This is a genomic window from Sphingomonas molluscorum (assembly GCF_039522995.1).
Taxonomy (GTDB): Bacteria; Pseudomonadota; Alphaproteobacteria; order Sphingomonadales; family Sphingomonadaceae; genus Sphingomonas; species Sphingomonas molluscorum.
Map to the genome: position 1 here is coordinate 1 of NZ_BAAAEL010000012.1, position 55146 is coordinate 55146.

Below are 55146 nucleotides of genomic sequence, written 5' to 3' on the forward strand. Positions count from 1 at the left end.
TCTTCTCCGCAATCGCCCTCGCTGCCACCGTCATCTTCTGGCTGTGATCAACGAGTCCTGACCCTAGAAAGCGGCACCATCCTGAGCTTTATAGCGTGGCGCGCGCTTTGCGAGAACTGGCGGGCACATGCGGAGACGATTGAGGGTATTGTCGAAGACGCAGCGTTTCGTGGAGAAACCCCTTTTAAACAAGAGTCACGCCAGCTTCGCCTCCTCCCGAGCGTGTTCCACGTGTTTTAAGTTAAGAGGATGGTAGCTGCGCAGCTACCGCCCCCCTTCGGTGGCGGAGAACATCACCCGGCATGGTCGCGATCATGCGGCCACCCCAAACATGATTGCCGCCGTGATCGCCCCGATCACCATAAAGGCATACTCGCCGTGATACCGGCGATCCGCCTCCGCATAGACCTCCGCAGCACGCTCAGGCGTCGGGTATGAACCGAGGTGGACGCGCTGCCCGTTGATCCTGATGACCGCCTCCCAAGGGTTAAAGCGATTGACGGGGCGGCAAGTCACCCCCTTGAAGTTCGTCCTCCCCTTGCCCGCGACGTTGCGCATGTTTTGAGAGCGGGTCGCGGGGCGGAGGTTTTCGATCCGATTGTTTAGCTTGTTCGTGTCGCGATGGTCGAGTTCACCGGGCCATTCGCCATAGTGGAGGGCCCACGCCAGTCGGTGCCCAAGATGGTTGCCGTGACCGGGCACCCTGATCCAGCGGTAGCCGCCGTTCATGACCGAGCCGACCGCCTTCCCGGCATAGCGGCGATTGAACGCGAGGATGTAGGGATCATCACCTTCACGCTCGCGCGTGCGGATTTCGCCAGTCTCGGGATTATAGGTAAAGTGCTGGCGAAGCTCGGCGATCGAGGGGAGCGGGTGCTTACGAGGACGGGCCACCTTAGCGATCCTCCCCGTTGTCGTTGATCGCGTCGCGAACCTCGAAGTAGCGAAGCGAGCGCGCCTCGTCGGCGATGACCGTCTCGACACGACCAAGGGCAGCTTCCGCACGCTCCGCGCGCATCGTCTGGCGCACCAGTGCGCTGAACAAGATTATGGCGATGAGGATCGCCAGTATGGTAATGATGGTAGCGGACATAGAAGTTCTCCATGAGGGCGGGCCTGCCCTCATGGATATTTATGCGCGCGGCTAAAACTGGTGCCGTTAAGCTCCTAAACGCCAATATTGCGCGCGTGTTCGACCTTCTTGTATAAATATACTTGATGATAGAGCATCGGGTCGTCAGCCCGTTGTTCACGGAACCCGAGCGGTGATCTCGCTAAGAACCTCGCCACGAACGGCGCGTTGAACTCGACATAGCGTTTCGAGCAGCGAGATAGGCGGAAGGTGCCCCGCCGAGTGGAATATAGCCCCGCCCTTGGACCCCGAGGGATCACGGAGCTACACCGCCGCCCGAGTGGCGATGCGAGGTGTAGTGGGAGCGATCCGGCTGTTCCTCCACGCGCCGAAGCAGGAAAGGCGTGAAACAGCACTTCTCTCGACGGGGGACGCTTGAGCACTTAGCGCATCCTCCGCCGCCTTACCTGAATGCTTTCGATCGGATCGGTAGGGCGCACCGTTAGTAGGCGATGATCCGCCGCTTGCGAGACCCGACAGGCACCAGCCACTTACCGCCACGTCTCGATCACAAGCGACCGGGGAGCCGGGGGAGAGAGGCACGGCTATGGACCTACCGCTAACCGAGGGTTCGACTGACACTCAAGCCGCCGATCGGAAGCTAAGCCCCTTCACGGATGATGATTAGCCACGACTCCCCATGACAGATGCTCCACTCCCTTGCCCGAGCATCTGTCATGGGGGTTAAGGCTAATGTGCTTACGGATGATGATTGAGCGTGACCTCTTCACTCGCCTTTATGACGCGATCGTTCGTTAGAGCGAACGCATGTGAGCGAGAACGAACAAGATCGCTGGCGAGCGCTTAGCTCGCCATTTGAGAGCAAACCTGCTACGTCTATGCGGCTACTTGGCGGCAAGTATGGCAGGCCAGAGATCGACCCAACAGGAAAGCGCGGGCAAAGATGAAGTTATGGCGATATCTTCAGGGCAGTTGGGAGCGCATCTTGTTCGGTTGCGTGGGCGCGGTATGCCTCGCTTTTACCTTTGTGTTCCTTTGGAATGAAGAAGTGACAGCCGCCTCAGCCGTGTTCGCGATGGGGTTCTTCGCCTTCTTCTACTCCAACCTTGCCCGCTTCAAGCGCTTCAAAGGACTCGGGTTCGAAGCCGAGCTATGGGAGGATAAGCAGAAGGAAGCCGCCGACCTCATCGAACGGCTAAAGAGTGTTGTCACCGTCTATACGCGCGAGATCGTGATGAACAGCGTGCTGCGCGGGCGCTTGGGCGGTAGCGATAGCTGGCAAAAGCGGTGGGACTTGTTCAACGAGCTACAAGGTCGTCACGGCGAGTTGGGGCAGCAAATCGACTTCAGTGGCCTTCGTCACGATGTCGAAAGCGCGTTCCTCTTTGACATGTGCTCGCCGTTGGTGGCGAGCGTAAGGCGCTCTATCGAGAGTTCGAAGACCGAACTTCTACGTGACGCGCGGAAGCGGTTCGGAAGTTCGATCACGGACATTGAAGGCTGGAACAGGTTCCATGAAGAGGTTCGCTCGGTGGGGATTGTAGAGGACAACCTGTTCGAGCGAGCGAAAACCCGGAACATTGCTCAAGAGACAGTGGCCACAGCACAGACCTTCAAAGAGTGGCTGAGGGAGCGCTTTTCTGTCGATCTTGTATTCACACCGGGGGTGCTCGAAAGGCTTTCAAAGATCGCGGAAGTTGCAAGGCAGCGACCGATAGCGATCACTCCGAAGCTTATCGAATGGGCAGACGATCGCAGCGTCTAAACCGGATGTAGCACCGTCGAATGTCGGAGCCACCTCCGCCAGCGGCCCCGTTGTTCACAACGGATTAGAGGTCACGAGTTGCCCTCTTCACGTCTGGATAACGGGTTCTTCAAATCCGTGCCAAAGCGATTTCTGATGAAGCGGTCCTGAGCGCGATCGACCGCTCCGACGAAACAGCGTGCGCTTCCGGCGACCCATTGGTTGACCTGCGTGACAAGGTAGCGCGGCGGCAAAGCGGTAATTTCCTCAAGCTTACTTTTCTCCCAAGCCATCACTACCACTCGACGCGGCGATATCGGGATTGCGAAGTGCCCACCCGGCACCGCAATTCCGTTTGTTCGCACGACGAAATCGTCCGAGATCAGAAAGCTTGGCACCTCGGGCGGTATGACGATCACGCGAAAGTGCAGATCATTCAGTATCTGCCCTACCCTCTCCCCCACGAAGATGGACGGGAGCACGCGCAAAACCGCGCTCTCGATGTCGGAGACAGAATGACGGGCGATATACTCCTCTAACGTCGCGGGGTCGTCCGGGTTCTTCATTGCCGGATAGCGTTCACCAAGACTCTCAATCGCCCTGCGCCAATCGTAAGCCCCGGAGTGTTTCACTGCGCGTAGCGTGGCGGGCGTGCGGTAGAACAACGCCCGCACAAACACGCTCCACGCGGAGCGTTCTTCGTCACTCAGATTGAGAACAGGCGTGGCATTGAGCTTTCTGAGCACAGGGGCCGCGAGATCATCAATGCGCTGGAAGACGCGCGTTTCCAGCCAAGCCATGCCGAGCCGCTTGTCATCCGGGGAGCTATAGAGGTGCTTTTCGAACCCGGTCTCGCTCGGAAACACCCGCTTGACCATAATCTTGGCCACGTGCGGTTTCGTGTATCTCTCAAGCTTGCCATCAGCGCCCGCCCACTCACGCAGATAGAACTCGGGAACGTAGTGGTGCTTGGCGGGAGTCGCAGGGGAACCTCGCGAGACCATCTACTTCGGCACGTCCTCGCATTCCGCCTCAATGTCGATGCCGTCGAAGGACTCGCGCCAGTCGAGCCGATCCTTGAGGCTCATGCCCTTGTAGCCCTCCCCGGCCTCGATCTCGGCACGCTTCTCCTGAACGCGGCGGCTTGCTTGACAAGCCTGCTGATGCGCGAACCGCTCACCCTCTTGCGCCAGCGGTTTCAGCTTGGCTGCACGGCTTACCCGCACCGCATAGAGGGCTTTGTAGACCTGTTCGACCGTCGCTCCATCCGTGAGCACGATTTCAGGGTAGCGGCTGCGCAGCGACGCGATTTCGTCAAGCCGTGCCGCCCGCGACCGGCGCAGCGTGTCGTGATGCTCAGTGATCGCCTCAAGCTCAGCATCGATCGCCAGAACGTCCTTCACGCCAGCATCGAGCGTCGCCTTCTGTTCGGGGGTGAGTTGAAGGGCAAGCGCCGAGAGCAACAAGGACAACATCATTTCGGGTCCGACCGATCCATCGTGACGGCCTTCATGAACTCCATCCCAAGCGGCGTTAGCATGTGGCTCAATTCCGGCACCGCAATGCTGCCCATCAGACCGCCTACGCCAAATGGGCTCTGATATTGGATCGGGATCGATTGATCCTCCGCATACGGGACGGCCCCCGATGCCTGATAGATGAGGGTGAGTAGTGAAGAGAGCATTTCCTGAAAACGCTGGGGATCGATGAGCGCCGCGTCAATGCGCCGGTCCCGATCGTAAAAGGCTGTCAGCACCCCGTTGGCATTGAAGAAACGGGGCGTTGCCGTGATGCAGCGTAGCCGGTGAAGGTTTTGGATGGAGACGCCACGCTCTTCCTCGCTGAAAGTTCGCCAACTGGCATCCGCCTTCGCGTTCGCCTCCGCAGTGTATGCGTTGACCTCTTCCTTGCTGTGAAAGAGCCGTTCAGCAACGCGGGGATAAAGAAGGTCGAGGAGCGCAGAATCGGCGGGCGTGAGCGACCGAAGTAGCTCAATATGAAGCTTGTTGATCGATGGCCTCTCCGCCGTCGCCGCCTTCACGATCAGCCGAGCCCAAAGCTCCTGAACGTCGTCCTCATCCTCCTGCGATGCCGCTTCGAGCGTTCGCATTGCGTCTCCGAACGGGAGCGCTTGCAGCAGAGCATCGGGAAAGTCGCGCTCAGCCGCGATCCGATCGACCTTCCGCTGTATCCTGAGCAGGTTCTGGAAGCGCCAAAGCTTCATCTGGTCGCTTAGCATGTCGCCGAACTCGGTGAGTGCCGAGCCAAACGCTCGCCGCAGCGCCCCCCGTCCGCCGCTCGCAACCTCCTTGAGCGCCTCGACACCGGGACCGGAAAACTCAGCTTTGATCTCGACCATTCGCCCTCCCCGGAACCTGCGTCACTCTCGAATGAACTCGACCACTGCGTAGCCCTCGAAGTTACCGTCGCCGTTCCCGATCTTCTCGAAGGGGTTCACTCGTTTGCGCATTTCCTCAATTACAGCAGTGGCGCTCTTGTGGCAGGCTTTTAGGATAGCCCCACCAAGCGTATCCGTCTCCTTATCGGACGCATACACGAGAGTTGCCCACTCGGGCAGAAGATTGTCTCCGTAGTAGCCGACCTTCCGCGCATTGATATCAGCATGGAGGCCAAGCTCGCTATCCGTCACAAGCGCAAGACGACCGTGCTGGCTCGGATCATACACGGGCATGATGTTATTCGTAAGCGTTAGATGCCAGCCAATCCGCTCGGGATTAACGCCTTTCGCAAGCCCCACGATGAAGTAGGCGGTTAGCGGATTGTAGGGGACATCGCCTTTGTGACTGCTAAGCTTTACGGGAATAAAATATGAAAAGCATACCGCGCATTCCTTGCCCCCAATCGTGCGCTTGTTTGTATCCATCACGACGACATGATCGAAGCTTTTAAGAGCATCGTCGGGATCAAATGGCGCTCCAACGTCGTGCGGGATGGATGACACCACCTTGTCATCTTTTCCGCTGTCGCGCTTGTAGCTCCGCACCACCTTAGTGGAACCGGGCTCGGCTCCTACAAGCTCAATCTTACCCGTGCGAGAGTCATACCTTACCTGAATTTCCTTCGTATCTCGCGCATCAATGATGCCGTAAACGTAATCATCCCGCTTTTTGCTTTTCCCTGTCACTTTAGCCATCGCTCAGAGCGCCTCGCCCTCTGGGGTGATCCAATATCGCTCGCGCAGGTATCCCGCCAACGTGTGATACCGCTCGTCGCCGTCTTTTCGGTAGAGTGAAACCGGATCATCCTCTTCCTTGGAGAGCGGATTACCGTCGAGTCTAAACTGTAAGTTCATTGACCAGTGCCGAAACGCTTGCCGCATGGCTTCGCCAAACTCCTCAAACCGTGCGTGCGTTTCAGGATGAAGAAAGATGCTCCCGTTAGCTGCGGCCCGGTTGAACGCCACAACCGCTAAGTTAGCGTCTTGGTGCCGGAACCATCCTTGAGCATCGCTGTAGTAGGTGGTGCGCTTAAAACGATCCAGCGCCCGTATTTCGTCCTTCTGCCACGTCTCAAGGCGCGACTTATCCAAGAATGCTTCGAACTCGGGTTCGGACAGACGCCCCACGTCTGCACCCTCCTGCCATATGCTAATCAGTTTTAGAATTGCGTAATGAGCTTCGGTAGCGCGCTCCCAGATATCGGGGATAACCTCAAACTCGCGCTGATTGAGCTTAGCTGAGCGGTCGAGGAGCGTCGCACGTTCGAACTTCTGCCGCTCAAGGAAAGTGGTATGCTCTTGGCGCGTCGCTTCAAGCTGCCTCTGACCTTCAAGCTTCACCGCTTCAAGGCGATGAGTGAAGCGAGAGTCGAGCCACTTCCCGGCGACCCTCTGCGCGCCAGCCCACACGATCCCGCCAGCCGTCACGGCGCTCACGCCGACCGAGCCCAACAACTCTAATGCCGTCATGCCTTACCCCCTCTTGAGGCGCACGGTAGCGGGACCGTCAGCGTAAATACAAGATGACCGATCAACCATCTTGCCCCGACGATCGCGGCCCCGCGATCACAGCCGCTCTCGCGGATCGTGCCCAACACCGTCGAACCATGGCTACCAAGCGCGCCCAAGAGATCGATGAGGGCGGCAAGTTTCTCCCGATGGTCTCGGACGAACAGTGGGATGAGGTTCTTGAGCGCATCGCCAACGGCGAGATCGCCGCGCACGTCATGAAGTCGCTCGGGCTACATAAATCGACGCTCACCGCGAAGTGTCGGCGCGATCCGGGCTTCAACGAACGCTACAAGGACGCGCTCGAAGATCATTATGTGAGCATAGCCGAGGATTTGCGCATGGTTACGCGCGGTGTCCCCGGCTACTCGACTGGTGATGTTCGCCGGGATGAGCTTGTTGCGAAGTATGACCTCGCGCTTGCCCGATCGTTCGCCAACAAGGTGCTGGGCGAGCGTGTCCAAGTCGATCAGACCGTGAGCGTCGCGCCCGTGATGCTCCCGGCCATCGCGCTTCACGTCCCTGAGATCGAGGATGCGACCGACAGCGATAACGATCCCGATCCTTCCTGAAACGACTGCTCGAAGAGCTTGTAAAACCGCCTAACGGGCGTAGCGCGGTTCTATCAGAAGTGGTAGATCATCGCTATGGAATGGACACCGTTAAACTTTCCGGTCGATGATGAGCCGCTGCCCGTTGGGATGCTGGCGAGGAGGCAGGACGTTGAGCGCATCCTTGGCGGCTGGTGCCGAGCGCGTTGCCGGGGTGACTATACCCTCAAAGTAGAGCTACGCTTTGGCATCACTCACGTAACCGCCTGCTTCGAGGATAGCCGGGATGCCGCCAACCTAAAGCTACTTTGGCCCGCTTTGATATGAGAACCGTAAACTACCTTCGCGTATCAACCGAACGCCAAGGCCGTTCTGGACTTGGGCTCGACGCACAGCGGGCAACAATCGAAGCATTCTGCGCAACACGGGGGTGCCAGCCCCTCGCCGAGTATATCGAGGTTGAGAGCGGAAAGCGCGACGATCGGCCCGAGCTTGCCCGCGCGCTCCACCATGCGAAGGTGACAGGGGCAACCGTCGTGATTGCTAAACTCGATCGCCTCAGTCGAAATGCCGCCTTCCTTATGACGCTGAGGGACAGCGGCACCAAGTTCGTAGCAGCCGATCTCGCAGACGCGAACAACCTTACGATTGGCATCATGGCTCTAATCGCTCAGCAAGAGCGTGAGGCGACCTCTCAGCGCACCCGTGAGGCGCTACAGGCCGCAAAGGCGCGCGGGCAGCGTCTGGGCAACCCCAACGGCTCAGCGGCTCTCAGACGGGCTCAGAGAGGCAATACGGCGGCACTGGCGACTATTACCAGCCGCGCCGACGCCCACGCCCTCGACCTCGCGCCCGTGATAGCGGACATACGGGAGGGCGGCACCACCAGCCTGAGCGGCATTGCCAAGGCGCTAAACGATCGCGCCATTCGCACCCCCCGTGGCGGGCAGTGGCACGCAACGTCCGTGCGCAATCTCTTGGCGAGGCTCGACGCCAACGGGAGGGCACCATGAGCACGTTGAAGCTTCATACGCTGATCTACTCAAAGGCTGATCTCGAAGTTGTGCCCGAAGATGAACGCACGTTCTACCTTATGGCTACCAGCGTCGCCAACGACACCCAAGCGCTCAACAAAACACTCGCGATCATCCTCCAAACCGTTGAAGACGAACATCGCATCACCAACCAAGGCAACTCCGCTTTCGCCTTCGTGATTCTTCGCATGATTGCGGGGCGTCTCAACGAAGCTTGGAAGCTGGTGCGCAAAAACCGGGACATGATCGCCAGCAAGTATGAAGCCGAGCTATCAACCAACGCTCAGGAAGGGCTAAGGGCACTCATTGCTTACTTCGATCATCCGAAACCCGGTAGTCTGATTTGGCGAGTGCGTGACGGGGCAGCGTTCCACCATGATGAAAAGCACGTTGCTGCCGCATTCGACAGCCTTGAGCCCCTCGATGATCTTGGCGACTATCTCCACGAAAAGGTAGGCAACACACTTTTCTACACGACCGAGATCATTCAATATGAAACCTTAAAGAATCTTGCGGGAGCGCCGAACCTCGCCGACGCGATCAAACAGTTGATCAATGACACGCGCGATCAAACGACCAACTTTAATGAGTTCATATATGGCTTCGCCCTCACCTTCGCCGAGCGCTACTTGCCGCATGCCCTTGAGAGGTTAGCCGATGAGTTCGATGAGTTCGCCGTTGCTAACCTTGCCGATCTCCAGCTACCGTATTTCTCGACGCTGCCGCCTAAGCTCGCCTAACCCTCCTCAACTGGTGGTTCATTAATCTTGCGACGATGAAAAAGCGATTCTCGATAGATCGCTGTAGCAAGACGCTCTTGCTTGAACGTAGCGGCCTCGTTGCGCGCGGTGTTGATATCAGAAAGCCATGAGCGCAGATTGGCCCGGTTGATTGACTTCACCGCTATGAAGTTCGCTTCCCCCTCGCGATCATAGGCATCCTCGACAAACACCAGATTGCCAACGCGCTCGCCAAGGTGTCCGAACTTGTGGGCAAGCATGTTCCGCTTTTCAGCGATCTTTTCGACCTTGGACAAGATGCGCTCGGCGTCATCCCAAATGCTTTCATCTGCGAAGTTGCGGATAAGCTTGCGAACAAGTGCCAATCTCGCTCGGAAGCTCGTGAAGCTATCCCAAACGATGCGAGCGCGAAACTCATCAACGGCGAGTAGGTAGATCAGCCATCGCGACAGGAATAGTTCAAGCTCGATCCATTCGCGAATGATCTCACCCGTCAATCGGAAGAAGTCAGCCTCTTCCGCCGTGTAGCGTTCCTGAGCGTCCACCGTAGCCCCCTTCCATCCTACCAGCGTAGGGCAACGACCGAGAACGCCCAAACGAAACTCGTAGAGCGCTGTGAGGGCGTTCGTAGGGTCTACCCCCCTCTTGCCCGTTTCTCGATGCTTCACGGCATGTATAAGAAGCGCAAACGGCGACAAGAATGGGGGATAATAGATGCGGTTGATGGCAGCGCCTGTCGCGGCAAGCATCATGCTGGCGGCTTGTGGAGGCTCGAACGAAGAAGTGAGTAGTTCGTATACGGAACAACAATCCGTCGTCGCCGAGTCAATTGCCTTCGATGACAAGGAATGTGCCGCTCAGAGGCTTCCAATAGCGTTGGTGCTCAAGAACAACGGTTCGGAGGCAACACGCTCAGTGTCATGGCACTTCGCCGTAAACCGGGTAAATCACTCAGACAACCTGACGGGCCTCGACATGGGCACGCCATTCACTGACGCGAACCGGCGAACCGACCGGATCATCGAACCCGGCGAGAGCTTCAAGGTTTGCTCATCCGCGCCAAGGATCGAGGGCTACGCTCCTGACTCGAAGGAACTGGAATATCGAGTGATCCTCGATACAAAGTGAGCGCTTGGAATTCCGGGGGATAGACAGGATGCGTTTCGTTGCTGCGCCGCTGGCGCTGAGCTTCATTCTGGCCGCTTGCGGAAGCTCGCCGACGCCGACCGCGACCGACGAAGCCGACACCGGCGACATCACCAATCTTATGAGCGACCCGTTCGCGAGCGGGTCAACCCCTGCCGCGACCGTGGCGGCAACCACCCCTTACGCTATTGAAGCATGTAAGGCCGCAGTTGCCGCGCTCAACGGGCGCGATCCGGCGACGATGAAGGGCAAGAAGCTCACCGACGATCTCGTTCACGTCTCCTATATCCGCCCCGATGACGGGAAGCGCTGGCAATCGCGGTGCCGCATCGATGATGCCAACCACCTTACATGGGCTCAGTTCGACGCTTTCGGCGACGGGCAGCAAGGCCGCTGGCGCACCGAGGATACCGTTGGGTTTAGCGTTGAAGGCAAGAACCTTCATGTGAAGGTTTCGACCGAGGGCGAGCTTATGAGCGATGAGACTTACCCGCTTTCGAAGCTCAAGGGATGAAACGCGCGATGATGCGCGGCTTGATCGCGCTTGCACTGACAGCGGCACCGTGCGCGGCTAACGCGCAATCAGCGGGCGATTACTGGGCAACCAAGCCGAACAGGATCAAGATTGCTGGCGCGCTGAATCATTGGGCGGATTTCTGCTCCAATGTCTTCTACTTCGAGCGTGCTCCCAAGCTCGCCAACGAAGCGCTGGAGCCAAAGATCAACTCACACCTTCTCCTATCCTCAACTCCGTCGATCGAGGTTGAGCGTTGGGCGGGATGGTTGCCCTATGCCGATCCCGACAGTGAGATCGCCAAGCCCACCCACGAACGCGCCGCCGATGCGCTGCTTGCGGCGCGCGCGGACCCGTCCTCAGCGGCAGCGGCTGAAAAGCTGTTTGTGGACACGATGCGTGGCTATTTTAAGTCGGTTTACGCCAAGTGCCGTGAAGGTGCAGGCGATGAGTGGATCGCGCACAACCTATATTCCGGCGCGGGCGACTTCGAGCGCGCGATGGCAACAGTTAAGATCGACTTCGCGCAATCCGTGAAGGACATAGACAAGCCCGATCCCAAGCCTGATACCCGCAGGGCGGTGCGCAAGCGCTAATGGCGGCACCACCCCGCCCCCATGTCCCGAAGTCGCTGGCGGCACGCATTCGCGCCGCTCAGGCGAAGGTTAAGGGTATTCGACAATCCATCATCATGGCAGATCGCCGCATTGATAAGGCGAGTGAGCGGGTGAGCCTCTACGATGCCAGCCCCTCCGCTTATGCCAATGAGTATTATCGAGGCATGGATGTGGACAGCTACCCGGTTCAGACCCGTATCGGACGAGATCGGGAGGAGTTGGCTTACTACGAGCGGCGGGCTCCCGAGCGCATCGTTGAGCTTGCGGAAGCCGAGGCGCACCTTTCGCAAGTGGAGGACGAAGTTTTGTTGAAGGTGCTTGCAATGCGCCCAACAACCGGGCGCGTGCCGTGGCCTCGCCGACTCAGGCCGTTCGAAAGTGAGCGCCGCACAACTGAACTGGCGTGGGCACGTGAGGATGAGCGTCTCAAGGCTCGACACGCCCGGCAGATCGCAGCTTTGGAGGCTGAGTCTGAGCGCGCCGATGAGGCGTTTCGAGCTTCGATCACGAAGCTCGTAGACAGCATGGCGGCGACCATTGCCCGGATGCCCAAGGCAAAGCAAGAAACGGTGCGCGCCGCCATCGGTGGCCAGTTGGCGCGACTCAGCAGCGGCGAGATCGGCGCTTTCGAGTTTCTTGCTACCATCACGGGTTAAGGGGCAATCATCCCGGCATCACCGATTAGCATTTGGTGAGGCTCTATAAGCCCGCCAGCGAGGCGCAGTAAGCCCAAAAGAACCGCGCCGCCAAGAGTGCCAGCACGCTCCCGTAAATCACGCGAGCAACGATGCCCCGAAGCGTCAACGCAGGCTCCGGTTCAGCGGACGCAAACAGCGCGTCACAGATGCGGCGAACCATTGCCCTACCCTCCGTTAAGGGCCCAAAGGGCCCAAGGGCTGGAAGGACTCGCTCTTCAGCGGACTGAAGTCAAATTCCTGTGAATGGGAATAACGCGCGCACATCTTGAGCGCATCGGCTGGGCTCACGACGACGATTAAGCCCATCAGCTTAAATATCGCATGGCGACCCTTAAACCCGTTCATCCGAATATTTCGACTTTCCAGCCCAAGCACCTTCAGCTTTTCCAGTGGATCGCCGACCCTACCGTTCGCAACATCCTCGCCGCTGGTGGCGTCCGCTCCGGCAAGACCATCACTGAGATTAGCGGCATGTTCTTTAGGGCCATGCGCGCGCCCGGATCGACGCACGGGTTCTTTCACGCTCAGCGCAACATTTGCGAGCGCAACCTTTTCAAAACCAGCTTTCCCGAGACGCTGGATATCCTCATGCCGGGTTGGTATGGCGACCTGAAGGCCGCTCCCGAAAACTACGTCAACCAAGCCGACCTTACCGTTCGCCTGCCCAACGGCTCGAAGTTTCTATTCATGGGCTTGGACGATCCCGACAAGGTGCGCGGTTTAAAGTTTAGCACCATCATGCTCAACGAAGCCAACTTCGTTGACTACAAAACGGTTATGACGCTTCGCGGGCGTCTATCGGAAAGCGTTGCGACGCTTGGCCCGACTGGCAAGCAGGATGGCCCGCCGCTCGAAACCAAGATGCTTTTCGACCTCAACCCAACCTTTAAGTCGAGTTGGGATTATCAGGTATTCGTTGAAGGGTTGGTTCCGGGTGAGCGTCGCCCGATCCCCAATCACGATAAAACTTACCGTTACCTCATAATCAACGCGATCGACAACAAGCCGAACCTTCCCGAAAGCCTCTTTGAGGACTTCGAAAGCATGACGGAGGAACAGCGCCGTCGCGATGAACACGGTATGTGGACTGAGGATAACCCTCACGCCATGTTCAATCTCGCGACGATCCAGCGCGCCCCGTTCGTGCTCGCATCGTTGGTCGAGATCGTGATTGCGATCGACCCGGCAGGCACCGCCAATAAGAACAGCGACAGCACCGGCCTGATCGTTGCGGGGCGTGACGCTGAGGGACGGCTTTACGTGCTCGAAGACGCGACCATGAAGGCTAAGCCCGACGATTGGATTGCGGAGGCGATCAGGCTTCGAAAGAAGTATGATGCCAAGTGGATACTCACTGAAAAGAACTACGGGCGCGATATCCTCGAAAGCCTCTTGTTCCGCATCGCGCCGAATGAGCCTCACAAGTTCGTTGATGCGATGGGGCGCGGCAAGCAGCTTCGCGCTTCGCCGGTTGCCACGATGTATGATCGCGGGCGCGTCACGCACGCGCGGGTTTTCCCTGAGCTTGAGCAACAGATGATCGAGTTCGATAGCCCGCACTTCAGGGGCTCGCCCGATCGCGTGGACGCGCTTGTTTACGCGCTTACGCACCTTTCCGGCGAGCGTGGCGCGGGGCCGATGCGGGCTTATAAGTTGCGCGGATTCATGGGGGCTTAGGTTTCCTAAATACCCTCATGACCCTTGGTATCGATACCCGCTCAGAAGAAATCGCATCCTACCTTAAAGAGTGGGAGGACAACCGCGCTACCGTAAAGGGTGAGCGCGCGATGAAAGGCCCCGGCACGCGCTTCCTGCCCAAGGATGAGGGCATGAGCGATCTCGCTTATGAGAACATGAAAAAGCGCACGCCGGTATTCCCCGGCGCGGCGCGCACGTTCGACGGTTTGAAGGCGCTCGCGACGCATAAGCCCGCGATCATCACCGCCCCGGCGAGTGTTGAGGATATCCTAAAGACGATCACCGCTCAGGGGTATGGGCTCGACAATCTCGCGGCGCGCATCTTCGGCGAGCTTTTGCTTACCAATTTCGTCGGGCTCGTTGTCGATTACCCGGTCGCCCCGGCTGGCATCACTCAGGCTCAGGCAATCGCGGCGGGCGTTCGCCCTTATATCGGCATGTATGATGCCGAGCATATTTTGGGGATCGAAACGGGCGTGATCAACAATCGCCAGCGCGTCACCCGCGTGCGCCTGAGCGACGATGCCGATAATATCCGTGAGCTTCGCCTTGATGATGGCGTTTACAGCGTCACCAAGTGGCGGCGCATCAAGGGGCAGTGGACACCCATTGAGACGATCACGCCGACCAAGGGCGGTGCCACAATCGATGAAATCCCGTTCACGCTGGTGAGCACGACTGAGGATTTCGAGCCTTCCAAGGCCCCGATGGCGGACGTTTGCTCGATCAACCGGCAGCTATTCCTTGCGAGTTCGAACCTCGCTCAGTGCCATTGGTGGATTTCGCAGCCGATCCCCTACGTGATCAAGAAGCTCACGGAAAGCGAAGGCGCGCTTAGCGTCGCACCGGGCACCGTCTGGCGCTTCGACTGCTTGCCGTCTGAGGCGGCGGTTGGTTTCCTCGAATGGAGCGGCGCTCAGGTTGCTGAGCTTCGTAATGAGGTGGAAACGCTCAAGGCCGATCTCGCCAAGAACGGCTTGCGGATGCTCGCCGACGATCGCGCCGCCAATGAGGCGGCGGAAACGGCGGCTATCCGTCGCGCGTCTGAGAACGCGATTGTTGCCAACTTCGTTCGCGAACGCGATGCGGGGCTTAACGATGCCCTCGCTTGGGTAGCTTGGTGGCTCGACCTCGAAGAGGGTGCGATCACTTACGAAGGCTCGACGGACTTCAACGCGGTGCCGCTGAGCGATGCCGCGCTTAATTTCCTCAAGGGCCTCAAGGAAAGCGGCGATATCTCGCGCGCCACCTTGCTTGACGTTGTTGTTGCGCAGAAGATTTTGCCCGAGACTTACGACAAGGAAGTCGATGCCGAGATCATCGCGCAGGAGTTGGCAGATCGTCCCCCGGCGATCGTGATGCCCAACGCTTTTGGAAGCGCAAACGACAACGCGGGGCAGGATGATGAGGACGCCTCCTAAATAGGAGGTGGATCAAGATAAACTCAGGGACATTCTTTATCGCCACGCGGTAGCGGCGCGCGACATTGGGCAGGGGCTGGCTAACGACTTTGTTAGCCAGCTTAATGCGTTTGACGAAGAATTGAGCGACCTTATTGCGGCTCGCTATGCGCGGATTGAGCGTGACGGCTTCGACAAAGGCCCCGCCACGACCAAAGCCCTTGAGGATATGCGCACGGCTTATGCCAAGGTGAACGCCGAGGCTTACAAGAAAGCCGCTGGCGGGCTTACCGCCGACCTATTCGAGATCGCCAAGCATGAAGCGACGTTCGCCGCGAAGGCGGTAAGCAGCGCGGGCGAGAAGCTCGACTTCGGCGCGACGATCCCCGGCCCCCAATACCTCAAAGCCCTTATCACCACTACGCCCCTACCCTTCGCGGATGATGGGCATACGCTCTTGATGCCTTGGCTTGAGGTTCAGGAGGCGGGCCGCTTGCGCCGCCTCGAAGGCTCGCTTCGCATGAGCGCGGGCCTTGGCGAAAGCACCGGACAGGCGGTGCGCCGCATCATGGGCACCAAGGCGGGCGGCTATACCGATGGCATCCTCCAGACCTCGCGTAAGGACGCAACCACGATCGCGCTCACCGCCAATAACGCGATCTCGAATGCGGCTCGAAATGAGTCTTACTCGCGCATGAAATCCATTCGCTATGTCGAGTGGAGCGCCATTCTCGACGGGCGCACTTCCCAGATTTGCCAAGGGCGGTCGGGCACCATCTATGTGAAGGGATCACAGCATCCCCAGCCCCCGGCGCACCCGCGTTGCCGCTCGCACTTGCTCCCCCGCCGCGACAATGAGGGCACTAAGCATAAGCCCTATGGCGATTGGCTACGCGAGCAGCCCGACAGCGTCCAAGATGAGGTGCTCGGGAAGGCTCGCGCCGATATCTTCCGCAAGAACCCCGATTTCGACTTTGCGGGCTATTTCAAGGAAGGCGGCGGCTACAAGTCGCTTGGCGAGCTTCGGCAGTTCGATGAGCGCCTATTCGCTGAGGGAGGCGTTAAGAGCCCCGGTAAAGCCAAGGCTAAGCCCGAGGCTCCGAAGCCCGCGCCCGAGCCTGAGCGTGCCCCTGAGCCGCCCCAGCGCCTCACCAGCGCCGTTGATCCAGCCATCAACGACAACACGGTTCCGGTGATCTCGCGCAAGGATGCCACCAAGCGTCTCAACGCGGCGCTCGGCGAGAATGCCAAGGCGGCGGCTTACGATCCTCGCCCCGAGTTTAAGGGCATCAAGGCGGAACACTTCGGCAAGGCGCAGCTTGGGGCAGCGTTTAGCGACGAAGCGGCTTCGGCGATCGTCGCGCTTTGGCCTGAGATCGACCGCATCACGGACGCTTTCAAAATCCCCCGCTTGCGCGCCATCCGCACGATCTCGGGAAGCTCCGCTATCGCGAACATGGGCGATGGCACCCTTGGCGCGCACGCGACGCATTTAAATGCGTTCGCAAGCAAGATTGGTGTAAGTGAAACTGGCGCGGAATCCGCCGCGTTAAAGAAGCTCAAGGCGCAACATGCGGAGTTGAAGGCCGAGATCGATAAGATGAACGCGACCCTCACGGAAATGCGCCAGCGAATGGTGGCGCTCGGCACGTCGGTTGAGAACCGCGAGGCCCGCTTTGTGCTGGCAACGGAACAGCGCGAGTTCGTCGCAAAGTTTCGCATCATCGCGCAGCGCGAGTTTAAGCTTCGCGGTCAAATCCGCACGATGGAACGCCAAGGCGGTGCCGAGCCGGTTTCGACATGGAAACCCGGCGACGACGTAAAGCTCCGCCCCTACACCAACGACAAGTATTTTAGCGGCATCGATAAGATGCGTTCGACGCTCTACCACGAAACCGCGCACCACGTTCACCAAATGTGGAAGAAAGAGGGGCGGCGCGGCATCGTTGGATCGCCGCCGCTTGAGCGTCGCCTAAAGCAGATGTTCTTTAACAAGTTTCACGGGGCGGCTTTCCCTAAGAACATGGGGCAAGCGACCGAGAACAAGAACAAGCTCTCCAGCACCTACGCCACAACGAATGAGTATGAGTGGTGGGCGGAGGGCTTCGCCGCATACATGATGGGGCGGCACGATCTCGCTGACCCCGACCTTGTTAAGCTAATTGAGGAGTTGCTTGATGAAGCCCGCGACAGTTGAGCGCCTTACCGAGCTAATCGGTAAGGGCTATGATCTCACGCTTGATGATATGAGCGAGTTTGATTTTCTCACTACCCAGATGGATTGGGAGGATGCTTGCCGCGCGATCGACGCGGTTAAGCTCATCATCACCGATCCGATCTATGAGGGCGACGTTCCCGCCGACTACTTCGAGGACGGCGAGGAAGCTTAATCACGATCCTTTCGACCAGCGGGCATAAATATTGATGCTTGCTACTGGCGAGCATCAACCGCGCTACTGGCGCAAACCGTTGAGGCTTCTGGCCGAAAGGATCGAATGAAAACACTTGAAGACGCTCTTGCCGCGATCGAAACCATGCGCGCGGAGCATGAGGCTGAAAAGGCCGCTATCCTGAAAAAGAACAAAGAGCTTGTGGACCGCGAAAGGGCCGCAAAGACCGCAGCCGACGAAGCCGAGAAGGCACGCGAGGAAGCCGCCAACGATGCCGCCTCCAAGGCTGGTGACGTAGACGCGGTGAAGGCATCGCTCGAAAAGAAGCACAAGGCGGCGATCGATAAGCTCACTGCCGATCTCGCCGCACGCGATGAGCGCCTTGGCACACTCTTGATCGATAACGCGATCAAAGAGGCGATGAGCAAGAACAATGTTCATCCTAAGCACGCTGAGGCCGTTGAGGCGATCCTTCGCACGCGCACCAAGGCCAAGATCGAGAATGGCGAAGCCGTGACCGCCGATGGCACCCCGCTTAACGACGCGATGAGCGCTTACTTCAAGTCTAAGGACGCGCTCGAATACGTCGCCGCCCCGGCCAACACTGGCGCGGGCACTCAGGGCAGCACCAACCGCACCGTTGGGGGCCTTACCAAGGCACCTACCAACGCGGCTGAAATGGCGCAGTTTAGCGAGATCGTGCGCGCTAATCCTGAGCAGGCCAAGGCTATGGCTAAGAGCTGGGGTTGGCCCGACCTCGAAGTCTAAAATCGAGTTGGCGTAAGGCATCCAAATAAATAACCGTGGAGCCCTAAAGCTCCACGGCTCCAACGCGGGCCGTTTTACCCCATTGTTGGAGCTTTACTTAAATGTCCCAGACTCGTCTCCTCGATCTCCTGAACGCTCAGGGTGGCGTGGGCGTGCTCTCGCCGCTCGTTGCTCAGAAGTTCGCTACTTTCAACGCCCTCACCACTTCCGGCATCGCCGTTGGTGGCCCGGAAGCCGACCTCCTCATGACTGGCGGTTCGCAGGATCAGGGCCTTGCCTACATCAACAAGGTTGACACCACTGAGTTCAATCACTCTTCGGATGATTACGAACAGAAGGGTAAGACCGGCAAGATCACGTCGGGCCGCTACAACGCGCACCGTTTCGATCTCAACTGGGGTTGGACGCACACCGATCTCCTGAAGATGATCACCAAGTTCGATATCAACGGACACCTTCTCTCGACCGCTATCCCGACCTACTGGAATGAGGTTTCGGAAAACTTCGCGGTTGCTTCCGTAAAGGGTTCGCTCGCCGCTGATGCCGATCTTACCGTTGACGGTGGCGCACTGCCGTTCAGCGTTGAAATGATCATCGACGCCGAGGTTGAGCTTGATGGCCCCGCCGAGAACCTGTTTGTTTCGAAGCGCACCCTCGCCAAGCTGAAGAAGGCGAACGCGGCTGCTTACGTTGGCCCTAAGTCGGACGTGAACATTCACTTCGCGAAGTATGCCGATTACAACCTCATCGTTACCGAGGCTTTCGGTGATGACGTGACCGTGATCGCTTCTAACGGCGCGCTCGTTTTCTCGACCGGCGTTGTTCCGGGTGAGATCGCGATGGAATACAAGCGCGATGCCGACGCCGGTAATGGCGGTGGCGGTGAGGTGCTTCGCACCCGTCGCAGCATCGTGACTCAGGTTCAGGGCATGAGCTACGTTGGTGAGATCGATGGCGTCGCTATCGAAAAGCCGACCCTCGCTCAGCTTGCTAACGCTGATATGTGGACCCGTAAGGGCGACCTGTCGCTCATCGGTATCCGCGCGATCAAGCACGCGGCTTAATCTCTCGATTAAGTTTCACTCTAACGGGGGCGGGCGAAAGCCTGCCCCTTTTTCATAAATACCCTCATGATGATCAGTGAGGATGGCGCGGGCGTTCCCGGCGCAAACAGCTACGCGACTACTGAGGCGTTTCGCGCTTACCATGAGCTTCGAGGCGAGTTCGTCGGGTTTCCTGAATCCGAGATCGTCGCGGGGCTGGTAAAGGCTACCGACTATATCGAAGCCAACTATCGCGCGCCCAAGGCCCGCCTCAGCCCCGAGCAGGGGCTACAGTGGCCCATAGAGGGCGCTACGGCGGTTCCTGCCCCGGTTGTGAACGCAACCCTCACGCTGGCGCTCTACGCGCTCAACGGGCCGCTCATGGCCCCGGCTGAGCGTGGCACCAGCAAGAGCACCAAGAAGCTCGAAGGCGTGGGCGAGCTTACCACTGAGTATGACGCGGCCCCCGCCGATCCCTACCCGCACGTCTCGGCGATGCTGGCGGGCGTGATCGCTCGCGACACGGGCGGCGCGCTCATCATGGGGCAGCTTACCCGATGAGCCTCTTTGACGACTTCCGGGCGCTCACGGGCGAGCTATTCGACGCCTTCGAGCTTCCCGTTGCCACCATCACCCGCACCGTTGATGCGCCTCAGACGAACGCCGATCGCGCAGCGGGGCGCAAAGGCGCGAGCACCACAACCACGCTCACCGGGCGCGGCAAGCTTGGCGAGCTTGAGTTCAAGTTTGCGGATGGCTCCACACACGATGGCTCAACCGCCTTGCTCACGATCGCCCCGCGTAAGGGCGATAAGCTCACCATCGGCACCAAGTCATTCGAGGTGATCGACTTCAAGGGAAACAACCCGGATGGCGGCGCTACCGCGTTCACGTATGTGGCGGCGCTCAAGTGATCTCGATCACGCTCGATATGAGCGACTTTGCGACGCTCGCCGAGGAATTGCGCGACCTCATGATTGAGGATTGCGAAGATATCATGAGCGATATCTATGCCAAGCTTACGGCTCCGCCGCCGACCGGCACCCCGGTTGATACAGGCAAAGCGCGTCTGGGCTGGCAACTCGACACTACCGACCCGCTCAATATGGAAATCTACAATCGGGAAAAGCATATCGGGAAGCTCAACGATGGGCATTCGAAGCAAACCCCGGCGGGCTTTGTTGAGCGAGCGGTTCAGAAGCATACGGACTGAGCGCCAGCATAAATACTGGCGTGACCAATCACGACGACATTACGGCTTTGCGCCTCCGCTTCCTCGACGCTTGGGACGATCTCACGCCCGTGATCATTCCCGGCGCGGACGAGGCAGACGATGAGCCCGCTACGGCTTATGTCGTGCTCAACGTGTTTCCTAACGATGAGGATCGCCTAACGATCGGCTACCAGCCCGACTATGAGGCTAAGGGTATCGTCTGGATCGACGTTTATTCCCCCCTTGCGGATAAGGACGCAGCCGCTTGGAGCCTCGCCGATCGCGCCGCTTCGATCTTTCGCGACTGGCGCAGCGACGATGGGCGCATTCGTTGCGAGACGGCTTCATTCCGCAACGGTGCCGATGAAGGCAAGTTCATGCGCTTGATCGTCAATCTCGCTTATCGAGCACGCCACTAAAACCGCTCGAAGCTCCCCCTCGCTCCTAAATAATCGTGGAGCGCCTTGCTCCTACCAACTCATTTAGGAGCTTTTCAGTGAGCAATCCCACAGACAACACTATTGCCGTCGTTACGGAAGTCGCCAAGGGCGTGACTCCGCCGAACCCGGCGTTCAAGTATGCCGATGTTACCAGCGGCGGCGCGACCCTTTCGTTCGACATGAAGGAGCTTAGCTCCGAAACCATGAAGCAGAGCCGTGATATGGCTGGTATCCGCAAGGTTGCCGGTTCTTCGTCGGGTTCGCTCAAGTTCGAGCTTCGCCGCGATCCGGTTATCACCGACTTCCTCGCCGCCGCGCACTCGGCGGTTGCCGATGGCAACGACTTCGTTGCGTCCAACAAGGATACCTCTTTCACGATCGAGGAGGCCATGACGGTTGATGACGGGAAGCTCTACTTCCGTGGCCGCAACCAGCATGTCTCGAAGGCGACGATCACCGTTGACGCCGAGTCCAAGGCTCAGGTGACGTTCGATTTCGTCGGTGGCGCTCGCACGCACGATACCGCGATCATCACTGGCGCGACCTATGCCAAGACTCAGAAGGGTAAGGAGCTTGCGGGTATCGACGTTGGCACCATCAACATTGCGGGCCTTACCGCTCGCTACATGAGCCTTGAAATCTCGATCGAGCAGCCGCGTGAACCCAACTACGCGCTCGGCGAGCGTGATGCCTTCGAGATCGGCACCAGCGCGAACCGCGTTGTTAAGATCACCGCCAAGGTTTTCCGCAAGGACTTGAACCCGGAAACCCTTTTTGAGGGTGATGAGCCGGTTGCCGTCAATATCGAGCTTGGCGACGGCGCAGACGGCTACGGCTTCACTTACCCGGCGATGGTTGGCAGCTACCCCAAGAACGAAGCGAACGGCTCCAAGCAGCTTGTGAACGTCGTTCTCACCGCGCAGTATGACGAAACCGCCGATTACGGTTCGATGTTCTCGCTGCTTTCGTAATCGCCGCTCCTACAAGATAAGCGATGTTAAGCGCGGTTCGGGTTCGCTCGGGCCGCGTTTTTTTTATGCCTAAAGCGGGCGATCGGCGCGGCGGCATAAATAAGTTATCTCTTGTAGGAGCTAACTTTAGAATGACTGCTTTTCACTTCCCGACCCGTTACGATGAAACTCAGGCCGATGAGGGCGTTTGGACCTCCGTCGTTGACGAAATGAAGAACGTCTGGGGCCGCTTCAAGCTTTGCCTGTTTGACGAAACCACCCCGCGCCACCGCGTGACGCTTGAGCGTCTTCAGCGCAAGTATCCGGCCAAAAAGGGCAAGCCCAACGAAGCACTCGCGGCAAAGTCGCAGGACGAATGGGCCGTTGAGCTTTTTGTTGAAATGAGCGTCGTTGATTGGGAAATGAAGGATGCCAAGGGCAAGACAATTCCGTTCACCCCGGAAGCCGCGATCGAGTATCTGAGCGACCCGCGCGCCTTGTTCGTGCTCAAGGAAATCGGCGCATTCGCGCGCGACGTGCGCAACTTCCAGCCCGACGAACAGACGGACCCCCCCGAGGGAAACTAATCCGGCGCTTGCTCTTTGAGGTTGAGCAGGGGGAAGACCTTGCCAGCCTCAGAGACGCGCTCGACCTCGAAGGCCCGCAAGGCGAGATCGCGCGCGAGATCATGAGCGAGTGCCCTAACCTCACAAAGTATGAGGAGTCATTCTGGCGATCGTTCGGTGATATCGCGACGATGCGCCCGGTTGGCATGAGCGCGCAACCAATCCCAATCGATAAGATCAGTTGGTATGCCGAAAAGCACGGGTTCAGCCGAACAGATGAGGCGATCTTAACGCGCGTTATCCGTAACATGGATTCCGCGTTCCTAAATGCTATCAAGTCGAAAGCCTCCACCTCCTCCTAAATAGTGGATGGCTGGAACCGCAACTAACGACAAAATCATCCGCATTAAGTCTGATATCAATCAGGCGATTGCGGACGCGCATAAGCTTCAGAGCGCCTACACTTCGCTTGCGGGCGTGAACCCGGCGCTCGCCGCGATGGTGAACAACCTCAACGGCGCGCAGGGGGCGACCAATCGAGTTGGTGGCGCAGCTAATGCGGCCAACAACAATGTGCGCCAGCTTACCGGAAGCCTTGGCGGGCTTAATCAGGCCGCACAAGCCGCGATGAGCCGCCTTAGCGGCATGACCGGCACACTTGGTGGCGTGGCCCTTGCGGGTGCCGCGCTCGGCATCACGGCGGTTGCTGGTGGCCTTATCGCGCTGGGTTCGGCGGCGGTGAGCGCGAGCGCCAAGATGGAAGCTTATCGCGCCTCGCTCACCACTGTTTTGGGCGACAGCGATAAAGCCGCTATGGCAATGGATCGCCTCACTCAGTTTGCGGCGAAGACCCCGTTCTCACTCGACCAGTCAGTTGAGGGCTTCATCAAGTTGAAGGCCCTTGGCCTTCAGCCGACCGAAGCCGCGATGATGAGTTACGGCAATACCGCCAGCGCTCTTGGCAAAGACCTTAACCAGATAGTTGAGGCGGTTGCCGACGCGGCTACTGGTGAGTTCGAAAGGCTCAAAGAGTTTGGCATAAAGTCAAAGACGGAAGGTGACAAGGTAAAGTTCACCTTCCAAGGCGTCACCACTTCCGTAGCGAACAACTCGACCACCATTCAGGGCTACTTGATGGGCATCGGCAACGTCAACTTTGCTGGTGCGATGGAAAAGCAGATGGCGACCTTTAACGGTGCCTTGAGCAACCTTGAGGATACTTGGTCGCAGACCCTCGCCGCGATCGGTGATGGTGGCCTTAACACGTCGGTTGCTCGCGTCATTACGATGATCTCAAACGGGATTTCAACGCTTACTCCGCTCTTGGTGGGCGTTGGCCGCGCAATGTCGGGCATCATCGATGGCGTGGCGTCGATCCTAAGCGGCGTCGGCGACATGTTCGGCGCGCTCAACACGGGCGGCGCGGGTAGCGTCACGATCCTTGAGAAGCTTACTTTAGGCTTCAACGCCATTGGGCAGGTTGCGCAGGTTCTTGGCGCGATCATCGGCGGCGTTTTCTCCGCCGTTGGCACCGCCGTAAGCGGCGCGGCTTCGATGCTGAGCAGCACCTTTGGTGGCGCGCTCGATTGGCTGGGCATCAAGTTTGACACGTCGGGCCGCGCTTGGTCGAACAGCATCTTTGGTATCCTTCGCGCGTCGAAGGCGGTTGCCATGTTGCTTCCCCAGATTTTCCAGATTGCCGTTAATGATTTGCTCGGCATGTTCTCGACGCTTGGGCAGGCGATCACCGCCTTGCTTAGCGGGCAGTGGGAACGCGCTAAGGAGTTGGCCTCGAAGCCGTTGTTCACCAACACGGGCCGCGCCATCAACGCGGTTAGCCGGGTTGCCGTCGCGACCTATCAGGATGAGGACGCAGCCGAGCGCGCTAAGAACCGGATGCTCGGGCGCACTGGCGCGAAGGATGGTGCCACTCTCGATCAGTTGGCGGGCGCAGCCCCGAAACCGGGTGCGGCGGATGCCGATGCGGACGCGGCCAAGAAAGCCGCTGAGCGTGCCAAGCGTGAAGCCGAATACTGGCAGGCGTTGAAGGATCAACTCGCGACGGCGGGGATGCTCACCAACCAAGCGGAAATCTACAACAAGCAGCTTGAGCTTCGTAAGATCGTGGAACGCGATCTTACGGAAGGCGACAAGTCGCGCGTTGCTACGGCGCTCGGCGAGATCAACACCGCGAAGGCCCTCACCTCGCTCAAGCAGCGCGCCTTTGAAGCTCAGAACGAATATACCGTTGAGCTTGGCCGCGCGAAGGGCCTTACGGATGCGCAAAAGAGCGTCGAGGATGAGCTTTTCAAGGCGCGCGTTGATGCGCTCAACAAGGGCGTCGATATCAACGCGACCGCTTACAAGCAGGAAGAGGACGCGCTTCGTAAGCAGCTTGAGAAGAACGCGGCGCTCAAAGACCAGAATGAGCTTCTAAAGAAGGCGCAGGATTTCGCGCTTAACATGAGCCGCGGCGCACGCGCTCAGGACGATCTAAAGAAGCTCAACGCTGAGTATCAGGCGTGGCGCGATGCCGTCGCCAAGGGCGATCTCGCCGACACCTTCGGCGGGCAGATCATCGCCGGGTATGAGAACGCCAAGCTCAAGATTCAGCAAGATGGCATTCGCGTGTTGCTCGAAATGTCGCCGACCCTTGGCCGCATCGCCGCCACCGATCGTGCGCAGGCCGATGCCAAGGAAGCGCGTGCGCAGCTTGCGGACCTCACCCTTTCGCCGGAAGCGCGCAAGCGTGCTGAGCAGGATATCGAGCGCACGCTGAGCACCGCGCTGGGCAAGATAGCGGCAGAAACCACGCGCGAATGGGTCGATCAGTTTGACGATCTCGCCGACTACTTCGGCGGGAAGCTCGGCAAGGTGCTCGGCAAGTTTGCGGATGGGTTCGACCGCATCGCGCAGATGATGAGCGAGCCGACCGGCCCCGCTGGGTTCCTCGCCAAGCTCCTGAACCGCGAAGCCGAGTATAAGGGCACGGCTCAGGGCTTCGGTATCGAGACGATCGGGCAGGAGCTAAAAGACCCGCTCAAGAGCCTCAGCACCGGCTTCGGCGACTTCAAGGCCATGTTCAGCGGCGACCTCGCTGCGGGCCTTGTGAAGGGCCTCACCAAGGTTCAGGCGGGCGCGCAGGTTGGCGGCATGGTCGCGGGCGTGGGCGATCTCTTGGGGCTCGGTAAGGGTTTCTCGACGGGTTCCCAGATCGGTGGCGCAGTGGGCGGCTTGTTCGGCCCTATCGGCTCGATCATCGGTTCGCTTGGTGGCGGGCTCATCGGTTCGTTGTTCGCCTCGAAGGCCAAGTTTGGAACCGCCAGCCTTACGGGCGCGGGCGATGCCGTGATCTCGGGCCGAGGCGCAGCCGCAACCACGGCGGCGACCGGCGCGGCGGGTTCGGTTCAGGAAGGGCTTGCGAAGCTGGCGGCTGAGCTTGGCGGCACCGTGGGCAGCTACTCGCTCGCCATCGGCAAGTATAAGGACAACTGGCGCGTTCGCGATGAGGCGTTCGACGGCAAGCTTAACTTCGGCGGCACCAGCGCGAACGGGCTTCACGACTTCGGCGACGATGAGGCGGCTGCTATCGCCTACGCGATCGAAAACGCCATCAAGGATGGCGCGATCAAGGGCCTCGACCCGCTGATTCAGAAGGCGCTTGGCGCGCTTGGTGCGGATTCCGCGATCCAGTTCGCTAAGGACTGGAAAGCGGCGATGGACGATTACAAGTCGCTTACCGATCCGATCACGGCGGCAATCGACGGCATCGTTGGCCCGCTCGATACGCTTCGCGAGACGATGGTTAAGGTTGGTGCTTCCACGGAAGACCTCACCAAGATTGATGATTATCGCACCATCAAGCTCAAGGCGGCGCTCAAGGAACAGCTTTCGAGCCTTACCGACTTCCTCGACCAGTTGAAGGGCGAAGGATCGGGCGTAACCAAGATGGATCAGCTTAGCGCCAAGATGGCGGAGTTTGACGACTACCGCACGCGCATTGCCAATGGCGATAGCTCGGTTGATCAGGCGGCTTTCACGGCGCTTGGGCAGTCAATCTTTAGCTTGGCTGGGGATATCTACGGAACCGCGACTTCGCAGTTTCAGGATATCCGCGCCATGCTCATGGGCACCACTCAGGGCCTCGCCGATAATGTCACCAAGGCGGTGAACACGGCGGCGGGCTTCGATGTGGGCAATGCCACTACTTCGATCGACAACACTACGGCGGCGATCCAAGCTCAGGCGGCAGCGCAGGCGGCTCACTATCAGCAGGTTGCGGCAAGCAACGCGCTACAGGAAAGCTACCTCAAGCAGATTGCGGCGAACACCAATGCGGGTGCCGCCGTAATCGGCAAGCGTATCGCCAATGATGACGTGGCATACAACGGGCGATACATGGGGCGAACCTACTAAATAAAGGATGGCACTCGACCCCGAACGCGCATCCCTTGTAAGTCAGCCTTACCGCTACGCGATCCTTGATGATGAGGATACGCTTGCGCTCTATCGTAACTCGAAGGCGATCGAGATCGCCACCAACCTCGACAAGGCTGGTGGCGAAGCTCTTGCGCGCGAAATCTTTGACGCATCCGGCGTTTCTACCCGCACCTTTTCGCTTACGATCGAGGGAGCGCTAAGCCTTGATGATTTCGTGGGTGGCCCGCCGCGCTATCGCTTGAAGTTCGACCGCAACCCGGCAGCGAACCCGGCGAAAACCTACACGGTGATTGCGGCGCGGTTTCGCCCCCTCTCCAACACCACCACACTTACGGTGCGCGGCTGATGCGTGCGTTGTTCGTCTCGCCCCTGCCCTTCGTTGGCACCACCGCCACCGGCATTGCCGCGCCGATCGCGGGCAGCGTCGATTTCCTCAACGACGATCGCCCCGGCCTTGTCTGGCGCGGTGCCACCAATGGCGCGGTTATGATCGATCTTGGCCCCGATCCCGTCGAGTATAATACCGTCGCGGTGATCGGCTCCAACCTACGCGCGAGCGATACGGTGCGGGTTCAGACGGGCTCAGCGCCCGACACCATGGACGGCTATGACAGCACGGCTAAATCGGCATGGCAGGGCAAAAAGCCCAAGCAGCTTACCGCTAAGTCGGTGCTCAAGCTCCCCGCCACGCGCGCCGAGCGCTTCGTAAAGATCACCTTCGCGGCACCGAACCACCCGAACGGCTATGTTCAGTTTCAGCGGCTTGTGATCGGCAAGGCGGTTTCGACCTACGGTATCGAGTTTGGTGCGAAGCTGAACTTCGAGGATCGCTCCGTAATCACCACCGGCCCCGGCTTCACCACCACCGACCGTTACGACGTGCTCCCAGCGTGGGATATCTCGACAACGGGTATCACGGATGAGGAATGGCGCGAGCAGTGGGCACCGCTCTTGCTCGAAGCCGGTTCAAGCGCGGGCATCCTGTTTGTTCGCGATGAGAAGGCCCCGGCGACGTGGCAGACGGATGCCGTTTTCGGGCGCATTAGCTCGAAAGCTTACGGTGAGGCCAAGGCTTACAACTGGTGGGTCTTCGCGGGAACGATCCTCGCGTTCGCCCCGTGAGCGAAAGCCGAAAACCGCATAAATATTGAAATGCGGAACCTACTCCTCGAAATCAGCGCCCTTGATCCCAACACTAAAGCTATCACCGTGCTTCGCATGGCGGCAGCGCACGCCAAAGCAGAAGGCATCTATCTCGACGGTGAGACTTGGCTTCCGGCCATCACCAGCGATCCCGAGATTGGGCTTGGCTATTGGGGCGAAGGTCGCGCTCAGGCGCTCACCGCCTCTTATGGGCAGATCAACTTTGAGTTGAGCCGTTCGCTCGGCAACACCGCTTGGCCTAAGCTCGATTTCGAAGGTGCGAGCGCCACCCTTTGGGTTGGCAACATGGGCGACCCCTTCGAAGCCTATCAGCAGTTTTGGACGGGCAACATTGGCCCGCTTGTTCAGGACTCCTCTCGCGAAGCGCATTTCTCGCTTCTGGGCGTTGAGGCGCAGCTTACGGGCTCGGCGCTCACCCGCGTTTATCAGGGCACCGGGGGCGTTGAAGGCCCCTCCACCATGCTGGGCAAGCTCAAGCCGATGGCGTTCGGCGCTTGCGTCAACGTCGCCCCGGTTTTGCTCGATCCGATCAAATGGGTGTATCAGGTGGACGCTTACCGAGCGTGCCCGATCAACGCGGTTTATTCGAGCGCCCTCACCCTTGGCGCTCCCAACGCCACCGTCGCGACCTACGCTGAGCTTGTCGCCCTCACCCTCACCCCCGGCCAATGGGCCGCGTGCCCCAATCTCGGCATGTTCCGCCTTGGTGGCGATCCGGGTTCCGCCAAGATCACCGCCGACGTTGGCACCGCCGACAGCGCGGCGAGCATCGCGCGTCGCTTGGTGAATCTGGCGGGCGTGCTCGACGCTCGGCTTGGCCCGAGCTTCACGACCGGCACGCGCGGCTATTCTCTGTATCTCACGGAAGACGCCACCATCGGCGATCTCGCGCGTGATGCCGCGTTCGCGGAAAGCCGCCTCCTCCTCACCGACAGCAAGGGCGTGCTCCACCTCGCCCCGATCGCGTCGAGCAAGGCTCCCGGCACGCTCGCAAGCGATGGCTCGGCGCTCCCGTTCGTCCGTAGCGACACGATTGTTCAGGAAGCCCCGGCTTCGCCCGCTTGGCGCGTGAAAATCGGGCATACGCCGGTTTGGAGCGTCCACAGCGCGAATGAGATCAGCCCCGCCGTCGCCACTCAGGGCGCGGACCTCACGGCGGCTATCGCGGCGGCTGAGGCGGCACGCGATCGAGCGGAAGCGGCGGAAGCGGCGGCAAAGCTGGCGAACGAACGCCTCGACGCTACCGTTGACGATGGCATTCTTGATCGAGCGGAAAAGCGCCAGTGGATCGCCGAGTTCGAAGCGGCGACGGCTGAGTTCGATGGCCTATTCGCTGAGGGACAGGCTCAGGGGGCCACGGCTGAGGCCAACGCCTACGCGAGCACCTTCACGACGCTGAGCGACTATCTCGCGACGCTAAACCCCGCGTTCGCCGACACCAGCGAGGATACGCCGATTGATGCCGCGACCTTCAAGGCGCGGTTCGTCAACTACTATGTCGCGCGCAAAAACCTCGACGTAGCGCTTGCTAAGAAGGCGGCTCAAACGGCGGGTTGGGACAAGGTGACCGGCCCCGGTAAGCCCGAGGATAACGCCACAGTTGGCGCACCTCCCGGCACCATCGTTGGCGATCGTCCGTCTGAGGACTTGGTGAAGGACGTTGACGACGCGAAGGACAACGCCAACGACATTCGCAAGCAGCTTCCCGCGCTGGTGCTCCCGATCCTCAAGGAACCGATCGACCAGATTTCAGCGCTCCACCTCGCCGGTAGCTCGGCTAACTTGAAAGCCACCAAGGCCCTTCATGAGAAGAACCATGTCGCGATCGAGGGTTTGCGCACTTACGTTGATGAAAACGGCGCGCTTGTCGCTGAGCGATTCACTCAGCTTACCAGTCGCGTTGGCGAAGCCGAAGAAACGATGGAAGCGGGTTTCCTCGAAATCAACCGCACCATCGCCGATAAGGAACAAGCGCTTTCGGAGTCGATCACCGACCAGATCGCCAACTATGGCGAAACCGTAACCGCCGCGCTTAACGAGGAACGGCGCGTTCGCTCGACGGAGGACGAAGCGCTCGCCGAGACGATCGAGCAGTTGGCGGCAACCGTGACGGAAGGTAATGAGACGCTTTCCGGGCAGATCAACGACGTGCGCCAGCTTGTCGTTGATACCGACACCGCGACCGGAACCCGCATCGATAACCTTGGGGTTAAGATCGATGATGAGGTATCCGAACGCGAAGCGGCTATTCAGACGGTAGAGAAGGCGATCGTTGACGCTACCGAAGCGCTTACCGAGCGCGTCGATACGATCAGCGCGAGCGTGGGCGGTATCGACGAAACGCTTGGCGAGATCAGCGGCACGATTCAGACGATCCAGCAGACGCAAGCAGACGAAAACGGCGCGCGCGCTGAGGAAATCCAGACGCTTCAATCCCGTCTCGATAATGTGAACGGCGCGACCTTCGAGCAGAAGTTTTCCACCTTTGCCGAGGCGGTTGATACCGTGAACGGTAAGGTCAACAACATCGGCGCGGAGTATACCGTTAAGCTTCAGACGGAAGTCAATGGGGTGAAGGTTTTCGGCGGCTTTGGGTTGGTAGCTCAGAACGGCATGGTTGATGCGGCATTTTCGGTTGATGCTTTCCGCATCTACGCGAGCGGCGGCACCAAGCAGGTCTTCTATGCGGATGCCGATGGCGTCTATATGCCCGATGTTCGCGTTGATCGCCTCAAGGCTGGCACGATCGACTTCGAGTTCATCAACCGCCAGTCGCTACAGAACCCGAGCGGTGGCTATCAGATTCTACCGGGTGGGTTTACGATCATGTGGGGCCAGTATCGCGGTATCATTAGCGATGAAATGTCGGTGAACATTACCTTCCCGCGCCCGTTCACCAATGCCCTAATGTCGGTTAGTGCCACGCCCTACATTGTTGGCAACAACAGCTTTAAGGACTTGTGGATTCAGGCCACCTCCAACCGCAGCAAGAACGGAGCCACGTTCTACACTCAGGCGGCGCGATCGGACGCGCAGAGCTTGGACGGCTTCGACTGGATGGCGTTTGGCTACTAAGCTTCGGTAAGCTCCCCGACGCATCGGCATAAATATAGGCAAATCCAGTAGGAGAGCCTTTTTCGATGGCGTTTGAGTTTGAAGCGAGCGGGACAGTAAGCGTAACCGAGGGCTCGGTTGCGGTAAGCGGTAACGGCACCAGTTGGGCAACCGGCTACCCCGGCGTTATCTTGATCATCGGAGGCTTGAGCTACCCGGTTGCTTCGATCGATGGGCGCGACCGTCTCACGCTTGTGCGCCCGTTCGATGGTCCGACCGCTTCCGGCGTCGAATACACGCTCGCCCCGGTTCAGCCGGAAAACTACGAGCTTTCGAAGAAGGTCAACGAAATCCTCGATATCGCGGGCGACCTTATCGACGCGACGGTTGGACCGGCAGGCCCGGAAGGCCCCCCCGGCCCGGAAGGTCCGAGGGGCAAGGATGGTGATGCGGGCTTCGGTTCGATCGTCAACTTCACCCAATACAGCGGCCAACCCGCTGGCGGTTCGGGCGTCTACATGATCGTTCCCGTGGCTGAAGGCGAACCGGGTATCACGCTCACGCAGACCGCGCAGGTGATCCTTCCCAAGGACAAGGCAAACGCTGGCATCGGGCTTTGGATCAAGAGCACGACCAGCGGCTATGCGATCACGCTTGGCCTATCGAACGCGCCCGTTCCTCAGCCCGACGTTCCGGGCGAGGAATTGGACCTCAGCGGCACCGGCACGATCTATATCCAGCCTAACACCGTCTATCCGCTCGGCATCTACCTCGCGGGCAGCACCGCCAACTTCACCGTCGCCGTCCCGAAAGGACTGCCCATCAGGATTGAGCGCAAGTCGATCGGCATCACGCCGACCTCAACCAAGTGGCAGGTGAACCCGGCAGACGATTTGATCCGCAACACCGGCAACGCGGTTGGTTCGGATGCCGTGATGGAAAAGAAGCTCGACACCCGTCCGGGTGCCGCATTCAGCACGCGCAACGGCCACCTTGTGATTGGGTATGGCGCTTATCTCGAATCCGCGCCGCTCGGCATCGACCTTCCGCAGACTGCCGACCCTGTTTTCAATCAGGTGCCGCCGTCGATCAAGCTCGGCTTCAAGGGCGTCTGCCCCGCTGGCGTTGAGAAGAGCGTGTTCGCAGTGGTGAGCCTCTACAACAACGGCAAGTATCAGCTTGGCCCGCACTGGAGCGGCGTGCTTTCCGTCGAGATCGAGGGCGGCAACGGTTCTCAGACGATCCTCGCCGATGAGTCACCACTCTACCAGCTTGGGTCCAACCACCTTTACGAAGCGGAGTATGTGGACGATCCCAGCGGCCCCGGTGGCACCGTCACCTTTTGGGTAGACGGGCAGCAGCTTGGCACACCCAAGCCGACCGAACGCAAGGTTCGCGTCGCCCCCGGCGCTCGCCTCGAAGTCAACGCATCGTCGGGCAACAGCGCGGCCACGGGCGGCGAACTCGAAATCGAGTATGTCAGCCTTGGCATTGGTCGCCCCGACGTTGTTTCGACCTACACCGACGTAGTGGACGGCGCGATTAGCGCCGCCGATCTTGAGGCGCTTGTTGTGGACGCACGCGGCTTGTCCGCTCAGCCCGCGAAGGTGCTCAGCTACACCGCGAACGGCACTCAGAAGTATGAGCTAAGCCTTGTCGTCGGCGAAATGGATATGCCCGCAGGGCGCGCTTACAAGGCCGTTCTTGAGGATTGGAGCACCGGCACGGGCGTTGCGCACCCCAATCACCTTGTGATGACGAAGCCGGGTGCGCAGAATTGCCGCTTCGAAGACCCGACCCTCTACAACTCTCAGCCCGCTTGGACTGAGGTTCTACCGCAAGGCGCGGTGCCATCGATCAATGGTATCAACTACTATTGCGAAGGCATCCGTATGGGCACTTACACGCAATTCCAGTTCATCTATGATTGGGATACCAGCGTCATGCCGAACAACCCCTTCGGTGATCCCGAGGGGCTGGATTCCTATATGGTTGCGCACAAGTGGCTCATCTACGACAAGGCGGGGACGCTCTTGGCGCGTATCGAGCAGCCGAACGGACAGCCGCTCAACAGCGCTGGCATGAAGGCGGTTTGGGAAGGCCAGTATGACGGGCGCGGCGTGGCGATGATCACGGACGATAACCCGCATTACAACTTTGGCACGACCCGCTCTTCGGTGATTTGGCGCTCGCATGATCCCGAGGCTTATTCTCAGCAGGATATCTATAACACGGTGCCGGTTTACGACATTCGGGTTCCGTTCGCGTGCCATACTTCGTTTTCCGTCAACGGCGGCGATATGCGCGTATATGGCAGCATCGGGCAGTCGAACGGCTTCGCCAACTGGCGGATCATGTCTTATGAGCCCACGACCTACGAAGGTATTCAGGCGCAGGTTGCGGCATCACAAGACCCGTGGAAGGGGCTGAACAACCTCATCGCGGCTACGCCGAATGCGGGCGTTTTCCTCAAGTATGCTCCGTTTAACCAGATGGGCCGCTCGCCGCTCACCGCCCCCGGTGGCGTGCGCGACGATCGCCAGATCATGCCGGAGCCGATTGCGCACTATGCCCGCGACGTAACCAGCACGCGCGCGATGGACGGGCTTTCGAACAAGCGCATCACGATCGACTATCTCACCGGCTACGCCTCCGATCCTTATTACGGGATGGAGAACGGACGTTGCGTGCCCGTCTACAAGGGCAACGCGCGCCGCAACGTCGGCTTGCGCCGCCACTACTACGGCTATGGCGAAGCCGCCCGTGCGGATAGCGCATCTTGGTATGGGCAGTCGGGCCGCGTTTATGAGTGGGCAGCGAGCAACAGCCCGCTACGGGTAAAAACCCCTACCTACGGCTTGACTCCGAACCGTCCCACTTACGGCACGAACAGCATCGATGCGGCGCACGCGCACCAGTTTCCGCACTGGGGTTCGATGCTCTTTAAGTCGCCTGAGTTTGCGATGCTGGGCCACAAGCTCAGCGATCAGACGCGCCTTTACGGCAACGTCATTCTGGCGACTTGGGACGATGCCAGCAACTACGCTCAACGCGAAATGGCTTGGAAGTTCGGCCATGCCGCGCTTTGCTGGAAAACCGCGTCACGCAATAGCCCGCGCCTCTACACTCAGGCGGAAATCCTCGATTGGGTAGTGTTCGACTTCGAGGCGTTTTATGATCAGCACTATGCGAGCAATCCGGGGTTCCTGAACCCGCCGACGAATGTTTTCACGAATGGCGCGGTTGACTTGAACAAGGTGATGTATGCTTCGGCGGCACGCTTCGGCATCGGTATGATGAACTATCTTGCCCCCGGTGATGGCTGCTACACCCATGACTTCATGGTTGGTTATTGGCTTCAGTGCCTTCACGTCGGCGAGCGCCTTGGCTTCAACCAAGCGCTTCGCGATGCTTCGCCCAAGGCTAAGGCGGTGATCGATTGGTTGCTCGCCTCGCATCGCAAGCGCGCGATCGGGCGCACCAACAACCCGTTGGTAAACTCGGCTCAGGACGTTGATTATATCACCCCCATTTGGACGATGGATCAGATGATTGCGGCGAATGGCGACGTTTCGAAGCTTCCGCAAAACTTCGCTGAGGTTGCTACCAAGCAGACGGTGAAGGCCCCGAGTTGGGATAGCTTCAAGCTACCGGACGGCACCGTTGGGAGCCGTGACGGACAAGCGATGGATCAGTTGCTTGCGGCTCCCGCGTTGCTCAAGGATATGGGCATGTCCGGTTCCGACCTTGAGCAGGCCATCACGCTCGCTGAGCAGCGCTTTCAGGAGCGCCTTACCAGCGAGACGGCTAAGGGGCCGCTCGAAGCGGGACAGACTTGGTATAAGTTTCACCAAGCTACCAACAACCGGCCTTATCGACCGGGGAGCTAAGCCCCCGCCTATAAGGCGGCTCAGCGGGGTGATCGTCCTAAATAAGGGATGATCACGCCCCTGAAATCCCGCTTGAAGGCGGTTGTCGCCTATCTCGGCGATGCCGCGCACCGCCGCTTTGTCGCAACGCTTGTCGCGCTCTTGGCTACGCACCTACTCGGCGAAGCGCTCGACGCCGACCGGGTGGCGCTCATTATCGAGATCGCCATTGGCGGGCTTGCGGGCAGTTGGAGCGCAACCACGCCCCAGATCGAGGGCGAGTAATGGTTGGCGGTGAGGCGGTGAAGGCGTCAGCGGACGTTATAAGCGGCGCAATCGCGGTGGCGACGCTGGCGAGTTGGTTGCCGCCGATCGCGGCAGTGTTCACGATCGCTTGGACGGCGATCCAGATTTTCAGTTGGATTGAAGCCCGCGTCACGCGGCCGCGTCAGTGATCCCCCACGGCGAACGAAACCGGCACGGCGAAGCGTCCAAGCTCGCGAATACCAAGTAGCTCCTCACCGCTGCTAACGATCCTACGGAGCGGGTATCGTTCAAAATGCTCCGCCGCCCGTCGCTCCACCGCATCCGCGACCTCTTCAATCGTCTCAAGCTCGGCAGCATCGGCCAATTGCTCAGGACGGTAGAAGGCACTCAGCGTGATCGGGCCGGTGGCTTCACGCTCAAGCCTAACCTCGATCGCGAATTGGTCCGCGTTTGCGGAGAGGAATTGGAGCTTCTGCCGCATGACACTCACAGCAGCGCTTTGACGAGCGCGCCCGCCCCGACGCCACCAGCGTAGCAGACGGCTACGAAGGCCATGAGCAGCATCGCCAAAGCCGCCAGAGCGAACCACGGGTGCCGCTTGGGCTCAAAAGCTACGACCGTGTTGTAGATCATTTCGGTGAGCTTCATGGACCTTCCTCCACCGGAAAAACAAAATCGGTGGTGGAGATCGTGGAGCATTCTTGAGCCCTCCGGGCTGTAGGACGCGAATAGGGATCGCAGGTCAAGAGGGGGGTGGCGGAACGCAACAGTGCCCCTCTGTGGGTTTGATCCCACCTGATCGGGATTATGGCGCGTTGAGCGCCCGAGCAATTTTTTTTGAACCTTGCAAGCCTCACCGGGGTTGAGGGGCGTTCCCGTTGTGTTCTAACTGGGCGCACGGAGATTCGGACGCCATGACCATCGAGCAAGACACCATCGCAGAGGCCCTTGCGACCGCACCGGGCTGGGCGAAGATCGGCCTCACGATGCCGCAGGAACGCCTTCGCGAGGACGCGCGGCGCGAGATGGCGCGGCACGTCTACAGCACCCTCTACAAGCCCGCTTCCGTAGACACGGCGCAACTTCCCCTTCCGCTGTGACGTGGTTCAAGGGATCAAGAGCCTAACTGAGCTTCTACACCAAGGCGGCTCCGTTCGAGCAGTTTGTCGGGAGTGCGGGCACGCAGCGCTATTCTCCCCCTATGAGTTGGGGAGCTACTTCCGCCAGCGCGGTTGGTCCGATTCATGGCCGCACTTCGCTAAGCGCCTCCGGTGCGAGTGCGGGGCGCGTGGCCCGGAAGTCCAATGGTTGGTTGGCGATCCTCCGCCACCCGAGCCAACGCCCCCTAAGCCGCGTTTCGTGAGATCGTCGTTGCCCCAAGGCAGCGCGCCGACCAGCTTAGACGAATGGCGCAAGCGACGCGCTGGTAAGGCGTTCTGAGCGATAACGGCGCTTGCGTTCGGCTGCTTGTTGATCGAGCTTGCCGGAAAGGGAGGGCACAATGCGCACATTCGTGATGTTGGCGGCGTTGTCATTGGCGGCATGTTCGAGTGCTGAACCGGTATTTGAGAACACAACCGCCGAAGCGCCGATCGTGAACGACTCTCCTCCTGTTGAGAACGGAACCGCCTTCGACGTTCCTGCCGATCCCAACGCCCGCTACAGCTTGCTTAGCGTGACACCGGGGCAGAACGGCCACATCATTGCCCTTACGCGACGCACTGGCACCTCCGGCACCAGCTATTCAAATCGTGAGATTGACTGTGACGCTCAGCTTGCTCGCTATGTCGGCGAGGGCGACACGCGCGAGGATGCCGAACGCCCCTCCCCCAACCCCGGCGACATGGCACCCTTGGTTGCAGGATCGAGCACCCACACTGCGGTTCAGGTGGCGTGCGCAAAACGCTAAGCGGCAACTCGAAACGTCGCCGGAACGCCTACAGGACGGGATCACGACGTAAGCGGTTGTCGCCGATCGCCATCCTAATAGGTGCCGCGTGTATCGGTGCTATCGTCGGCATCGGCTCCACGGTTGAGCCGACCGCCTCGACGGCAACACGCGAGATCATCTCCGGTTGCCGCACCACAGACGGCGACACCATCCGTTGTGGCAACGAGCGCATCAGGCTTCTTGGCATCGATGCGCCCGAGCTTACCGGCCACTGCCGCCCCGGTCGCAAGTGCGCGCCCGGTGATCCGGTCGCCTCTACCCATAGCCTTCGTTCCGCAATGACGGGAACGCTGCGCATCAACCGAGTAGGCACCGACCATTATGGGCGCACACTGGCGACCGTAGCGGGAGATCGTGGCGACTTGTCGTGCTGGCAGTTATCACAGGGGCAGGCGTCCTATCGAAGCGATTGGGACGATGGTTTGCGGGTAGCGCGCACCTGCCCTGCCGAAGTGATAGGCTGAGCCGCCGAATGAGTGCGCGCGGTTGGATCGCAGGCGTCGGCTCTTGGGTCGCGATGGTGGCAGCGGTGTCCTACTTCTCAGGACCGACGACGTGTCGGGATGGTTGGGCTTCCTCAAGTATCGGCTCAAGAGGCGCGTGCTCTCATCACGGCGGCGTGGATCGCTCAGGAGACGCTTGGGCAAAGCTCCTGATCGCTCCCGCTGCGATCATCGGAATCGCGGTAGCCGATTTCGGAACTAAGGCTCCGACGCCTCCAAGGATGCCGCCCGCACCTCCTCTACAACCCCTCGATCCCGATCGTCCGGTTTGCCCGAAGTGCTCACGATCCATGGTAAGGCGCACAGCCAAGCGGGGGCGAAACCCGGCACGGACGTTTTGGGGATGCCCAAACCATCCCTACTGTCGAGAAACAATGCGGATGGATGCCGACCCGCGCGGCTTGAACTCATCGTCCAACTCTCATTTGAGCTAAGGCGCACCCCGCTCGCGCAGCACCCGCACTACCTCTTGATCCACCATGGCGAGCATAGCCGCGTCGGGATGCGGGTTGGAATTCCGCGATTGTGACTTGCCCACCATCAGCAGGTTGTGGCCGCCCGCCGCCGCGATCTCCAGCGCGCGCTTCGCGGTTTCCTGTCCCTTCACCCGCCGCAGGTCCGGTCCGAGCACCAGCTCCTCCGCCTCGCCCGGTGCGGGTTCGGGCAACAACTGTGTCCCTTTCAGGTGGTTGAGCAGACCGATCAGGTCGGTCGCCGCGCAGATGCTGCCCCCCGCCCACGCCGCTTCGGCGCCCTGCGCTGCCGGGCAGATCAACCCCAGGCCGCGCTCCGACGCGTGGAGCGCCGCCAGCAGCACCCCGGGCGTGGCGGCGATACGACCGTCCAGGCCGAGTTCCCCCACCACCAGATATTCGGACAGCGTCTCCGCATCGACGACGCCCATCGCCGCCAACAGCCCCAGCGCGATCGGGAGATCATAGTGCGATCCCTCCTTGGGCAGGTCCGCAGGGGAGAGGTTGACCGTGATCCGCTTGGGCGGGAGCGACAGGCCGATCGCGGCGATGGCGGCGCGGACGCGTTCGCGGCTTTCGCCCACCGCCTTGTCCGGCAGCCCGACGACGACGAATGCCGGCACGCCGGGTGCCAATTGCACCTGCGCCTCGACCGCGCGCGCCTCCAGCCCGAGATACGCCGCCGTCGATACGATCGCGACCATGCTGCCCCCCTATCCCCCGCCACTGCATAGCCGGTTTCCGGGGAAGGAAAACAGCCGAGCGTGTCTTGCCCTCACAACACACATGCCCCACATCGAGCCGGTGATGGTCGGTTCCCGATCCTGTCCCGGCACAGCCGCGTTGACTTGGAGGGGCGGCTTGCCTATGGGCTGCGGGCACACGGCCGCCGTTCAGGGCGGCTTTTTCCGTTATTGTAGACGTTCGATATCCCGGGGAATGAGTGATGAAGCGGACCTTTCAGCCGAGCAACCTGGTGCGTTCGCGTCGCCACGGCTTCCGGACTCGCATGGCGACGCCGGGTGGCCGCAAGGTGATTCGCGCCCGTCGCAACCGCGGCCGCAAGAAGCTGTCGGCCTGACGCGCCTTACCCGTCGCAGCGAGTATCTCGCTGCGAACGGAGGCAAGCGTGCGCCGATGCCGGGCTTCGTGCTGCTGGTGCGCGCGCGCGAGGATGCCGATCCGACGATGCGGATCGGCATCACCGTATCCAAGAAAGTCGGCAACGCCGTCGCCCGCAACCGGGTGAAGCGGCGTTTCCGTGCGCTTGCGCGCGAGGTCCTGCCGACTGCAGGCATCGCCGGTGCCGACCATGTGCTGATCGGACGCACCTCCGCGATCGAGCGGCCCTATGAGTCGCTCAAGACCGAACTGGTCAAGGCGCTGCGCAAGGTGACCCGGTGACCACCGGGTGCCTTCCTCCCCCCTCTTCTTTCGGCGCCGTGCGGTGATCGCACGGCTGCTGATCCTCGTCGCGCGCGGCTGGCAGTTGGGTCCCTCGGTGATCCTGCCCTCCAGTTGCCGCTACAGCCCAAGCTGTTCGGCCTATGCAATCGAGGCGCTTGGCCGCTATGGCGCGCTGAAGGGCAGCTGGCTTGCGGCGCGTCGGATCGCGCGCTGCCATCCGTGGGGCGGCCACAGCTACGATCCGGTACCATGACGACCGAGCACACAGGGATTAGTCGGTGAAGAACGACCAGAAGAACTTCGTCCTCTTCGCGGTGCTGGCCGCGGTGATCCTGTTCGGTTGGCAGCCGATCGCCAGCTACTTCTTCCCGGCCGCGAACCCGCCGGCGACCAAGATCGTCGAGGGCAAGAGCGAGGTGGTGCCGAACCCGGGCGCCGATCCGGCCGCCGATTCGCCCACGGCCGTGCGCGACCGCGCGCTCGTGCTGCGCGAAACGCCGCGCATCGCCATCGAAACGCCGCGGCTGAAGGGTTCGATCAACCTCAAGGGCGCGCGCATCGACGACCTGGTGCTCACCCGCCACAAGGAAACGATCGCCAAGAACAGCGACCCGATCCGCATCCTGTCGCCCTCTGGCACGGGCGACGCCTATTTCGCGAGCTTCGGCTGGTCCGGAAACGGCGTGCAGGCGCCCGGCGCAGACACCGTCTGGCAGGCCAGCGGCACGCGCCTGACCCCGGCCACGCCGGTTACGCTCACGACCCAGGTGGGCGGCCAGCGCTATGCGATCCAGATCGCGGTCGACGATGGCTATATGTTCACCGTCCGCCAGACGATCGGCAACGCAGGTACGCAGCCGGTGCAGGCAGCAACCTACGGCCTGCTCAGCCGCCGTGCCCCGCCGCGCGACAAGGACACGTGGAGCATCCACTCGGGCCCGATCTACGAAATCAAGGGCGGCGTGAACTTCGACGTCAACTACACCGACGTCGACGAGGCGCCGCAGAAGTTCGACACCCAGGGCGGCTGGGCCGGCTTCACCGACCATTACTGGCTGACTGCGCTGGTGCCGGATCAGGGCAAGAGCAACGTCATCCAGTTCCGCAACACCGGCGACAACGTCCACCAGGCGGACTACCGCCCGGCCACCCTGTCCACCGTGCAGCCGGGCCAGCAGGTGACCGCGACCTCGCGCTTCTTCGCGGGCGCCAAGGAAGTCGACCTGCTCGACCGCTATGAGGATGCGGGCGTGGTCCAGTTCGGCAATGCGATCGACTGGGGCTGGTTCGGCATCGTCGAGAAGCCGATCTTCGCCTATCTCGACTGGCTGTTCCGCATGATCGGCAACTTCGGCGTGGCGATCATCCTGCTGACCCTCACCATCCGCCTGCTGATGTTCCCGATCGCCCAGCGCCAGTTCGCCTCCATGGCGGCGATGCGCGCGCTCCAGCCCAAGCTGAAGACGCTGCAGGAGCGCTACAAGGACGACAAGCCGCGCCTCCAGCAGGAGATGATGGCGCTGTACAAGCAGGAGAAGGTGAACCCGGTCGCGGGCTGCCTGCCGACGCTGCTGCAGATCCCGGTGTTCTACGCGCTCTACAAGGTGCTGATGCTCACCATCGAGATGCGCCACCAGCCGTTCGTCGGCTGGATCAAGGACCTCTCGGCACCCGATCCGCTGACGCCGGTGAACCTGTTCGGCCTGCTGCCGTTCACGCCGCCGAGCTTCATCGCGATCGGCGTGATCCCGATCCTGCTGGGCGTGTCGATGTACTTCCAGTTCAAGCTGAACCCGCAGCCGATGGATGACGCACAGAAGCAGGTGTTCGGCCTGATGCCGTGGGTGATGATGTTCATCATGGCGCCGTTCGCGGTCGGCCTGCAGGTCTACTGGATCACGTCCAACCTGCTGACCATCGCGCAGCAGCAGCTGCTCTATTCGCGCCACCCCGGCCTGAAGACGGCGCCCGCCAAGTGACGGACGTCCCCGCCCCCATCGAGGCGTTCGACGAGGACGCGATCGAAGCGGCGCGCAAGCTGTTCGCCGGGCCGATCGCCTTCCTGCGCTCGGCCCCGGCACTCCAGCACCTGCCCGATCCGGTGGTGCCGGAGATCGCCTTTGCCGGGCGGTCGAACGTCGGCAAGTCGTCGCTGCTGAACGCGCTCACCGGGCGCAACAGCCTGGCGCGCACCTCGGTGACGCCGGGCCGCACGCAGGAGCTGAACTTCTTCGACGTGGGCGATCCGCTGCGCTTCCGGCTGGTCGACATGCCGGGCTATGGCTTTGCCAAGGCGCCGAAGGACGTGGTGCGCAAGTGGCGCTACCTGGTGAACGACTATCTGCGCGGGCGCGTGGTGCTCAAGCGGACGCTGGTGCTGATCGACTCGCGCCACGGCATCAAGGACGTCGATCGCGAGGTGCTGGAGATGCTGGACAAGGCAGCCGTCAGCTACCGCGTCGTCCTCACCAAGGCGGACAAGATCAAGGCGAGCGAGCTCGCCGCCGTCCATGCCGCCACGGTTGCCGAAGCACGCAAGCGCCCCGCCGCCCATCCGGAGGTGCTCGCCACCTCCAGCGAAAAGGGCATGGGCATTCCCGAACTGCGCGCGGCCGTCATCGAATCGATCGACTGACGCGCGGCCTGGTTCAGCCGCCCCCGCCCTGGCCGCCGCGGCCGAAGAACCAGCCCAGCCCGCCGCCGATCGCCGCAACCGACAGGATGCAGGCGATCACCATCAGCAGCCCATCGCGCACCAGCAGGGCGAGCCCGAACGCCAGGATCGCCACCATCGGCAGCGTGCTTGCGAACGGCAGCAGCTCGAGCGGCGGCACCGTGGTGCACAGCGCGATGATCGCGATCGCCGCGATCTTGATCATCGGCCCCTTGGTGAGCGCCGGCAGGCGGCCGTGGAACCAGCGGTCGAGCCACTTGGCGACCGGCCGCATCTTGTCGGCGACCTTGACCAGCTTCTCGCCTTTCAGGCCGCGGTTCGCGAGGAAGCCGGGCAGCCACAGGTCCTTGCGCCCGAACAGCAGCTGAAGGGCGAGCAGCACCATGACCACGGCCATCGCGGTCGGCAGGCCCGGGATGCCGCCCACCGGCGAAATGTCGATCAGCGGGAAGATGATGAAAAAGGGGCCGTAGGCGCGGTGGCCCATCGCCTCGACGGCGTCGCCGAGCTTCGCCTTGTCCTGCCCGGCCTCTTCGCCGAGCTCCTTGAGCCGGTCGAGCACGTCGCCGACGCTCTGCGGGTCCTGGTTCTTCTCCGTCATCGTTGCGCCAACGGAATTGTCGCAAGGCGGTTCCGTTGCGCGGAGCGGCAGGCTAGACCGCGGCATGCTCAAGCTCATCCTCGGCAACAAGGCCTATTCCTCCTGGTCCCTGCGCGGCTGGCTCGCGGCCAAGCTTTCGGGGCTCCCCTTCGAGGAGGTGGTCGTCCCGCTCTATGACGAGGGCTGGGATCGCCGACGCGAGGGCGACGAGTTCGCCCCCTCCTCGGGCAAGGTGCCGATCCTGTGGGACGGCGACGTGGTGGTCTGGGACAGCCTGGCGATCGTCGAATATCTGAACGAGAAGTCGGGCGGTGACCGGTTCTGGCCGGCAGACACGGCCGCGCGCGCCATGGCGCGCTCGATGGCCGCGGAGATGCACTCCGGCTTCCAGGCGCTGCGTCGCAAGCACAGCATGAACATCCGGCAGGTCTATCCCCCGGCCCGCCTCGACAACGACGTGGTACACGACGTCACCCGCATCCTCGAGCTGTGGGCGCAGGCGCGCGCGCGGTTCGGCGGCACCGGTGAGTTCCTGTTCGGCGAGTTCGGCGCGGTGGATGCGATGTTCGCGCCGGTGGTGACCCGCTTCGTCACCTATTCGATCCCGATGCCGCCGTTCGCCGCGGCCTATATGCAGGCGGTGCTCTCCCACCGCTGGATGCAGGACTGGATCGCGAGTGCCCAGGAAGAGGAATGGGTGATCGAGCGGTTCGAACAGGCGACCGACGCCGGCTAGGCCGGCTTTCCGCCGACGCGATATCCCTCTCCCGGTGTTAGCATCATGTCGATGTCGGGATAGTGGCACCGGCTCTGCGCCGGCCGGCCGACGGCCACGAAGACGCAGTCTGCGTCGCTGCGGTTCTGAAGCACATGTCCATTGCCGTCGTTCTTGGGGAATGCGGCGCAATCGCCGGCCCGCATCACCGTCTCGCCGGTGTCATCGACCAGGATGGCTTCCCCCGACAGGATGGCGACGAATTCGTCCTCCCCCTCGTGCCAGTGTCGTTGCGACGACCAGGCGCCGGGGCGCAGGACGACGTGGCTGACGCCGAAATCCGCAAGTCCACTCGCAGGCGCAAGGCGCCGATACCACCGCCCCTGAACCGCCTCCCGGAACGGCGCCGGATAGCCGGTCATGTTGGTCTGCGGGATTGTATCCAAGTCGAGCTTGGGCAATGCCCCCTCCGTCATTTGAGGGAACCAGCGTGACAGACGTCGTCGAACTTACCAAGGCCCTGATCGCCGCCGAGAGCGTGACCCCCGCCCGCGGTCCGGTGTTCGATGTGCTGGAAGCCGCGCTGCTCCCGCTTGGCTTTGACGTCGACCGCTTCGTCTGCGGCGAGGCTCCGGACGGGCCGGTCGAGAACCTGATCGCCGTCCGCGGCAGCGGCGGCCGCCACCTGGCGTTCGCCGGCCACGTGGACGTGGTTCCGGCGGGCGACGGCTGGACCGCCGGGCCCTTTTCGGGGGAGGAGCGCGGAGGACTGGTCTACGGGCGCGGTGCAGTCGACATGAAGGGCGCCGTCGCCGCGTTCGTCGCCGCCTGCGCCCAAGTGCCGGCCGACGCAGGTACGCTGTCGCTGCTGATTACCGGCGACGAGGAAGGCCCCGCGATCTTCGGCACCCGCGCGATCATCGATCGCATGGCCGCGCGCGGCCTGGCACCGGATCTCTGCCTGGTCGGCGAGCCCACCTCCACCGCCCGGCTGGGCGACATGATCAAGATCGGCCGGCGCGGGTCGGTCAACATCTGGATCGACGTGCACGGCCGGCAGGGGCACGTCGCCTACCCGCACCTTGCCGACAATCCGATTTCCCGCCTCGTCGGCGCGCTTGCGGAGATCGAGGCGCTGGTGCTCGACGAGGGAACCCACTGGTTCCAGTCGTCGAATATCGAGGTGACCGACCTCGACGTCGGCAACCCGGCCACCAACGTTATCCCGGGCCGGGCAGCTGCACGGCTGTCCATCCGCTTCAACGACCTGCATCGTGGCGACGCGCTGATCGAGCGGGTTCGCGCGATCGTGGCGCGACACGCGCCCGATTCGCAGGTGATCGGCAAGGTCTCGGGCGAGGCGTTCCTGACCCCGCCGGGCGCCTTCTCGACCCTCGTCGCCGAAGCGATCCGTGAGCACACCGGCCTCACGCCGGAGCTTTCGACCACGGGCGGCACCTCGGACGCGCGCTTCCTCTCCAGGCTTTGCCCGACGGTCGAGTTCGGGCTGCTGAACGCGACCATGCACAAGCTCGACGAGGCTGTGCCGGTGGAAGATTTGCGCAGCCTGCAGGCGATCTACGCGACCTTGGCACGGCGCGCGCTCGACGCCTAGCTGGCGAGTCGCCGCCCCGCCGCGGGCGAACCGAGCCAGTCGAGGAACGCCGCCTCCTCCATGGGCGCGGCGATCGCATAGCCCTGCAGCACGTCGCAACCGATCATGCGCAGGATCTTCGCCTGGTCCGCGCTCTCGATCCCTTCGGCAACCGCCGTGCAGCCGAGCCCGTGGACCAGCCCCACCAGCGCCTGGGCGATCGCCCTCGCCTCCTCGCTCTGCGCCACATGGATGGTGAGCGCCCGGTCGAGCTTGACCCGATCGATCGGAAGCTCGCGCAACCGCGCGATGCTCGAAAAGCCCGTGCCGAAATCATCGAGAGCGATGCTGGCGCCATCGCCCCGCAGCAGCGTCACCGCGTCCAGCGCGTCCTCGCTGCACCCCATCAGCAGCGACTCCTTGAGTTCCAGCTCGAGCATCGAGGCGGGCGCGCCGGCACTTGCGACCGCATCGCGCAGCTTGCGCACGAAGCTGGCATGGTCGAGCTCGCGCGCGCTGATGTTGACGCTCAGCCGGTGGCGGATCCCCTTCGCGTGCCAGCGCCCGATGGTGGCCGCCACGTCCTGGACGATCCGGTCGCCCAGTTCGATGATCAGCCCCGTCTCCTCTGCGCACGGCAGGAAGCTGCCCGGCAGGCGCATGCCGTCCGGATGGTGCCACCGCACCAGCGCCTCGGCACCGCAGGCGGAGCCGGTCGCGGCCAACACCTGGGGCTGGAACACCAAGCCGAACTCACCTCGGTCGATACCGGCGCGCAACTCCTGTTCCAGCGCCTTGCGCGCGGCCAGCCCGGCGGCAAGCGTTGCGTCGAAGGCGTGGACCTGCCCCCGCCCGCCAGCCTTTGCGGCATACATCGCGATGTCGGCGGCGCGGGTCAGGTCCACGAAGCTGGTGCCGTGCACCGGCCATTGCGCGATGCCGATCGAGGCACCGGCCTGGATCTCCCCGCCGTGAAACCGATGCGCTCCGGCGAGCACGTTGAGAATGCCCAGCGCGGCACGTTTTGGTTCCTTTGCGGCCTGGCCACAGAGCAGGATGTTGAACTCGTCGCCTCCCAGCCGCCCCACGATGGGCTGCTCCTCTACCAGCCCGCCTGAAAGATGCTCCGCTGCCTGGCGAAGGCGCTGCCCGACCTGCGCCAGCAGCAAGTCGCCGGTCGCATGGCCATAGGTGTCGTTGACCGCCTTGAATCGGTCGAGATCCAGGAACAGCAGCGCGGCCGGCGGGCTCGGCTGCATCCGCGCCAGCCGCTCCAGCCGTTCCTCGACGAGTTGCTGGAAATGGGACCGGTTGGGCAGCTCGGTCACCGTGTCGATCTGCGCAGCGCGCTCCACCGCGGCCAGCGTCGTGCGCAACTGCTCGAACAGCGCCTGCATGGCGCGGGCAAGGCTCGGTACGAAACTCCAGACCTCCCGCGGGATCGGGCTCTGGAGATCGCCCCGCGTCGCCTTGCTCAGCCGCAGGATCGCCTCGTCCACAGCGCCCGCGGTGGTGGAGACGTGGCGTTCGGCCGACGCCCAGCACATGGTCGCACACACCACCGCCGGGATCAGCGCGCTCGACGCGGTCAGTGCGTCCAGCCGCCCGTGGGTGGTCGCCAGGAGAGCGAGAAAGAAGCTGACGGCGCCTGCGCAGGCGGCGAACACGATCGCACGGCGCTTGAGCGACTTGGCGTGCAGCAACTCAAACGTCTCCCTTCTGCGCGTTCATGAAACGACACAGTGTGGGCGAAAGAGTTAAATTTCAGCGCCCATGCGTAACCGACCGACGTAAAATTACGTAGAGGGCGCCTGCGCCGCCATGGCGGGGATGCGCACCCCGCACCGCCGCGATGCGATCCGCATGCCGGGACGCGGCGAGCCAGTCGGGCACGGCCGCACGGATCGCGCCCCTGGCGAAGGGGCGCTCCGCATCGGGGCGTGGCGCACGTCCCGTCACCAGCAGCAGCACGCGATCGCCGCGGGCGATCGACCGTTCCAGCGCCCGGTCTAGCATCGCATGTGCCGAGGCCAGGCTGTGGCCGTGCAGGTCGAAACTGCTGTCGGGCGAGACGAGGCCGCGCGAGAGCCGGCGATCCCAGCTGCCGTCGAGGAGATTGCATACCGCGGGGGCCGGAGCCTGCACCGCCGCCGGCTGGCGCAGCGGCGGGACCCGGCCACGTGGCGGCTTCGGCTTCGGCTCGGGGATCGGTGGCGGCGGAAGCGGCTTGGGCTTGGGCTTGGGCTTGGGCTTGGCCGGCGTGGCGTGCAGCGGTCTCAGGCCCGCGGTGACCCGCGCCCAGAGCGCCGCCTCGCCCTCGCTAAGGCGTCGGCCGGCCACCGCGCCCTGCGTTCAATCGCGCCACCGCACCCCGGGGGAGCAGCACGAAGGCGGTGCCGCGCGCGGACATGCCGCCCGCGATCGCTCGCGCCTCGTCCCCGGCGCCCCAGAAGGTGTCGAAGCGGTTGGCGCCCTTGATCGCGCCGCCGGTGTCCTGCGCGACCCAGAGGCCGGACGCATCGGTGCGATCCATCGACAGGAACACCGGCGCGCCCAGCGGCACGAACTTCGGATCCGCCGCCACGCTCGCCTGCCCAGTGACCGGAACGCCCAGGGCGCCGAGCGGCCCCGCGCCCGTCAGCTCGCGGAAGAACACGAAGCTCTTGTTCTCGCGCATGATCGCGCGGCCCTCGGCAGGATGCGCACGCAGCCATGCGACGATGCCCTGCATCGAGGACTGGCCCGGCCCGAGCAGGCCACGGTCCTTCATCAGCTTGCCGATGCCGGTATAGTCGCGCCCGTTCTGGCCGGCGTAGCCGATCCGCATGACCGACCCGTCCGGCAGCCGCAGGCGACCCGAGCCCTGGACCTGGAGGAAGAAGAACTCGATCGGGTCCGCCGCCCAGCCGATCTCCAGGCCGCGGCCTTCGAGCGCGCCTTCCTCGATCTGGGTGCGGTCGTAATAGGGAACGAAGCTGCTGCCCTCGACCCGGCCGCGGATGCGCTTACCCTTGTACGCGTCCGAAAAAAGGCCGAGGTCGACTTCGACCAGATCGCTGGGCTTCGCATAGACGGGCACGTCATAGCCGTGCTCGCGCCGGCGGGATCCGGCGATCTCGGGCTCGAAATAGCCGGTCGCGAACGCGCGGCCCTCACCCACCTGGGCGGGCTCGAACTGGGTCGCGAAGAACTGCATCGCCCCGCCTGCCGGCACCGTCGCTGCGGCGTTGCAGGCGGCGGCCCAGTCGCCGGGCTGCGTCAGGCCGCTCGCATCGGTGCGGCGGACGAGCGAAGGGCAGCTGATGCGGAAGGCCGCGAGCGCCCGCTCGGCACTCTCCGGCGTGATCGGCAAGCTGGCCGGTCCGGCAAGGACGCCGCTCGCAGCTGCAGTCACCGCGCCCGCGACCGGGGCGACCGCAGCCGGTGCCATCGGCGTCGCCGCCACCGGCTGCCGCACGGGAAGGGCGGTCGACGGCGGCCGCGTGGCGGAAGGCCGCGCCGGCGCTGGCGCGGTCTCCATGCCGCGCGGTACGATGGTGTTCGAACAACCTGCCAGCAGCACCGCCAGTGCCGCCGCCCCCCACATCCGCATCGAGGTCACGCCTCGTCAGTGTCGGCAAGCTTCCAGTTCGGATCGCCGCTCTTGAGCATCCGTGCGAAGGTCCAGACGTCGTGCGTCTCGACCGCGTCCGTCAGCGAACCGGCGACCACCTGGCCCTCCGCGTCGCGCGTGACGGCCGCGATGTCGGCGTCGAAGCGCACCGTGACGCGGGCGAGGCCGCCGGCGACACTCGCGTCGCTGATCACCGCGCGCTCGATCGACACCAGCCGGTTGTCCAGCGTGTGGCCGGCTTCCTCGCGCGCTTCGATCGCGGCCGCGAACGACGTCTGCACCTCGGCCTCGGTGAGCCAGGCGAGGGTATCGCGGTCGCCCTTCCAGAAGGCTTCCAGGATCATGCGGTAGGCGGACTTGGCACCTTCCAGGAACTCGGCGACGTCGAAGGTCGGGTCGCTGGCGACGATGGCGCGCAGGCCGTTCTCGGCCGCGGGCTCGACATGGCGCTGGGTGACGTCGCGCGGCTCCGGCTGCACATCGATCGTGCGGGGCACCGGCGGCACGCCGACGCGCTCCTCGGCGGGGCGGGCGAGCGGCTGTTCATGGCCGGTGCGCTTGCCCAGCACCGCGTAGAGACGCAGTGCGAGGAACCCCGCGACCATTCCCAGAAGAACAACGACCAGCACTTCGCCTCCCAAATCTGACGCGATCAACATAGGGGCAAGCAGTGCCAGTTTCAAATGGCTGCGGGCGGTCCATCGCACGGGCGCCGCCGTTGAACTGGCGCCGATCGCCTGCTAGGCGCCGAGCCGAAAAACGCGGCAGGCCGCAAAGCTATCCTTCAGCAAGGAAATTCCCATGGACGACCAGAACGACGCCGGCCTCGACGAGAGCTTCGCCAACGGTGCCGACACCCAGCCGCAGGTCGGCGTCCTTTCGCAATATGTGAAGGATCTGTCGTTCGAGAACCCGAACGCGCCGGGCATCTACCAGGTGCAGGGCCAGCCGAAATTGGACGTGCAGTTCAACATCGGCGCCACCACCGTCGGCGACGGTGTTCATGAGGTGGTGCTCAAGATCGAGGCCCGCGCCGACGTCGAGGGTCAGGCGCTGTACCTCATCGAGCTGAGCTATGCCGGCCTGTTCGGCCTGCGCAACATCCCGGACGAGCACCTCCAGCCGTTCCTGCTGGCCGAAGCGCCGCGCATCATCTTCCCGTTCGCGCGCCGCGTGCTCGCCGATGCGGTCCGCGACGGCGGCTTCCCGCCGCTGATGCTGGAGCCGATCGACTTCGGCGCGCTCTACATGCAGCAGGCGGCGGCCGCTGCCGGCGAACTGTCGGGCAACGCTGCCGGCACCATCGGCCACGCCTGATCCTTGACCTGCGGACGGGCTGACCAAGGCGGCTGACCGGAATGAAGCTCGTTCGCACACTCGGCTCGGTTGGAGGGCTCACGCTCGCCAGCCGGGTCCTGGCGCTGGTGCGCGATTCGCTGCAGGCACGCTATGTGGGGGCGAGCTTCGCCTCCGACGCCTTCACCATCGCGTTCCGCCTGCCCAACATGTTCCGCGCGCTGTTCGCGGAAGGCGCGTTCAACGCCGCCTTCATCCCCATGTTCAACCGCAAGGTCGGCGAGACCGGTGATCTTTCGGCGGGGCTCGACTTCGCAGAGCGCGCGCTGTCGATGCTGTTCGCGGTGCTGCTGGGCTTCACCGCGATCATGCTGGCTGCCGCCTGGCCGATCACCTGGGCGATGTCGCTCGGCTTCAACAACGCTACGCCCGACCAGTTCGCCTTTGCGGTCCAGCTGTCGCGGATCACCATCCCCTATCTGATGCTGATCTCGCTGGCCTCGCTGCTCGGCGGCATTCTCAACTCGCTCGACAAGTTCTGGGTGAACGCCGCCGCGCCGATCCTGCTCAACATCGCGATGGTCACCGCGCTCGTCTTCTTCAACGGCGATCCGTACGAGACCGCGCGCGCGCAGGCCGTCGCGGTTCCGATCGGCGGCCTCTTGCAGCTCGCCTGGCTGGCGCTCGCCTGCCGCCGCGCCGGCGTGTCGCTGCGCCCACGCCTGCCCCGCGTCGATCCGGAAGTGAAGCGGCTGATGAAGCTGATCCTCCCGGCTGCGATGGGAGCCGGTGCGTCGCAGGTGAACCTGCTGATCTCCAGCGCGCTGGCAGCCCGGCTGCTCGCGGCCGGGTCGATCTCCTACATCTATTATGCCGACCGGCTGAACCAGCTGCCGCTGGGGCTGATCGGTATCGGGCTCGGCACCATTCTCCTCCCCACCATCTCGCGCCTGCTGGGGGCCGGGCGCGAGGCGGAGGCGATGGAGACGCAGAACCGCGGCACCGAGCTCGCGCTGTTCCTGACGCTGCCGGCAATGGTGGCGCTGATCGTCGCCGCCGAGCCGATCGTGCGCGGGCTCTTCCAGTATGGCGCGTTCGACGCGGCCGACACGCGCGCCTGCGCCTGGGCGCTCGCCGGCTTTTCGGTCGGCCTGCCCTCCTATGTGCTCGTCAAGGTGCTGACGCCCGGCTTCTACGCGCGCCAGGATACGCGTACGCCGGTGCGCTACGCGATGTGGTCGGTGGGCGTGAACATCGTCGCCAACATCATCCTGATCCCGCTGCTGGGCCATGTCGGGCCGCCGCTCGCCACCGCCCTCGCCTCCACCGTCAACGTAGCCATGCTGTACCGCACGCTTCGCAAGCGCGGGCATTTCGCCGTCGACGCGCAACTGCGCCGCCGCCTTCCCCGCCTCGCCGTCGCGGCGCTGCTGATGGGGGCAGCCGTGTTCGGTCTGGAGAGCCTGCTCGACCCGTATCTGGTCGGTCCGATGGCCATGCGGTACGCAGCCCTCGTGGTGCTGGTCGGAACCGGCTGCGCGATCTATGGACTGGCCTGCTTCGTCACCGGCGCGTTCCGGGTGGCGGACGTGAAGGCGCTGATTCGGCGCCGCAGCACCAACTGATCGGCGGCCGCTGCACCGCCCAAGCGCAAGGACCACAAGATGCGTGTCGTCTCCGGCATCCAGACCACCGGCAATCTGCACCTCGGCAACTATCTGGGCGCCATCAAGCAGTGGGTGGCGATGCAGGACGCCATGCAGCCGGGCGACGACTGCCTGTTCTTCCTGGCCGATCTCCATGCGCTGACCGTCACGCAGGATCCCAAGGAACTCGCCGACAACACGATCGGTATGGCCGCCACGCTGCTCGCGGCCGGCATCGATCCCGACCGCTCGATCCTGTTCAACCAGGCGCGTGTGCCTGCGCACAGCGAGCTGTGCTGGCTGCTGATGGGCACCGCCCGCATGGGCTGGCTCAACCGCATGACCCAGTGGAAGGACAAGGCCGGCAAGAACCGGGAGGGCGCGAGCGCGGGGCTGTTCACCTATCCGGTGCTCCAGGCCGCGGACATCCTCGCCTACAAGGCGACGCACGTGCCGGTGGGCGAGGACCAGAAGCAGCATCTGGAGCTGGCGCGCGACATCGCGACCAAGTTCAACACCGACACCGGCGTAGAGCTTTTCCCGCTGCCCGATCCGCTGATCTCGGCCGCCGCGCCGCGCATCATGAGCTTGCGCGACGGCACGGCCAAGATGTCCAAGTCCGATCCGTCGGACATGAGCCGCATCAACCTGATCGACGACGATGACACCATCGCCGCCAAGTTCCGCAAGGCGCGCACCGATCCGGATCCCCTGCCCGACAGCTTCGACGGCCTCGAAGGCCGGGCCGAGGCGAAGAACCTCGTCACCATCTATGCGGCACTCGCGGACGCGACGCCGCAGTCGGTGGTGGAGCAATACGCCGGCCAGGGCTTCGGGACGTTCAAGCCTGCCCTGGCGGATCTGGCCGTTGCCGTGCTCGGCCCGATCCGGGATCGCCTGACCCGGCTGCTGGACGACCGTGACACGGTCTCGGCCGCCCTCGCCAAGGGTGCGGACAAGGCGACGGCGCTTGCCGCTCCGACGCTGCGGTCGGCTCAGGAGGCTCTGGGCCTGCAGGTCTGAGCCGACCCTGCTCCACGTCGGCCGGCGTCCCTCAGGGGATCAGCCGGTCGGCGCGCAGCCGCTCGAACAGATCGAAGAAGGCATCGTCGCTCGGCTGGTAGCCGGTGAAGCCGAGCCTGCGGCTCTTGCCCATGTCCGTGACCACCTCGATCGGCCGACCAAGATCCGCATCCGTGTGCCAGGGCGACGCGAGGCGGGCGAGGTCCGGTTCAACGAGCCCCTCCCGTGCGGCAATCGTGCGCCAGAGGTCTGCGTCGCCGGCCATCTGCGCCTCCAGCGGCAGAACCGTTCCGTCGAATGGTGCGGGCTCGAGCCCGAACCATTGCGCGATACGGCTCCACATCCACTTCCAGCGGAAGACGTCGCCGTTCACGACGTTGAACGCCTCGTTGCGTGCCGCAGGCGTCGTCGCCGCCCACAGCAGGTGGCTGGCGAGCAGTCGGGCGTCGGTCATGTCGGTCAGCCCCTCCCACTGCGCTGCCGATCCGGGGAAGCGGAACGGCCGGCCGGTTTCGCGGCACAGCGTCGCATAGACCGCCAGCGTCGTTCCCATGTTCATGGCGTTGCCCACCGCTTTGCCAATCACGGTGTGCGGACGGTGGACGCTCCACGAGAAGCCGTCGCGCTCGGCGGCGGCGAACACCGCGTCCTCCTGCGCATAATAAAAGTTGGGCACGTCGAGCCGACCCTGCTCTTCGCGGAACGGCGTTTGCGGGAGCGCGCCCTTTCCATAGGCCTCGAACGGCCCGAGATAGTGCTTGAGCCCCGTGACGAGGGCGACGTGCCGCGGCCCCTGCGCCGGCGGCAACGCATCCAACAGGTTGCGCACCATGGCGCCATTGACGCGGATGTTCTCCGCCTCGCTGTCCTGACGCGCCCAGGTGGTGATGAACACGGCATCGGGATGCACGCCCGCGAGCGCGGCGGCGGTAGCGTCCCGGTCGTTCAAGTCGGCAGCGACTGCCGCCACGCCGGGCTGCGCCTGCGGCCGCCGCGCGAGGCCGTGCACGCTCCAGCCCTCTGCCAGCAGCAGATCCGCCGTCGCGCTGCCGACGATGCCGCTCGCGCCCACCACCAATGCCGTCTTTGTCATGATCCTGCGTCCTTGTCCGATTGGCACCTCAGCTAGGCAGCCAGGGCACAAGCTTCTAGACGGCACCATTCAGGGACATAGGCACCAGGAGGTACCCACATGCGGATCGGTTCGGCCGAGGAGGAATGGCGCGAGGATTGCGCGCCCCGTCGCACGCTGGAGCTGTTTGCCACCAAGTGGACGAGCATGGTGCTGCACACCCTGCATGTGCGCCACGCAGGAGTCGCGCGCACAGGCGTGCTGCTGCGCAGCCTGCCCGGCATTTCGAAGAAGATGCTGACCCAGACCCTACGCGAGATGGCGGAAAGCGGACTGATCACCCGCCACGTCCACGGGACGATCCCGCCGGCGGTCGAATATGCGCTGACGCCGCTCGGGCGTCGATTCGTCGAGCCGGTCGAGCTGCTCTACGCCTGGGGCCGCGACAACGCGGATGCGCTGGATCAGCTGCGACCGCGTCCGACGTCGCGACGTTAGTTGCAAGGGGCAGCCCGTGCGGCTGGCCCGGCGCTTCAGGCGCCTTCGAGCTGCCGCATCAGCTGGCGGACCGCGCCGTCGATCTCGCCGTCGAGGCTACGCAGCGACTCGATGCGCTTCACGGCATGGATGACGGTCGAATGATCGCGGTTGCCGAACTTGCGGCCGATCTCGGGCAGCGAGCGGGTGGTGAGCCGCTTGGCGAGGTACATGGCGATCTGGCGCGGACGCGCGATCGCGACGGCACGGCGGGCGGAGACCAGATCGAGCTGCTTGAGCTCGAAGTGGCTGGAGACCGCGCGCTGAATGTCGTCGATGGTGATTCGCTTCTTCGGACCCTGGAGCATCTCGCCCAAGGTCTGGACCGCGAAGTCCATGGTGACCGGCTGCCCGATCAGCTGCGCATAGGCGACGACACGGTTGAACGCGCCTTCCAGCTCGCGCACGCTGCCGTGGATCCGGCTGGCGAGCAGGTCTAGGACGTCGGCCGGCACCGGCACCGCGGCGTTCTCGGCCAGGCGGCGCGAGAGAATCGCGTGGCGCAGTTCGAGTGCCGGCGGCTTGATGTCGGCGACCAAGCCCGCGCCCAGGCGCGACACCAGCCGGCTCTCGACGCCGTCGAGCAGGTGCGGGCTGCGGTCGCACGCGATCACCAGCCGCTTGCCCGCGTCCATGAACGCGTTGACGGTATGGAAGCACTCCTCCTGGGTCGCG

The 55146-nt window shown here is 62.3% G+C and carries 61 protein-coding genes and 1 pseudogene (1 of these 62 only partly in view); 43 read left to right on the plus strand and 19 right to left on the minus strand.

Annotated features, from left to right (window positions below):
• Positions 1 to 240, plus strand: a 240-nt coding sequence (locus ABDZ92_RS12730) for a hypothetical protein (protein ID WP_343763179.1), incomplete at its 5' end; no start/stop codon positions are given.
• Positions 241 to 312: 72 nt separating this feature from the next.
• Here ABDZ92_RS12730 and ABDZ92_RS12735 read toward each other — a convergent pair.
• Together ABDZ92_RS12735 and ABDZ92_RS12740 are read right to left on the minus strand one after the other, a co-directional pair.
• Complete coding sequence (locus ABDZ92_RS12735; protein ID WP_125960960.1) at positions 313 to 894, minus strand: HNH endonuclease; 582 nt, start codon at positions 892 to 894, stop codon at positions 313 to 315.
• 1 nt (position 895) lies between these two features.
• Positions 896 to 1093 (minus strand): hypothetical protein, encoded by a 198-nt coding sequence (locus ABDZ92_RS12740; RefSeq protein ID WP_125960961.1) that lies wholly within the window; start codon positions 1091 to 1093, stop codon positions 896 to 898.
• A 985-nt stretch (positions 1094 to 2078) separates the two neighbouring features.
• On the opposite strand from ABDZ92_RS12740, the gene ABDZ92_RS12745 reads away from it, so the two are divergent.
• Entirely contained in the window at positions 2079 to 2858 is a 780-nt protein-coding gene (locus ABDZ92_RS12745; RefSeq protein WP_343763184.1) for a hypothetical protein, read from the plus strand.
• Between the two features lie 71 nt (positions 2859 to 2929).
• On the opposite strand, the gene ABDZ92_RS12750 is transcribed toward ABDZ92_RS12745, so the two are convergent.
• Genes ABDZ92_RS12750 through ABDZ92_RS12770 form a run of 5 tightly spaced genes read right to left on the minus strand, consistent with a single transcriptional unit; the run spans position 2930 to position 6765 of the window.
• Positions 2930 to 3841 carry a DUF4238 domain-containing protein gene (locus tag ABDZ92_RS12750; RefSeq protein ID WP_125960963.1) on the minus strand — a complete coding sequence of 304 codons (912 nt, stop codon included), beginning with the start codon at positions 3839 to 3841 and terminating at the stop codon, positions 2930 to 2932.
• Positions 3842 to 4315, minus strand: a complete 474-nt coding sequence (locus ABDZ92_RS12755; protein ID WP_125960964.1) for a hypothetical protein — start codon at positions 4313 to 4315, stop codon at positions 3842 to 3844.
• Positions 4312 to 5196 carry an Abi-alpha family protein gene (locus ABDZ92_RS12760; RefSeq protein ID WP_125960965.1) on the minus strand — a complete coding sequence of 295 codons (885 nt, stop codon included), beginning with the start codon at positions 5194 to 5196 and terminating at the stop codon, positions 4312 to 4314. The genes ABDZ92_RS12755 and ABDZ92_RS12760 overlap by 4 nt, the downstream gene beginning before the upstream one ends.
• 21 nt (positions 5197 to 5217) lie before the next feature.
• A complete protein-coding gene (locus tag ABDZ92_RS12765) occupies positions 5218 to 5991 on the minus strand; it encodes a hypothetical protein (RefSeq protein ID WP_125960966.1) in 774 nt (257 codons plus the stop codon).
• Positions 5992 to 5994: 3 nt separating this feature from the next.
• Complete coding sequence (locus tag ABDZ92_RS12770; RefSeq protein WP_125960967.1) at positions 5995 to 6765, minus strand: hypothetical protein; 771 nt, start codon at positions 6763 to 6765, stop codon at positions 5995 to 5997.
• A gap of 137 nt (positions 6766 to 6902) precedes the next feature.
• On the opposite strand from ABDZ92_RS12770, the gene ABDZ92_RS12775 reads away from it, so the two are divergent.
• The 3 genes from ABDZ92_RS12775 (at position 6903) to ABDZ92_RS12785 (ending at position 9129) form a co-directional block, all read left to right on the plus strand.
• A complete protein-coding gene (locus ABDZ92_RS12775) occupies positions 6903 to 7376 on the plus strand; it encodes a terminase small subunit-like protein (protein ID WP_125960968.1) in 474 nt (157 codons plus the stop codon).
• 302 nt (positions 7377 to 7678) lie between these two features.
• Positions 7679 to 8368 (plus strand): recombinase family protein, encoded by a 690-nt coding sequence (locus ABDZ92_RS12780; protein ID WP_125961089.1) that lies wholly within the window; start codon positions 7679 to 7681, stop codon positions 8366 to 8368.
• Positions 8365 to 9129, plus strand: coding sequence for a hypothetical protein (locus ABDZ92_RS12785; protein WP_125960969.1), 765 nt, complete (start codon positions 8365 to 8367; stop codon positions 9127 to 9129). The genes ABDZ92_RS12780 and ABDZ92_RS12785 overlap by 4 nt, the downstream gene beginning before the upstream one ends.
• Here ABDZ92_RS12785 and ABDZ92_RS12790 read toward each other — a convergent pair.
• Positions 9126 to 9674: a hypothetical protein gene (locus ABDZ92_RS12790; protein WP_125960970.1), complete on the minus strand. Its 549-nt coding sequence runs from the start codon at positions 9672 to 9674 to the stop codon at positions 9126 to 9128. The two genes, ABDZ92_RS12785 and ABDZ92_RS12790, sit on opposite strands and share 4 nt — an antisense overlap.
• Before the next feature lie 169 nt (positions 9675 to 9843).
• Here ABDZ92_RS12790 and ABDZ92_RS12795 point away from each other — a divergent pair, with 169 nt between their 5' ends.
• From ABDZ92_RS12795 to ABDZ92_RS12910, 24 genes are all read left to right on the plus strand, one after another.
• Positions 9844 to 10257: a hypothetical protein gene (locus ABDZ92_RS12795; RefSeq protein ID WP_272695073.1), complete on the plus strand. Its 414-nt coding sequence runs from the start codon at positions 9844 to 9846 to the stop codon at positions 10255 to 10257.
• A 28-nt stretch (positions 10258 to 10285) separates the two neighbouring features.
• Entirely contained in the window at positions 10286 to 10789 is a 504-nt protein-coding gene (locus ABDZ92_RS12800; RefSeq protein WP_125960972.1) for a hypothetical protein, read from the plus strand.
• Positions 10786 to 11385, plus strand: a complete 600-nt coding sequence (locus ABDZ92_RS12805) for a hypothetical protein (protein WP_125960973.1) — start codon at positions 10786 to 10788, stop codon at positions 11383 to 11385. Before ABDZ92_RS12800 ends, ABDZ92_RS12805 begins: the two co-directional genes overlap by 4 nt.
• A gap of 95 nt (positions 11386 to 11480) precedes the next feature.
• Complete coding sequence (locus tag ABDZ92_RS12810; protein WP_164521275.1) at positions 11481 to 12062, plus strand: hypothetical protein; 582 nt, start codon at positions 11481 to 11483, stop codon at positions 12060 to 12062.
• Between the two features lie 363 nt (positions 12063 to 12425).
• Positions 12426 to 13781 (plus strand): phage terminase large subunit, encoded by a 1356-nt coding sequence (locus ABDZ92_RS12815; RefSeq protein WP_125960975.1) that lies wholly within the window; start codon positions 12426 to 12428, stop codon positions 13779 to 13781.
• A 17-nt stretch (positions 13782 to 13798) separates the two neighbouring features.
• The gene (locus ABDZ92_RS12820) at positions 13799 to 15223 is read left to right on the plus strand and encodes a DUF4055 domain-containing protein (protein ID WP_125960976.1); all 1425 of its coding nucleotides are present in this window, start codon (positions 13799 to 13801) and stop codon (positions 15221 to 15223) included.
• A gap of 7 nt (positions 15224 to 15230) precedes the next feature.
• A complete protein-coding gene (locus ABDZ92_RS12825; protein ID WP_125960977.1) occupies positions 15231 to 17399 on the plus strand; it encodes a minor capsid protein in 2169 nt (722 codons plus the stop codon).
• Positions 17380 to 17592 (plus strand): hypothetical protein, encoded by a 213-nt coding sequence (locus tag ABDZ92_RS12830; RefSeq protein ID WP_125960978.1) that lies wholly within the window; start codon positions 17380 to 17382, stop codon positions 17590 to 17592. Before ABDZ92_RS12825 ends, ABDZ92_RS12830 begins: the two co-directional genes overlap by 20 nt.
• Before the next feature lie 105 nt (positions 17593 to 17697).
• Positions 17698 to 18360: a hypothetical protein gene (locus tag ABDZ92_RS12835; protein ID WP_125960979.1), complete on the plus strand. Its 663-nt coding sequence runs from the start codon at positions 17698 to 17700 to the stop codon at positions 18358 to 18360.
• A gap of 101 nt (positions 18361 to 18461) precedes the next feature.
• Entirely contained in the window at positions 18462 to 19424 is a 963-nt protein-coding gene (locus ABDZ92_RS12840) for a hypothetical protein (RefSeq protein WP_343763198.1), read from the plus strand.
• A gap of 66 nt (positions 19425 to 19490) precedes the next feature.
• Entirely contained in the window at positions 19491 to 19964 is a 474-nt protein-coding gene (locus tag ABDZ92_RS12845; protein ID WP_125960981.1) for a DnaT-like ssDNA-binding protein, read from the plus strand.
• Positions 19961 to 20317: a hypothetical protein gene (locus ABDZ92_RS12850; RefSeq protein ID WP_125960982.1), complete on the plus strand. Its 357-nt coding sequence runs from the start codon at positions 19961 to 19963 to the stop codon at positions 20315 to 20317. The genes ABDZ92_RS12845 and ABDZ92_RS12850 overlap by 4 nt, the downstream gene beginning before the upstream one ends.
• On the plus strand, positions 20314 to 20616 hold the full coding sequence (locus ABDZ92_RS12855) for a hypothetical protein (RefSeq protein ID WP_125960983.1): 303 nt from the start codon (positions 20314 to 20316) through the stop codon (positions 20614 to 20616). The genes ABDZ92_RS12850 and ABDZ92_RS12855 overlap by 4 nt, the downstream gene beginning before the upstream one ends.
• Before the next feature lie 20 nt (positions 20617 to 20636).
• Positions 20637 to 21035, plus strand: a complete 399-nt coding sequence (locus tag ABDZ92_RS12860) for a phage tail terminator-like protein (protein ID WP_164521276.1) — start codon at positions 20637 to 20639, stop codon at positions 21033 to 21035.
• Between the two features lie 77 nt (positions 21036 to 21112).
• Positions 21113 to 22027: a phage tail tube protein gene (locus ABDZ92_RS12865; RefSeq protein WP_125960985.1), complete on the plus strand. Its 915-nt coding sequence runs from the start codon at positions 21113 to 21115 to the stop codon at positions 22025 to 22027.
• 131 nt (positions 22028 to 22158) lie between these two features.
• Positions 22159 to 22593: a hypothetical protein gene (locus ABDZ92_RS12870; RefSeq protein WP_125960986.1), complete on the plus strand. Its 435-nt coding sequence runs from the start codon at positions 22159 to 22161 to the stop codon at positions 22591 to 22593.
• A gap of 8 nt (positions 22594 to 22601) precedes the next feature.
• Complete coding sequence (locus ABDZ92_RS12875) at positions 22602 to 22934, plus strand: phage tail assembly chaperone (RefSeq protein WP_125960987.1); 333 nt, start codon at positions 22602 to 22604, stop codon at positions 22932 to 22934.
• A 7-nt stretch (positions 22935 to 22941) separates the two neighbouring features.
• Positions 22942 to 26988 carry a tape measure protein gene (locus tag ABDZ92_RS12880; protein WP_125960988.1) on the plus strand — a complete coding sequence of 1349 codons (4047 nt, stop codon included), beginning with the start codon at positions 22942 to 22944 and terminating at the stop codon, positions 26986 to 26988.
• Positions 26989 to 26995: 7 nt separating this feature from the next.
• The gene (locus tag ABDZ92_RS12885; RefSeq protein WP_125960989.1) at positions 26996 to 27358 is read left to right on the plus strand and encodes a hypothetical protein; all 363 of its coding nucleotides are present in this window, start codon (positions 26996 to 26998) and stop codon (positions 27356 to 27358) included.
• Positions 27358 to 28134: a hypothetical protein gene (locus ABDZ92_RS12890; protein WP_125960990.1), complete on the plus strand. Its 777-nt coding sequence runs from the start codon at positions 27358 to 27360 to the stop codon at positions 28132 to 28134. Before ABDZ92_RS12885 ends, ABDZ92_RS12890 begins: the two co-directional genes overlap by 1 nt.
• 96 nt (positions 28135 to 28230) lie before the next feature.
• Entirely contained in the window at positions 28231 to 31251 is a 3021-nt protein-coding gene (locus ABDZ92_RS12895) for a gp53-like domain-containing protein (RefSeq protein WP_164521277.1), read from the plus strand.
• A gap of 65 nt (positions 31252 to 31316) precedes the next feature.
• The gene (locus ABDZ92_RS12900) at positions 31317 to 35120 is read left to right on the plus strand and encodes a hypothetical protein (RefSeq protein ID WP_125960992.1); all 3804 of its coding nucleotides are present in this window, start codon (positions 31317 to 31319) and stop codon (positions 35118 to 35120) included.
• A gap of 48 nt (positions 35121 to 35168) precedes the next feature.
• A complete protein-coding gene (locus ABDZ92_RS12905; protein ID WP_125960993.1) occupies positions 35169 to 35384 on the plus strand; it encodes a hypothetical protein in 216 nt (71 codons plus the stop codon).
• Positions 35384 to 35554 (plus strand): hypothetical protein, encoded by a 171-nt coding sequence (locus ABDZ92_RS12910; RefSeq protein WP_164521278.1) that lies wholly within the window; start codon positions 35384 to 35386, stop codon positions 35552 to 35554. The genes ABDZ92_RS12905 and ABDZ92_RS12910 overlap by 1 nt, the downstream gene beginning before the upstream one ends.
• Here ABDZ92_RS12910 and ABDZ92_RS12915 read toward each other — a convergent pair.
• On the minus strand, positions 35548 to 35847 hold the full coding sequence (locus ABDZ92_RS12915; RefSeq protein ID WP_125960994.1) for a hypothetical protein: 300 nt from the start codon (positions 35845 to 35847) through the stop codon (positions 35548 to 35550). The two genes, ABDZ92_RS12910 and ABDZ92_RS12915, sit on opposite strands and share 7 nt — an antisense overlap.
• Before the next feature lie 5 nt (positions 35848 to 35852).
• Positions 35853 to 36014 carry a hypothetical protein gene (locus ABDZ92_RS12920; RefSeq protein WP_164521279.1) on the minus strand — a complete coding sequence of 54 codons (162 nt, stop codon included), beginning with the start codon at positions 36012 to 36014 and terminating at the stop codon, positions 35853 to 35855.
• A 266-nt stretch (positions 36015 to 36280) separates the two neighbouring features.
• On the opposite strand from ABDZ92_RS12920, the gene ABDZ92_RS12925 reads away from it, so the two are divergent.
• From ABDZ92_RS12925 to ABDZ92_RS12935, 3 genes are all read left to right on the plus strand, one after another.
• Positions 36281 to 36466 (plus strand): DUF6771 family protein, encoded by a 186-nt coding sequence (locus ABDZ92_RS12925; protein WP_125960995.1) that lies wholly within the window; start codon positions 36281 to 36283, stop codon positions 36464 to 36466.
• A 401-nt stretch (positions 36467 to 36867) separates the two neighbouring features.
• Positions 36868 to 37275 carry a hypothetical protein gene (locus tag ABDZ92_RS12930; protein ID WP_125960996.1) on the plus strand — a complete coding sequence of 136 codons (408 nt, stop codon included), beginning with the start codon at positions 36868 to 36870 and terminating at the stop codon, positions 37273 to 37275.
• A gap of 56 nt (positions 37276 to 37331) precedes the next feature.
• Positions 37332 to 37781 (plus strand): thermonuclease family protein, encoded by a 450-nt coding sequence (locus tag ABDZ92_RS12935; protein WP_272695074.1) that lies wholly within the window; start codon positions 37332 to 37334, stop codon positions 37779 to 37781.
• A gap of 571 nt (positions 37782 to 38352) precedes the next feature.
• Here the strand turns inward: ABDZ92_RS12935 and ABDZ92_RS12940 are convergent.
• Positions 38353 to 38997: pseudogene (locus ABDZ92_RS12940) on the minus strand (magnesium chelatase domain-containing protein); the annotation flags it as partial.
• Positions 38998 to 39239: 242 nt separating this feature from the next.
• Between ABDZ92_RS12940 and rpmH the strand changes: the two are divergent.
• The 5 genes from rpmH to yihA are packed head-to-tail and all read left to right on the plus strand — an operon-like array spanning position 39240 to position 42335.
• Positions 39240 to 39374, plus strand: coding sequence for a 50S ribosomal protein L34 (rpmH, locus tag ABDZ92_RS12945; protein ID WP_125961091.1), 135 nt, complete (start codon positions 39240 to 39242; stop codon positions 39372 to 39374).
• Positions 39371 to 39697, plus strand: coding sequence for a ribonuclease P protein component (gene rnpA / locus ABDZ92_RS12950; RefSeq protein WP_125961092.1), 327 nt, complete (start codon positions 39371 to 39373; stop codon positions 39695 to 39697). The genes rpmH and rnpA overlap by 4 nt, the downstream gene beginning before the upstream one ends.
• A gap of 43 nt (positions 39698 to 39740) precedes the next feature.
• Positions 39741 to 39953, plus strand: a complete 213-nt coding sequence (yidD, locus tag ABDZ92_RS12955) for a membrane protein insertion efficiency factor YidD (protein ID WP_343763214.1) — start codon at positions 39741 to 39743, stop codon at positions 39951 to 39953.
• A gap of 25 nt (positions 39954 to 39978) precedes the next feature.
• Complete coding sequence (yidC, locus tag ABDZ92_RS12960; protein ID WP_125960999.1) at positions 39979 to 41679, plus strand: membrane protein insertase YidC; 1701 nt, start codon at positions 39979 to 39981, stop codon at positions 41677 to 41679.
• The gene (gene yihA, locus ABDZ92_RS12965; RefSeq protein ID WP_125961000.1) at positions 41676 to 42335 is read left to right on the plus strand and encodes a ribosome biogenesis GTP-binding protein YihA/YsxC; all 660 of its coding nucleotides are present in this window, start codon (positions 41676 to 41678) and stop codon (positions 42333 to 42335) included. The genes yidC and yihA overlap by 4 nt, the downstream gene beginning before the upstream one ends.
• A gap of 13 nt (positions 42336 to 42348) precedes the next feature.
• On the opposite strand, the gene ABDZ92_RS12970 is transcribed toward yihA, so the two are convergent.
• Positions 42349 to 42975, minus strand: coding sequence for an exopolysaccharide biosynthesis protein (locus ABDZ92_RS12970; protein WP_125961001.1), 627 nt, complete (start codon positions 42973 to 42975; stop codon positions 42349 to 42351).
• Positions 42976 to 43039: 64 nt separating this feature from the next.
• Between ABDZ92_RS12970 and ABDZ92_RS12975 the strand changes: the two genes are divergently transcribed.
• Complete coding sequence (locus tag ABDZ92_RS12975; protein WP_125961002.1) at positions 43040 to 43711, plus strand: glutathione S-transferase family protein; 672 nt, start codon at positions 43040 to 43042, stop codon at positions 43709 to 43711.
• Here ABDZ92_RS12975 and ABDZ92_RS12980 read toward each other — a convergent pair.
• Positions 43708 to 44151, minus strand: a complete 444-nt coding sequence (locus ABDZ92_RS12980) for a cupin domain-containing protein (RefSeq protein WP_125961003.1) — start codon at positions 44149 to 44151, stop codon at positions 43708 to 43710. The two genes, ABDZ92_RS12975 and ABDZ92_RS12980, sit on opposite strands and share 4 nt — an antisense overlap.
• Between ABDZ92_RS12980 and dapE the strand changes: the two genes are divergently transcribed.
• Entirely contained in the window at positions 44151 to 45305 is a 1155-nt protein-coding gene (dapE, locus tag ABDZ92_RS12985) for a succinyl-diaminopimelate desuccinylase (RefSeq protein WP_125961004.1), read from the plus strand. The two genes, ABDZ92_RS12980 and dapE, sit on opposite strands and share 1 nt — an antisense overlap.
• On the opposite strand, the gene ABDZ92_RS12990 is transcribed toward dapE, so the two are convergent.
• From ABDZ92_RS12990 to ABDZ92_RS13005, 4 genes are all read right to left on the minus strand, one after another.
• Positions 45302 to 46987 (minus strand): putative bifunctional diguanylate cyclase/phosphodiesterase, encoded by a 1686-nt coding sequence (locus ABDZ92_RS12990; RefSeq protein ID WP_241211858.1) that lies wholly within the window; start codon positions 46985 to 46987, stop codon positions 45302 to 45304. The genes dapE and ABDZ92_RS12990 overlap by 4 nt on opposite strands.
• A gap of 61 nt (positions 46988 to 47048) precedes the next feature.
• The gene (locus ABDZ92_RS12995) at positions 47049 to 47624 is read right to left on the minus strand and encodes a Smr/MutS family protein (RefSeq protein WP_272695078.1); all 576 of its coding nucleotides are present in this window, start codon (positions 47622 to 47624) and stop codon (positions 47049 to 47051) included.
• Positions 47605 to 48876, minus strand: coding sequence for a murein transglycosylase A (gene mltA / locus ABDZ92_RS13000; RefSeq protein WP_125961006.1), 1272 nt, complete (start codon positions 48874 to 48876; stop codon positions 47605 to 47607). The genes ABDZ92_RS12995 and mltA overlap by 20 nt, the downstream gene beginning before the upstream one ends.
• A gap of 5 nt (positions 48877 to 48881) precedes the next feature.
• Positions 48882 to 49526 carry a Tim44/TimA family putative adaptor protein gene (locus ABDZ92_RS13005; RefSeq protein ID WP_164521280.1) on the minus strand — a complete coding sequence of 215 codons (645 nt, stop codon included), beginning with the start codon at positions 49524 to 49526 and terminating at the stop codon, positions 48882 to 48884.
• A gap of 172 nt (positions 49527 to 49698) precedes the next feature.
• On the opposite strand from ABDZ92_RS13005, the gene secB reads away from it, so the two are divergent.
• From secB to trpS, 3 genes are read left to right on the plus strand one after another with little or no spacing between them, the layout of a single operon-like run.
• On the plus strand, positions 49699 to 50214 hold the full coding sequence (gene secB / locus ABDZ92_RS13010) for a protein-export chaperone SecB (RefSeq protein ID WP_125961007.1): 516 nt from the start codon (positions 49699 to 49701) through the stop codon (positions 50212 to 50214).
• A gap of 41 nt (positions 50215 to 50255) precedes the next feature.
• Positions 50256 to 51818 (plus strand): murein biosynthesis integral membrane protein MurJ, encoded by a 1563-nt coding sequence (gene murJ / locus ABDZ92_RS13015; RefSeq protein WP_125961008.1) that lies wholly within the window; start codon positions 50256 to 50258, stop codon positions 51816 to 51818.
• A gap of 39 nt (positions 51819 to 51857) precedes the next feature.
• Positions 51858 to 52862: a tryptophan--tRNA ligase gene (gene trpS, locus ABDZ92_RS13020; protein ID WP_125961009.1), complete on the plus strand. Its 1005-nt coding sequence runs from the start codon at positions 51858 to 51860 to the stop codon at positions 52860 to 52862.
• A gap of 31 nt (positions 52863 to 52893) precedes the next feature.
• Here trpS and ABDZ92_RS13025 read toward each other — a convergent pair whose 3' ends face one another.
• The gene (locus ABDZ92_RS13025; protein ID WP_125961010.1) at positions 52894 to 53955 is read right to left on the minus strand and encodes an SDR family oxidoreductase; all 1062 of its coding nucleotides are present in this window, start codon (positions 53953 to 53955) and stop codon (positions 52894 to 52896) included.
• A 99-nt stretch (positions 53956 to 54054) separates the two neighbouring features.
• On the opposite strand from ABDZ92_RS13025, the gene ABDZ92_RS13030 reads away from it, so the two are divergent.
• Positions 54055 to 54432: a winged helix-turn-helix transcriptional regulator gene (locus ABDZ92_RS13030; protein WP_125961011.1), complete on the plus strand. Its 378-nt coding sequence runs from the start codon at positions 54055 to 54057 to the stop codon at positions 54430 to 54432.
• A gap of 35 nt (positions 54433 to 54467) precedes the next feature.
• Here ABDZ92_RS13030 and dnaA read toward each other — a convergent pair whose 3' ends face one another.
• Positions 54468 to 55146, minus strand: partial view of a chromosomal replication initiator protein DnaA gene (dnaA, locus tag ABDZ92_RS13035; protein ID WP_241211859.1) — the 3' portion only. It continues 728 nt past the right edge of the window; 679 of the gene's 1407 nt are visible here — the last part of the coding sequence; its start codon lies off the right edge, out of view; its stop codon occupies positions 54468 to 54470.

What these genes read in the sequence shown, in the direction of transcription:
- ABDZ92_RS12800 (WP_125960972.1), top strand. Translation starts at nt 10,286, where the DNA reads ATGCGTTTCGTTGCTGCGCCGCTGGCGCTGAGCTTCATTCTGGCCGCT.
- ABDZ92_RS12970 (WP_125961001.1), bottom strand. Translation starts at nt 42,975, where the DNA reads ATGACGGAGAAGAACCAGGACCCGCAGAGCGTCGGCGACGTGCTCGAC.
- ABDZ92_RS13030 (WP_125961011.1), top strand. Translation starts at nt 54,055, where the DNA reads ATGCGGATCGGTTCGGCCGAGGAGGAATGGCGCGAGGATTGCGCGCCC.
- ABDZ92_RS12885 (WP_125960989.1), top strand. Translation starts at nt 26,996, where the DNA reads ATGGCACTCGACCCCGAACGCGCATCCCTTGTAAGTCAGCCTTACCGC.
- ABDZ92_RS12770 (WP_125960967.1), bottom strand. Translation starts at nt 6,765, where the DNA reads ATGACGGCATTAGAGTTGTTGGGCTCGGTCGGCGTGAGCGCCGTGACG.
- ABDZ92_RS12840 (WP_343763198.1), top strand. Translation starts at nt 18,462, where the DNA reads ATGTCCCAGACTCGTCTCCTCGATCTCCTGAACGCTCAGGGTGGCGTG.
- ABDZ92_RS12775 (WP_125960968.1), top strand. Translation starts at nt 6,903, where the DNA reads ATGGCTACCAAGCGCGCCCAAGAGATCGATGAGGGCGGCAAGTTTCTC.
- ABDZ92_RS12750 (WP_125960963.1), bottom strand. Translation starts at nt 3,841, where the DNA reads ATGGTCTCGCGAGGTTCCCCTGCGACTCCCGCCAAGCACCACTACGTT.
- ABDZ92_RS12890 (WP_125960990.1), top strand. Translation starts at nt 27,358, where the DNA reads ATGCGTGCGTTGTTCGTCTCGCCCCTGCCCTTCGTTGGCACCACCGCC.
- ABDZ92_RS12835 (WP_125960979.1), top strand. Translation starts at nt 17,698, where the DNA reads ATGAAAACACTTGAAGACGCTCTTGCCGCGATCGAAACCATGCGCGCG.
- secB (WP_125961007.1), top strand. Translation starts at nt 49,699, where the DNA reads ATGGACGACCAGAACGACGCCGGCCTCGACGAGAGCTTCGCCAACGGT.
- murJ (WP_125961008.1), top strand. Translation starts at nt 50,256, where the DNA reads ATGAAGCTCGTTCGCACACTCGGCTCGGTTGGAGGGCTCACGCTCGCC.
- ABDZ92_RS12765 (WP_125960966.1), bottom strand. Translation starts at nt 5,991, where the DNA reads ATGGCTAAAGTGACAGGGAAAAGCAAAAAGCGGGATGATTACGTTTAC.
- ABDZ92_RS12900 (WP_125960992.1), top strand. Translation starts at nt 31,317, where the DNA reads ATGGCGTTTGAGTTTGAAGCGAGCGGGACAGTAAGCGTAACCGAGGGC.
- ABDZ92_RS12850 (WP_125960982.1), top strand. Translation starts at nt 19,961, where the DNA reads ATGAGCCTCTTTGACGACTTCCGGGCGCTCACGGGCGAGCTATTCGAC.
- rpmH (WP_125961091.1), top strand. Translation starts at nt 39,240, where the DNA reads ATGAAGCGGACCTTTCAGCCGAGCAACCTGGTGCGTTCGCGTCGCCAC.
- ABDZ92_RS12785 (WP_125960969.1), top strand. Translation starts at nt 8,365, where the DNA reads ATGAGCACGTTGAAGCTTCATACGCTGATCTACTCAAAGGCTGATCTC.
- trpS (WP_125961009.1), top strand. Translation starts at nt 51,858, where the DNA reads ATGCGTGTCGTCTCCGGCATCCAGACCACCGGCAATCTGCACCTCGGC.
- ABDZ92_RS12810 (WP_164521275.1), top strand. Translation starts at nt 11,481, where the DNA reads ATGGCAGATCGCCGCATTGATAAGGCGAGTGAGCGGGTGAGCCTCTAC.
- dapE (WP_125961004.1), top strand. Translation starts at nt 44,151, where the DNA reads ATGCCCCCTCCGTCATTTGAGGGAACCAGCGTGACAGACGTCGTCGAA.
- ABDZ92_RS12815 (WP_125960975.1), top strand. Translation starts at nt 12,426, where the DNA reads ATGGCGACCCTTAAACCCGTTCATCCGAATATTTCGACTTTCCAGCCC.
- ABDZ92_RS12820 (WP_125960976.1), top strand. Translation starts at nt 13,799, where the DNA reads ATGACCCTTGGTATCGATACCCGCTCAGAAGAAATCGCATCCTACCTT.
- ABDZ92_RS12780 (WP_125961089.1), top strand. Translation starts at nt 7,679, where the DNA reads ATGAGAACCGTAAACTACCTTCGCGTATCAACCGAACGCCAAGGCCGT.
- ABDZ92_RS12975 (WP_125961002.1), top strand. Translation starts at nt 43,040, where the DNA reads ATGCTCAAGCTCATCCTCGGCAACAAGGCCTATTCCTCCTGGTCCCTG.
- ABDZ92_RS12845 (WP_125960981.1), top strand. Translation starts at nt 19,491, where the DNA reads ATGATGATCAGTGAGGATGGCGCGGGCGTTCCCGGCGCAAACAGCTAC.
- ABDZ92_RS12740 (WP_125960961.1), bottom strand. Translation starts at nt 1,093, where the DNA reads ATGTCCGCTACCATCATTACCATACTGGCGATCCTCATCGCCATAATC.
- ABDZ92_RS12895 (WP_164521277.1), top strand. Translation starts at nt 28,231, where the DNA reads ATGGCGGCAGCGCACGCCAAAGCAGAAGGCATCTATCTCGACGGTGAG.
- ABDZ92_RS12930 (WP_125960996.1), top strand. Translation starts at nt 36,868, where the DNA reads ATGCGCACATTCGTGATGTTGGCGGCGTTGTCATTGGCGGCATGTTCG.
- ABDZ92_RS12925 (WP_125960995.1), top strand. Translation starts at nt 36,281, where the DNA reads ATGACCATCGAGCAAGACACCATCGCAGAGGCCCTTGCGACCGCACCG.
- ABDZ92_RS12805 (WP_125960973.1), top strand. Translation starts at nt 10,786, where the DNA reads ATGAAACGCGCGATGATGCGCGGCTTGATCGCGCTTGCACTGACAGCG.
- ABDZ92_RS12920 (WP_164521279.1), bottom strand. Translation starts at nt 36,014, where the DNA reads ATGAAGCTCACCGAAATGATCTACAACACGGTCGTAGCTTTTGAGCCC.
- ABDZ92_RS12905 (WP_125960993.1), top strand. Translation starts at nt 35,169, where the DNA reads ATGATCACGCCCCTGAAATCCCGCTTGAAGGCGGTTGTCGCCTATCTC.
- ABDZ92_RS12880 (WP_125960988.1), top strand. Translation starts at nt 22,942, where the DNA reads ATGGCTGGAACCGCAACTAACGACAAAATCATCCGCATTAAGTCTGAT.
- ABDZ92_RS13025 (WP_125961010.1), bottom strand. Translation starts at nt 53,955, where the DNA reads ATGACAAAGACGGCATTGGTGGTGGGCGCGAGCGGCATCGTCGGCAGC.
- ABDZ92_RS12910 (WP_164521278.1), top strand. Translation starts at nt 35,384, where the DNA reads ATGGTTGGCGGTGAGGCGGTGAAGGCGTCAGCGGACGTTATAAGCGGC.
- ABDZ92_RS12755 (WP_125960964.1), bottom strand. Translation starts at nt 4,315, where the DNA reads ATGATGTTGTCCTTGTTGCTCTCGGCGCTTGCCCTTCAACTCACCCCC.
- mltA (WP_125961006.1), bottom strand. Translation starts at nt 48,876, where the DNA reads ATGCGGATGTGGGGGGCGGCGGCACTGGCGGTGCTGCTGGCAGGTTGT.
- ABDZ92_RS12760 (WP_125960965.1), bottom strand. Translation starts at nt 5,196, where the DNA reads ATGGTCGAGATCAAAGCTGAGTTTTCCGGTCCCGGTGTCGAGGCGCTC.
- ABDZ92_RS12915 (WP_125960994.1), bottom strand. Translation starts at nt 35,847, where the DNA reads ATGCGGCAGAAGCTCCAATTCCTCTCCGCAAACGCGGACCAATTCGCG.
- ABDZ92_RS12795 (WP_272695073.1), top strand. Translation starts at nt 9,844, where the DNA reads ATGCGGTTGATGGCAGCGCCTGTCGCGGCAAGCATCATGCTGGCGGCT.
- ABDZ92_RS12830 (WP_125960978.1), top strand. Translation starts at nt 17,380, where the DNA reads ATGAAGCCCGCGACAGTTGAGCGCCTTACCGAGCTAATCGGTAAGGGC.
- ABDZ92_RS12870 (WP_125960986.1), top strand. Translation starts at nt 22,159, where the DNA reads ATGACTGCTTTTCACTTCCCGACCCGTTACGATGAAACTCAGGCCGAT.